The following is a 57,671-nucleotide window of genomic DNA, read 5'->3' as shown; positions in this document are numbered from 1 at the left end:
TTCGACTCATTTTTATGCAAGAAAAGAGTCTGAATATTATTGCTGGCGCGGTTGTGATCGCAACACTTGCAAGCTTGTTGCTCCATTACTGGTCAAATGCGTCTGAGTTCACTTATCCGGAAGCGGAGAGAATCAGAACGGCTGCGCTGCAGTTGGACCCGAACGATATGCGGATCAACGGCGATTTGTTGACAGGGGAAGCCTTGTTGCAATCGGAAGACAAGGAAGAGACCGTTTATTTCTATTACACGATCGAAACGCAAGAGGAGAAGTTCAATTGGGAACAACAGCGATTTCCCCAGCAGGTCGTTGCCACAGTCCGGCTGGAGGAGCCGGAAGCTGAACGGAATCTGCACCAATTTGATTTTGAGGATTATCTGAATGCGAAAAGCATCCATTGGGTCGTCACGGTCGAAGCGATGCAGTTCCGGAGCGAGGATCGTTCTTTCCGGGCCTGGCCAAGCAGCATCAGGAGATCCATCATCTTGATGTTGGAAAAGTTGCCTGCTGTCCAGACGACCGACTACATCCAAACCATGTTATTCAATCAGTCGCATGCTATTGCGGGGGACACTTTGGATGCCTATCGCGGGATCGGTTTATTGCATCTTTTTTCCATCTCCGGTATGCATATCCAGCTCTTGTTGACCCAGGCGCGCTTTATCCTGCTGCGGATGAAAGTCAGCCACGAGACCACAAATAAGCTGCTGGTTGTGTTTCTGATCGCTTATGGCATATTGACCGGATGGGGAATCGGTGTCTTCCGGGCTATCTGCACGCATTTTATTCTTTTGATGGGGAAAATCACTGGGCATCGGATTGAAGCGAAGGATGCCTTTGCGCTTACGGTGATGATTGTTGTTTTATACAATCCGCTGCTGATTTATTCGGCAAGTTTTCAATTGAGCTATCTTTTGGCCGGAGTATTGTATTTCGTGGCTCCGGTCAGCTCGGAATGGGAAATGAACGGGCTATTGAAGGACGTCTGTTTGACGGCACTGATGACATTGGCGTCCTTTCCGGTCGTCGCCTATCATTTTTTTGAGGTTTCGTGGCTCGGGATCTTTGTGAATGTGATCTTTTCGTTCTTTTTTTCTTGGTTGCTTTTTCCGCTGTTTTGGTTGTTGTTCTTTGTCGTGCTTTTTTTTCCGGGAACTCCGTTGCTGGGATTGCTTTGCACCGTGTCCGATAGCTTGCTCACCTTGCTGGAAAACTTCGCTGGAGCAGCCGCGGATTTGGATTTCGCGTCATTGGTTACTGGAAGACCACCCGCTGTTTATTTTGCGCTAGTCTGGATCGCTTTGATTCTGCTCTTGCTGAGCGTTGAAAAGAAACAAAGGGATATCCGGGTGCTCGGTTTCCTGATGGCGGCGGTCGGTTTGTTTTTTTTCGCCCATCAGCTTGATCCTTCCGGAAAAGTCGTCATGCTTGATGTGGGGCAGGGGGATGCCATTTTGATCATAACGCCTTTTCATCGTCGGGCTGTGCTTATAGATACGGGTGGCATGCTGACTTTTGAAAAAGAAACCTGGCAAGTCCGAGAAACAGCGACCACCGCCGGCGAAAAGCTTGTGTCGATCATAAAAGCGGAAGGCGTGAAAAAATTGGACAGGGTCTTTCTGACGCATGCCGATCAGGATCATGTCGGTTCGTTGCGGGAACTAGCCGAAGGGTTGCCGATCGATGCGGTTTATTTCCCTAAAGGAGCGGAGGGGAATGCGGCTTTCGCCGCAGTGCTCCTTGAACTGCAAAGCCAGCATCAAGTGGGTCTCTTCCCTTTATTGGGCAAGGTCGATCTAGAGATTGATGCCGATTTTGTTTTTCACATCCTGGCACCTTTAGCGCCGGGTGAAGGCGGAAATGAGGATTCATTGGTCATCCAAACCAGCATAGGCGGTTTGGATTGGTTGTTCACAGGCGATCTCGGAGAAGAAGGTGAAGAGGTGCTGATGCGGACTTATCCTAATCTGAAGACCGATGTCCTGAAAATAGGTCATCACGGTAGCGCAACATCCAGTTCGGAAGGTTTCTTGGATCATGTCCAACCTGAATTGGCCTTGATATCGGCTGGAAAACAGAACCGGTATGGACATCCGGATGCGCAAATACTGGAACGTCTGGAATTGCGGAATATCCCTATATTTCGTACGGATCGACAGGGCGCTATCCACTTTTTGTATGGGTCAGAAGAAACAGAATGGCGAACCATTTTGGAGAACAAAAAATAAAAATGATGAATGGTGGTCCAAACGTGAATTATACAACGGAGATGTCCAAAATAAAAAAAGGTCAGCTTCAGCCGGTCTATTTATTTTTGGGCAAAGAAGATTTTTTTATAGAAGAAGCGAAGCAGCTGTTGCTGCGTACGGTGGTTGACGAAGCCGACAAGGATTTGAATGTCGGCATATTCAATATGGATGGGACGTTGTTGGATCGGGCTCTTGAAGATGCGGAGTCGCTGCCTTTTTTTGGGGAAAGACGTTTGGTCATTATCGAGAATCCGCTCTTTTTGACGGCCGAAAAATCCAAAAATGGACTGGAACATGATCTTGGTTGGCTGGAGAGCTATCTGGAGAATCCGGCGCCTTCAACGGTTCTGGCTATTTTTGCGCCTTACGAAAAATTGGACAGCAGAAAAAAAATAGCAAAACTTTTGACGAAGAAGGCTGTCACTGTGGATGTTTCTCCATTAGCGGAGAAAGAAGCCCGTAAATTTTTAGGGGACATGATCAAAAATGAAGGTTACCAGATGAACCGCGACGCACTCGAATTGTTTTACGAGCGGATCGAAAATCAACTGTCGCGGGGAATGAGAGAGTTGCCCAAGCTATTTCTTTCTGGATCTGAAGACAAAAAAGTCACCAAACAAATGGTGATCGACTTGATTCCTCGAAATCTGGAACAGAATATATTTGAATTGGTGACACAGGTTCTGAACAAGAACACGTATCTGGCTATCCAGATCTATCGGGATCTATTGCTCCAAAAAGAAGAACCTATCAAAGTCAACGCTATCCTTTTAGGGCAATTCCGGTTGTTGCTGCAAGTGAAGCTGCTTTCAAAAAATGGGTACCAACAAACCGACATCACCAAAGTATTGAAGGTCCATCCTTATCGTGTGAAACTTGCTTTCCAACAAGTGAGGCACCTATCCGAAAAAGTCCTGGCGGATGCTTTTCAGGGATTGGTCGAGACGGAATACAACATGAAGACAGGGCAAGGGCTGAAGGAAATACAATTTGAGTTATTTCTGATCCGCTACGCAAACGCAATGCCCAAGCAGTGAAAAATCATACGAAAAAGGCCGAAGACGGACCAGCTAAGCGGGTCTGTCTTCGGCCTTACGTTTTGAAGTCTCTTAAATCAAAAAATTATTTTGCTAATTTTTTAGTTAAACGAGAAATGTCGCGAGACGCTTTGTTTTGATGAATTAAGTTTTTAGAAGCTGCTGAATCGATAGATTTAACTGCTGCCTTCAATAATTCTTCGCTATTTTCAGCGCCTTCTGCTACTGCAGCTTCAAATTTCTTGATAGCTGAACGCATAGCGCTCTTTTGAGCGTTGTTTTTTAGGTTAGCTTTTTCGCTAGTGCGAACACGTTTGATTGCTGAATCGATATTTGGCATTGGGTTCACCCCTCTTTCCTTATTTCTATAACTATTAGGCTGTTTTGCCAACATGCCATATTATACATAATTTTGAGGGGTTGTGCAATAAAAAATGAAAGAGATTCCCTTTTATTCCTTGCGACACGGAATTTCTGTGCACATATTTCGTAATTTTTGCGTCAGAATCAGCCAAGGCCATGGTAAAGACTCCAGAGTGTACGAAAGTATGTTTGGGTGGTAAAATAATTGTAACAGTGAGTGAAGAGGTGAATCAGCTATTATGAAAGATCATTTTGAATTAGTTTCCCCATACAAACCAAGCGGGGATCAGCCGGAAGCCATCAAAGAGCTTGTTGATGGGTTGAATCTGGGCAGACGGGCGCAAACGTTGCTGGGTGCTACGGGGACCGGCAAGACTTTTTCGGTAGCAAACGTCATCCAAGCAGTGAACAAGCCAACGCTCGTCATAGCGCATAATAAAACGCTGGCAGGTCAACTGTATGGCGAATTGAAGGAGTTTTTTCCGAATAACGCCGTCGAGTATTTTGTCAGCTACTATGACTATTATCAACCCGAAGCGTATGTTCCCTCGAGTGACACTTATATAGAGAAAGAATCCAGCGTAAACGATGAAATCGATAAACTTCGTCATTCTGCCACCAGTTCCTTGTTGGAAAGGCGCGACGTGATTGTGGTCGCTTCCGTTTCCTGCATCTATGGTCTGGTGAACCCGTTGGACTACAAAGAGCATACGCTATCGTTAAGGCAAGGAATGGAGATGGAACGGAATGAACTATTGCGCAGGCTGGTTGAAATGCAGTTTGAACGCAATGATATCGATTTTCGGCGTGGAACGTTCCGTGTGCGCGGGGACGTTGTTGAAATTTTTCTGGCATCCCGCGACAACGAGGCCATTCGAGTCGAATTTTTTGGTGATGAAATCGATCGGATCAGAGAAGTGGATGTGCTGACCGGAGAAATCAAGAACGATGTCGACCATTTTCCTGTTTTCCCAGCCACTCACTTTGTGGCGAATGAAGAAAAAACCTTGCATGCCGTCGATATGATTCGGGCAGAATTGAAAGATCGCCTGAAGGTGCTGCGCGCTGAAAATAAACTATTGGAAGCCCAACGGTTGGAGCAACGCACCAACTACGACATGGAAATGTTGATGGAAATGGGATATTGCAACGGAATCGAAAATTATTCCAGACATATGGACGGGCGTGCTCCCGGAGAACCTCCGTATACGTTGCTTGATTTTTTCCCGGATGATTATTTGACCGTCATCGACGAGTCGCACATCACGATGTCTCAAATTCGCGGCATGTACAACGGTGACCGTTCGCGAAAGGAACAGTTGGTGGCGTACGGCTTCCGTCTCCCGAGTACTTTGGACAATCGCCCATTGACGTTGAAGGAATTCGAGGAGCGGGTCAACCAGATCATTTATATTTCAGCGACCCCTGGCCCATACGAGTATGAACAAAGCCCATATGTTGCCCAACAGATCATCCGTCCCACCGGTTTATTGGATCCGATTGTGGAAGTGCGGCCAATCAAAGGTCAGATCGATGATCTGATCAGTGAAATCAATTTGCGCGTCGAACGGAATGAGCGGGTCTTCATCACAACTTTGACGAAGAAGATGTCCGAAGATTTGACTGATTATCTGAAGGAAGTCGGCATCAAGGTAAATTATCTGCACAGCGAAATCAAAACGATGGAGCGCGCGGAAATCATCCGTAATCTCCGTTTGGGAGAATTTGATGTGTTGATCGGTATCAATCTGTTAAGAGAAGGGCTGGATGTTCCCGAGGTTTCGCTCGTTGCCATCTTGGATGCCGATAAAGAGGGTTTTCTGCGCAGTGAACGTTCACTTGTTCAGACAATTGGTCGAGCAGCAAGAAACGAGAACGGAAAAGTAATCATGTACGCAGACCGCATAACAGATTCCATGGAGCGGGCGATTAACGAAACCAACAGGCGCCGTGCGACGCAGGAAGCCTACAATGTTAAGCATGGTATCACGCCAAAAACAATCATCAAAGAAGTGCGTGATCGCATCCGTATCTCTCACGCTCCTGAAGAAGGCGACGGTGACGTAAGCATTCTAAGCATCTATAAAGCAATGACGATGGAACAACGCCGCGAAGCACTCGATCAACTGGACCGGGATATGCGGGAAGCGGCAAAAGCCCTCAATTTTGAAAAAGCTGCCGAAATCCGTGATATGGTGTTGGAGCTGAAAGCCGAATACAAAGGATTATAAAAAAGTGATTTTCACTTGCAATCGGTAAGGAATTACGATAAAATAGTCCTTGTATTATATATACGACCTTCAACTTGGTTAAACGATTCACCAACGTTCTACTCAGTTAAAGGTAACTTTATGAAAGAGGTGAAAAAAATGGCAATTTCAAAAGAACTTAAAAATGAAATCATCAAAGAATACGCTATTCACGAAGGAGATACTGGATCCCCTGAAGTGCAAATTGCAGTTCTTACGTATGAAATCAACCACTTGAACGAGCATGCACGCGTTCATAAAAAAGACCACCATTCTTACCGTGGTTTGATGAAAAAAGTTGGACACCGTCGTAACTTGTTGGCTTACTTGCGCAACAAAGACGTTGCACGCTACCGTGAACTGATCCAAAGATTAGGTTTGCGTCGTTAATTTCGTGGCTAAGACATATTAAGCGAGATTCCACTGTGAATCTCGCTTATTTTTTGGGATTTTTCGGACAATGAGTGCAAAAATGCTGAGCAATCAGCTATAATGGAATGAGGCTCCCGCTCTACAGACCGCTACTATACAAATGTGAGCTTATAAGCGTCGGTAGGTTGACATTTGTTTAGTAGTTGGTAGATGGGAAGCATCGCAAAAGGAGAATGATAACATGTTAGAAAAAAAAGTGTTCCAAATGGACTGGGCAGGTCGTTTGCTGCAAGTCGAAATCGGCCAATTGGCTAAGCAAGCCAATGGTGCGGTATTGGTCAGATACGGGGATACTGTCGTATTGACGGCTGCTGTCGGTTCAAGAGAACCAAAAGATACCGATTTCTTCCCATTGACTGTGAACTATGAAGAAAAAATGTATGCAGTCGGTAAAATACCTGGAGGATTCATCAAGCGTGAAGGTCGTCCAAGTGAAAACGCAACATTGACTGCACGTTTGATTGACCGTCCGATTCGTCCGATGTTCCCTGAAGGGTTCCGCAACGAAGTGCAGATCACAAACGTTGTTATGTCCGTTGAACAGGATTGCGCACCGGAAATGGCTGCCATGTTCGGTTCTTCATTGGCATTGGCGATTTCCGACATTCCGTTCTACGGACCGATCGCTGGAGTGAATGTTGGCCGTGTAGACGGCGAATATGTTTTGAATCCAACCGCTCCACAAAATGAAGCATCCGATATCGAGTTGACCGTAGCCGGTTCGAGAATTGCCATCAACATGGTTGAGAGTAGCGCTGCGATGGTTAATGAAGAAGATATGCTTGGGGCATTGATGTTCGGCCACAAAGCAATCCAGGAATTGTGCGATTTCCAAGATAAAATCGTAGCCGAAGTCGGCAAGGAAAAAATGACCGTCAAGCTTTTGACTTTAAACCCTGAACTTGTGGCGGAAGTGACCACTGCTTACGGTGAAAAAATGACGACAGCCATCATGACAGAAGAAAAATTGGCTCGTGAAGCCGCTATTGAAGATGTGAAAGCTGAAGCAATCTTGTTCTTCAACGAAAAGTATCTGGATGACGCCAACTTTGCTCAAATCTCCAAAGAAGTACGCCAAATCGTGGAAGACATGGAAAAAGACGAAGTGCGCCGTTTGATCACAGTCGACAAAATCCGTCCAGATGGCCGAAAAATCGATGAAATCCGTTCATTGGCTTCCGAAGTCGGCTTATTACCGCGCGTACACGGTTCCGGCTTGTTCACGCGTGGACAGACGCAAGCGTTGTCTACTTGTACATTGGCTCCACTGGGCGAACATCAGATCATCGACGGCCTTGGCATGGTCGACAGCAAGCGATTCATCCACCATTACAATTTCCCGCAATTCTCGGTCGGCAGCACTGGTAGAGCAGGAAGTCCTGGACGCCGCGAAATCGGCCATGGTGCTTTGGGTGAACGTGCGTTGAAACAAGTTATCCCGACAGAAGCTGAGTTCCCTTACACAATCCGTTTGGTTTCGGAAGTATTGGAATCCAACGGGTCCTCTTCACAAGCAAGCATCTGTGCCAGCACGTTGGCAATGATGGATGCGGGTGTGCCGATCAAAGCACCGGTAGCGGGTATCGCGATGGGCTTAGTGATGGAAGGCGAAAACTATACAGTTTTGACGGATATCCAAGGACTTGAAGATCACTTGGGCGACATGGACTTCAAAGTTGCCGGAACAAGCGAAGGTATCACTGCGTTGCAGATGGACATCAAAATCCAGGGGATCACAGAACAAATCCTGACTGAAGCGTTGATGCAAGCGAAGAAAGCGCGGATGGAAATCCTTGCTGAGCTGACCAGCACGATTGCAGCCCCACGCGAAGAACTGTCCCAGTATGCTCCGAAGATCGAAATGATGCAAATCAAACCAGATAAGATCAAAGTCGTCATTGGTAAAGGCGGAGATACAATCAACAGCATCATCGAAGAAACCGGCGTGAAGATCGACATCGATCAAGAAGGTAACGTGAGCATCGCTTCAGCTGATACTGCGATGATCGCCCGCGCTAAACAAATCATCGAAGAGTTGACGCATGAAGTCAAGGTCGGTGAAATCTACGAGGGTACTGTAAAACGTATCGAAAAATTCGGTGCATTCGTTGGAATCACAAAAGGCAAAGATGGCATGGTCCATATATCTGAATTGGCTAACGAGCGTGTCAAAGAAGTTGAAGATGTCCTAGCCATCGGAGACAAAGTGAAAGTCAAGGTCATTGAAATCGACAGACAAGGCAGAATCAATCTTTCCCGTAAAGCACTATTGACTAAGGAAGAAAAGTAAACTGCTCATAACAGAATAATACTGCACGCAAAGAACAGGCATAACCTTCACAAAAAGGCGATGCCTGTTCTTTTTGTTGATGGTAGTTAAGGTCCTTTCCCGTGGGAAAGCTTGCCATAATTATTCTAATAATCCTGACTTATAGAGTAATGTTGATTAATTATAGATTTTAATATTAAATTAATGAATTTTTTTCATAAAAGCGTTATTATTAGGTAAAGAGAAACATATTTTTACGCCAACAGTAAACAGATATATTTTTTACTTATATCGTCCTCGTAAATGTAAGCGCTTTTAAATTTTTTATGTAGTTCGTGAAGCTTCTGTGTAAGTTTTTATAACAAAGAATGGTATCATCAATATTATCGAAAAACCCGTTGCTCAATCACAAATAAGCACAAAATCGATACTCGGACAGCGCGAAGAAGCAGAGAAATCAAACGCAGAAAGCAGCAAAGTGGCTGATCCGCTTCCGTTTGACAGAAGGGAACAACAACAAAACAGTAAAGGATGAGTGCAATGGTGCCAGAATCTATTTTCTCGCAAGGTCAAATGCCGACGCTTAAAGAAGTGTTGGCTTCAAGGGAACAACGTGCCTTTTTTGAAGAGGAAATCAGCAAGACGAACGCAAATCAGACATTGATTTCCCTTAAATGCAATATTCCTGGACCCGTCAAATATAATGCCATCGTAAGACAGATTTCTGAAATCGGTATCCAAGAAGTTAAAAATGCAATCCAAAAGAATAAATGGAAAGTTACTTATGAAAAATTGATGGATTTGGATACAGGACCAGAATACTTTGTTGTCGTTGATACCTATCCAACAGCCGTGAAGCAAGCCGCCATCATGATAGAAGACGGCAGTTTACTCGGGCAACTGTTCACGATCAATGTATTCTATCTCGAAGAAGGCAAGATGATCGAGGTGCAGCGAATGGAAATCGGCTATGAACCGAGAAAGTGCATGATTTGTGGGGATGAAGCCTTCGAATGTGAAAATAAGAATGTACACACCAGGGAAGAAATCCAGAAAAAAATCGAATCCATTCTGCAGGAGGATGGGAGAGTACGTTTGGATTAACACCCCTTATTTTCGAGTTGGATAATTAAAGGCAAAGCTTATGAGCGTCTAAACGGATAAAAATAAATCAGTAACCATTTCGCATTCCAATCAGAGACCTTCGATAGGGACTCTGATTGGAATGTTTTTTACGTAATTAAAAAATAGATTAAAAAATTCTAATAAAGTGTGGTAAAATGCTTAAGTGAAGGATCTTTAAATCCTAAAAAATAGTTAATACAGAAAATGAATGAGTGAGGGATCAATGATGAAAGAGTATAATGTTGCCATTGTAGGTGCTACGGGTGCCGTTGGAGAAAAAATGCTGGGCTTGTTGGAGAATGCTTCTTTTCCGATAAAAAGTCTGAAGTTGTTGGCTTCTAAACGTTCTGCTGGGAAAGTCAAGACATTCCGAGGACAAGAACTGCAGATTCAGGAAACGACTGATGACTCATTTGAAGGCATCGATATTGCCTTATTCAGCGCTGGAGGCGGCATCACGAAACAATTCTCCCCTGCAGCGATCAAAGCTGGCGCCATCGTCATCGACAATACGAGTGCTTTTCGTATGGACCCGGAAACGCCGTTGGTCGTTCCTGAAGTGAATCCGGAAGACTTGCGCAAACACAAAGGTCTGATCGCTAACCCGAACTGCTCCACTATTCAGATGGTGGTGGCATTACAACCGATCCGCGAAAAATTTGGTTTGGATCGCGTCATCGTTTCCACGTACCAAGCGGTAAGCGGAGCTGGCCTGCATGCTTTGGAAGAATTGAAAGCTCAAACCCAAGCTGTCCTGAACGGTGAAGAGCCGGTTGCGAATATTTTACCTTGTGGTGGCGATAAGAAGCATTTCCCGATCGCATTCAATGCTTTACCGCAAATCGATGTGTTCAGCGAAGGCGGCTACACATATGAAGAGTGGAAAATGATCAATGAAACCAAAAAAATCATGGGCGACCAGGACATCAAAGTCTCTGCAACATGCGTGCGCATCCCTGTAATGTCCGGACACTCGGAATCCGTCTATTTCGAAGTGGACGACAAAAACGTTTCTGTCGCAGATATCTGGAAAGTGTTGAAAGATGCTCCAGGAGTTGTGCTTCAGGATGACACAGCTAATCAAGTTTATCCCACAGCACGTGAATCAGTCGGAAAGAATGAAACATTTGTCGGACGTATCCGTAAAGATGTGGATGTCGACAATGGTTTCCATATGTGGGTTGTTTCCGATAATCTGTTGAAGGGCGCTGCTTGGAATTCTGTGCAGATTGCGGAAAAAATGATTGAAATGGGTCTACTGTAGAACCTTTGAATAACGGATGAGCAAAGCCTCGTCAACTGAAGAATCGGATATGACTGGGCCTGTCAAAGGATGGACTGGGAAGGGTGTTTGGTTAAACCTCGTTCCCGTTCCGTTCCTTTTGGCAGGTCTTTTTTCGTGCAGAAATTTATTTTACATTTTAACTTGTAGAGTGCTTCAATGTAAGTGTTCCACACACTTGCAAAATGTTTGATGCATCTAAGATATTGTCTAGCGGTCCAAGCCTGCCTCTCGGAAATTAGATAAATCTGACCCATTGCGCTCTGCGATGCTCATTCAGGGCCAGATTTCCTAAATTTCTTTCGAGGCAGACCGGGCTTGTCCCGCTTTTCTCACACTTTCAGAAAACCGGAACAGAAACTGAAGCAAATGCTACAATTTTGCCGATAATCATGTATAATATAACAGAGAGGATATCGGTCACGTTTAGCCGGATGCGAAGAAAACGCATTCGCTTGTAGACTCTGAAGACAATTCGGCAAAGTAGCTGCGCTGATTTTCAGGGACGAAAATACGGAGGAAGGCATTCAAACGATCAATATAGATAACAGCATAGAAAGCTGAAAAATAAGAGGTGGTACAATGAGTAAAGTAAGAATAATTTCTCTCGGAGGTGTGAGAGAAAGCGGTAAAAACATGTATTTAGTGGAAGTGGACGATTTAATTTTTGTATTGGATTGCGGTCTTCTTTATCCGGAAAATGAATTATTGGGAATTGACGTCGTCATCCCTGATTTTACTTACCTGGAGGAAAACAAAAATAAGATAGCGGGTATTTTCCTGACGCATGGTCATGCGGATGCCGTAGGAGCATTGCCTTATTTGTTGCAGAATATCGATGCACCCGTGTTCGGTACAGGATTGACGATTGCGTTGGCTAAATTGGCGGTCGATTCCACCGGATTGGCTACGGGATTTGAGGATTATCACGTTATCGATGAGAACACCGAAATTGAATTCGAAAACACCAGTGTCCGGTTCTTCAGAACCACGCATACCATCCCTGATTCTGTAGGGATCTGTGTGAAGACGGAAGAAGGCAGTGTCGTCTATACAGGTGATTTCAAGTTTGATCAAAGTGCATCCCCGATGTATCGGACCGATTACGGCAAAATTACGGATATCGGAGAAGGCAAAGTATTGGCGCTGTTGAGCGATTCCGGTGATGCCGAATCGACTACGGAAAACGTCAGTGACCGCAAGATTGAAGAAGAAATGCTGGATACTTTCATCAACGCTGAAGGCCGTATCATCGTCTCCTGTGTTGCAAGCAACATTTTGCGCATCCAGCAAGTTTTTGATGTCGCTCTCCAAGCGAATCGTAAAATCTTTTTGACAGGACCGACTTTGGTTGAAACAGTCGATGTCGCCATGAAATTGGGGAAACTGGTCTTGCCGACTCCAGATCTGCTTGTGAATGTGAAGAACATCAATGATTACCGTGATGGTCAAGTGTTGATTCTGGAAACCGGCAACAGTGGGGAACCCTTGGAAGCTTTGCAGCGGATGTCCAAAGGCAGACACAAGCAAGTGAACCTTAAAGAGGGTGATTTGGTTTATATCACGACTACACCTTCAACAGCTATGGAAACGACAGTCGCAAAAACCAAAAATTTGATTTATCGTGCCGGTGCGTCCGTGCGTGAAATATCCGGAACATACAAAGCATCCGGACATGCTTCGCCGAACGATCTGAAATTGATGATCAACCTACTGAGACCTGCTTATTTCGTGCCTGTCCAAGGTGAGTACCGAATGCAAGCTGCACATGCCCAATTGGCGAATGAAGTCGGCATTCCGTTCAAAAATATTTTCATCCCTGGTAAAGGTGACGTGATCGAATATGCCAAAGGCCGTATGCACATGACGGGACAGGTCCCAGCCGGGAATGTTCTGATCGATGGGATCGGGGTTGGCGATATCGGCAACATTGTCTTGCGCGACCGCAAACTATTATCGGAGGATGGCATCTTCGTTGTCGTTGTGACGATCTCCAGAAGACTGAACAAAATCTTGTCGGGTCCGGAAATCGTTTCGCGTGGCTTCGTCTATATGAAGGCGAGCGAAGAGCTTGTCAAAGAAAGTTCGAATATCGTCCGGGAAGTAGTGGAAGATAACCTGCACACGAAAGACTTTGATTGGGCCAAGTTAAAACAAGAGATACGTGATTCGTTGAGCCGTTATCTTTTTGAAAAGACGAAGCGCAAACCGGTCATTTTACCGATCATCATGGAAGCATCCAATTATCAGAAGAAGAGCTGATGCCCGTTTGCCGTAAAGGCAATGAAACGGATCGTTGTTGAAAAGGAGAGATTCATCTTTATGGGTTCTAATAGTACGAAGGCTTGGATCGAGGCAGCTCTGTTTGCTGTCCTCGCAATCGCCTTGGCATATGTGGCCATGCCATTTGGAGAATACACTATTGTTTTTGCTTTGTCACCGTTGCTTTTCATTTCTCTCCGCAGAGGAATATTGCTTGGACTGGTTTCTGGAATACTGACCGGCCTCGTTTTGTTTGCGCTCAAAGGAGAGGGAGCGGATGTTGCTGCAGATATCCTGAACCAAGCCGCACCGTTCGTTTTCGTGGGCATCGCCGGTTTTTTCGCGAAATTCACGCAACGCACATTGAACAATAAACGTTTCCCGAATGCAGCCTTGAATATAGTGACGGCATCCTTTTTCGGAACGCTTGTCTATTTTGTCTGGGCGCTGATCTCGGACATATTCCTCAGTGAGGAAGCAGTTCCAGCTGGTGTTTCTGTTTTTGCGCATTTTCTTCCGGGACAAGCGCTATCGTTTGCGGCAACTTTTGCCGTCAGCGCAGTCGTTCTGGTGTTGATTGCAAAATTCGCTCCTAAAGCGTACATTCCAAAAGGCAGCCGTTTCCTGAGCAGAAAAGAAAAATCGAAACTATTAAATGATTAAAAAATAGAAGGCGAAGGACGGATTTGAATTATCCGGTCTTCGCCTTTCTGTTTTTGTGGGCTCGTGTGCTATGATATGTAGGTAACATGTTTTGTCATTTTATTGATTTGGAGTGGTCTTATGGGTATTTGGTCAATGATATTTACGGCAATCATCGTTTTAAATACAATTGGTGCAATCATCACCGTCTTTAAAGAAAAAAGAGATGTCGCTGCCACCTGGGCCTGGCTGTTGACGTTAAACCTCTTGCCGGTGGCGGGTTTCATCATCTACCTCTTTATAGGGAAAAAGATGTCAAAAGACAACATCTATGATATGCGCACGCAAAAAAGCTTGGGCATGTCCCAGTTGGCGAAGGTCCAGATTGAAATGTTGGAGGATGAGGATCTGGCGCAAGGTTTGGTCGAAACCGACTATGCACAAAAAACAGCTATCCTGTTCCTGGAAAGTGATGAATCCATTTTGACGAAAGGGAATAAAGTTGAAATATTCAAAACTGGCGCAGATGTTTTCGATTCCCTTGTGCAGGACATCTATAAAGCAGAAGATCATGTGCATATGCTTTATTATACTTTTCGCTCGGACGACTTGGGGAAGCGGATTCTGGCGGCGTTGGAAGACAGGGCGGCAGCTGGCGTTGAGGTTCTGGTCGTTTACGATGCAATGGGCTGCAGAGGGAATGATCCGAGATTTTTCAATAATCTTGAAAAATTAGGCGGAAAGACGGAAGTATTTTTTGGTTCAAAAATACCTTTCGTTAATTTGCGGATGAACTATCGGAATCATCGCAAAATAATGGTAGTGGATGCAAAAGTTGCTTATCTCGGCGGGTTCAATATAGGCGATGAGTATCTAGGGAAAGGGGAACTCGGCGAATGGAGGGATACGCATATGAAAATAGAAGGCAATGCAGTCTTGACGCTTCAGAGCCGTTTCTTCATGGACTGGAATGCGGTTGCCAAAGAAAAGAACAGGAAAGATTATGCAGAAGCCTATTTCCCGATCGCCGATAAAAAAGGTAACACGGCCATGCAAATTGTGGCAAGTGGACCGGATGACGAAGATCAGACGATCAAGATGGGTTTCTTGAAGATGATCAGCCAAGCTAAAGAATCCATTTATATACAGACTCCTTATTTTATACCTGACGAGAGTCTGCATGAAATGCTCAAAATCGCAGTCCTATCCGGTGTAAAAGTCAAAATCATGATACCCTCGAAGCCGGATCATCCTTTCGTCTATCGGGCAACGGAGTATTTTGCCAAAGACATCGTCGAGTACGGTGCGGAAGTCTATATGTACCAGAATGGTTTCCTGCATTCAAAGGTGATGGTGGTCGATGATGAAATTGTATCGGTAGGCACGGCAAATATGGATGTGCGCAGTTTCAAATTGAATTTTGAGATCAACGCTTTTATTTACGATCGTGACGTAGCTGAAGAATTAATCGCAAATTTTGATGAAGATCAGAAGAATTGCATCCGTGCAACCCATGATTATTTCGCAAAACAGTCGAAGGGGCGGAAATTCAAGCAAGCTTTTTCCAGATTACTCTCACCGATACTGTAGACCGAAAGCGTATGGAAATTGATCGACAATCAGAATTCAGAAGAAAGGCTCAGCGCGTTGGACAAAAAAAGCGAGAATGCAATTGTGTGATATGCATTCTCGCTTGTTTCAGTTGTCACGGTTTTTTACGTTAATGACATTACCTTGTACTCCTGATTGCTATAGATGGGTATGCCACCAACTGATGAAATTTAACCAAGTTGGATAGCCAAGACTTGACTGATGTTCAGTAGGTAAGTCACTTTTTTATCGGCAGTTGTGAACATGATTTGTCTTTTTGGAGTTACGCGGGAATTGAAAGAACCCCAAACGAGTGATCTGGTATACGATTTCGGTCCATGCTTTTCTTCAATCACGACATACACAGGGTTGTTATTTTCAAAAGCCTGGTTAGCAAAACGGATAACTTGGTGAATCGGCATTACTTTGTCCAAGATGGCTTCATTGATGGAATGGACGGATGAGAGCGGGCGCAAGTATGATTTATTTGAAGGATTCTCATTATTAGTGGATACTGGGTAGATGTAGTTTTGCATGTATGTTCCTCCGAACGTGTGTTTGTCTTGTGTCTTTATTATAAGAACATCTGTTCTTGTTTGCAAGCTTTTTATTTTGCGATCGAACAAAAATTTGAGAGTGCAGATATGTAACTCCACCCACAATTATGTCATATCGGCCGAATATGCCCCTATTTCTTGCATTTTCGATTAAAGTAGTAGTATGGAAAAGAACGTGTCGGGAGCACATTAATTTTGCAGGCGAGGGGAAAATTACATCTATTATCCGGCGGAATTCTCGAAAAAAATAGGCTATATAAAAGACTCTCCAAGAAGGTTCTGGATCGGTGCAGCGTGCTTGGAGAGTGCTGTTCACAAAATGTTCATTTAATATTTTTGAAGAAATTTCAGAAAGTTTCTTCCTATTAATGAAACTGTAATGATTGTTGAAACCACTGGGAATTGCGTATAAATAGATTTGAACGGCCTTTACATTAACTGTATAATGAAAATACTGACCGGAAAGTTTTTTTCCTAAGGAGAATCAAATGAAGGACGGAGGTGGAATGAAAGATGCAAATATTTGATGAAGTAAAAAAGATTGAGCAGGAAGCAGCTGATCTGGAATTGGATTACCAGAATAAGCTGCGCAAACTGGAACAGAACACGCAAGATAAAATAGGCGAAATGAAAAGGAATATCGAAAAGGAATTAGCTACTTTTCAATCCGAAGAACTTGCGAAAAAATCAGAACAACTGGCAATTCTTAAGAACGCTTCCGCAGAAAGTGAAAAATCGGAAATCGAGAAGTTGCAAACTCGGTTTAAAGCGAAAGAAGAAGAACTTGTGAATGCCGTAATTGGGGAGGTGATGAGGAAATATGGCAATCGCTAAAATGAAAAAAGTTACTCTCATTTCTTTTCACGAAAAAAAAGAGCAGTTATTGACGGCTATCCAGACATTGCAAAGCTTAGAAGTCATCGATTTGCCTGCTGCAAAAGAAAATTTACAATCCTTATCGCCTAAAGAACGAGAGTCAATTGAGCAAAACATCAAGAAAACCGAAAGTTATCTGGAGAATGTCACGGAAGCCTTATCTTTCCTGAAGTCGTATCTGAAGAAAGAGTCTTTGATCAAACAGTATACAAACCCTCGACAATCCTTGTCTTTGGAAGAACTGGAAAAGGCTGTGGGCGAATTTTCTTCCGACAAACTTCTGGATAAAGTGTTGGGTCTGAAAGCCGAACAAAAGAAACTCGAAGATGCTAAAAAACATCTTTATGAACAAGAGGATTTCCTGCTTTTATGGAAAAAATTATCATTCAATCCGAGAGATACAGCAGTATTTGAACACATAGCAGTCAAAGTGGGCACGATTCCTCAGACGCTCTCCAACGATTACATCACAAACGTGACTTCCAATCCCTTGGTCTATACGGAAGAAATCTTCCAGAACAAAGAATCTTTTGGAGCGGTGATTTTCTATGATCCGTCACATGTTGTTGATGTAAACGCTTTGTTGGACAGCAATCATTTCCAAGCTTTAACGTATGAGTATGATTTGCCGCCTGCAGAGGCATTGGCCGATGTTCAAAGCCGCATACAGGATAACCGTGAAGCAAACAAACAGCTGTTGGCGGATCTTTCCGAAATGAAAGCAGAAGAGTGGCAGTTGATGCTACTGTCCGAATTTTATTATGCAAAACTGCAACGGATCAAGAGCCAACAATTATTGATCAATGAGAAACATCTCTTCGTAATCCAAGGATGGCTTGAGGAAGATAAAGTCAATGAAATCAAGCTGGCGTTGACTGATACTGTCGCAGAGAATGAATATGCATTGACGGTTGATGATGCTGACACTTCGGACATTTCGGTCATTCCAACCGTTTTGAAGAACAATAAGTTGATCACTCCTTTTGAGAATATCACGGCCATGTACAGTTTGCCGAAATATGACGAAATAGACCCCACACCACTATTGACACCTTTCTATCTTTTGTTCTTCGGAATGATGATTGCGGATGTCGGATACGGTCTGTTGCTCCTTATCGGAACATTGCTGGCATTGAAGTTCCTGAATTTCAATAAAGGTATGCGGAACAATCTGCTGTTCTTTCACATCCTTTCCTATCCAGCCATACTGTGGGGGCTAGTTTACGGCTCTTTCTTCGGAGTTCAATTGCCGTTTGTACTTTTATCTACGAGTAATGACGCCAATACGATCCTGTTGATATCGGTAGTATTCGGTATTGTTCAGATCATGTTCGGTTTGGGGATAAAAGCCTATCTGTCCTTGCGCGACAAAAATCCGCTGGGCGCGATTTCTGACAGCATCGGATGGTTGGGTATATTTGTGGGACTTATCTTCATCCTGTTCGGACAGATGCTTTTCCCTAGTCAGATTCTTGTGACCGTTGGTGCTGCAGTTGCCATCACAAGTGCGGTCGCGATCGTGCTTGCTACAGCCATGGCATCAGACAACAAGGCGTTGGGCGCAGGTGCCGGTTTGTACAATCTCTATGGCATTACCGGTTACATCGGCGACATGGTCAGTTACACACGTTTGATGGCGCTGGGTGTGGCTGGTGGCAGTATTGCGGTTGCCTTCAATATGATCATCGACTTCTTGCCAGTGGCGGCAAGATTCACCATTGGTGCGGTTTTGTTTGTGCTACTCCACAGCGTCAACTTCGGTTTGTCCATGCTTAGTGCTTATGTGCATGGTGCACGGCTTGTGTTCGTCGAATTTTTTGGGAAATTTTATGAGGGCGGCGGAAAAGCTTTGGAGCCGTTGAAGACAGAAGAAAAATACATTAACTTAAAAAATAAAAAAGAAGCTTAGTTACTGGAGGAATTATAAAATGGAAAATATGACATGGTTACAATATTTCATCGACAACAATGGTGGTATGATGTTCGCGGCTTTAGGCGTTGCTTTGGCGGTTGGCTTGGCTGGTACGGGTTCTGCTAAAGGGGTTGGTATGACCGGTGAAGCGGCTGCTGCATTGATCAAGGAACAACCTGAGAAATTCGGTAAATCATTGATTCTGCAACTGTTGCCAGGTACGCAAGGGTTGTACGGTTTCGTTATCGGATTCCTGATTTATCTGCAAATGTCACCTGAAATGACCGTCGCACAAGGTTTGTACTATCTGATGGCTGGTCTTCCTATCGCAATCACTGGTTTGACTTCAGGTATCGCGCAAGGCCGTGTATCTACTGCCGGTTTGCAAATCTTGGCTAAGAGAGAAGACCAAAATACAAAAGGGATCATCTATGCAGCCATGGTTGAAACGTATGCAATCCTAGGATTCGTTATCTCATTCTTGATGGTATTGAACGCTTAATTCTCAAAAGCTCCAGAAGAATGAAAGAAAAAGTAAGGAGATGAGAAAGCGTGAAAGATCTACAATCCTTGTCTGAACAGATTCTTAACAAGACAAAAGCAAAAGGACAAAGCAAGCTGGAGGCTGCTGAAAAAATTTCTATCGCAAAGATAGAAGAGAGCAGATTGACTCTGGTTGAACAACAAAAGGCGCGCAAAGCTGCCATTTTGAAAAAAGTTGGCAACGATTTTGATCGTGAGCAACAAACGTTGAAGAATAAAGAACGCAATGCTGTTTTGAAAGAGAAACAGGTCATCTTGAAATCGGTCTTCCAACAGGCTTTAGAAAAAATGAACACGTGGGATGAAACCCATTTTGCGCAATTCCTGAACGGTGTGCTTGCTCAGGCTGGCGATTCGAAAGCCTACAGCATTGTTCCGGGCGCAAAATCGATCGCCCAGTTTAAAGGGAATGCGTTGCAGCAGCTGTTGGTCAAATATCCAGCTGTCAAGATTTCTGAGGAGTCCATTCCGAATAAAGCCGGATTCATCCTGCAGGAAGGCGGAGTCGATTACAACTATTGCTTCGATGATCTGATCGAAGATGTAAAGAACGACTTTGCAGCAGAGCTGGCGACTTTAGCATTCCAAGACGAAAAGTAAAGGAGGGGCACTATGCAAGAGATTGATTACAAAGGCGTCAATACGATACTTCGCACCTATGAATTAAAAATATTGGCGGAAGCGGATTACGATCGGATGCTGAAAGCCTCTTCTTTAAAAGATGCCTTGGATGTTCTGAAAGGTACCGGTTATGAGTTTGATGAGAAAGAAACACTGATGAATAAAAATTTTGAAGGTTTTCTCATAAAACACCTGGCGGAAGTCTATCAGGACTTGTTCAGCATCACGCCGGTTGCTGAGATTGTGGAATTATTCGCGTTGCGCTATACCTATCACAACCTGAAAGTGTTGCTGAAACAACGTTTTTCGGGTGAAGATCTGGAGCAGCTGTTGATCCCTATCGGCAAATATTCCATAGCCAGTCTGAAGAAATTGGTCGAAACCGGCGACGGCAACGACGAACATCCGATTCTGATAGAAGGGGTTCAAGAAGCGCTCCGCGATTTCGATGAAGGGCATCGTATCGAAGCGGCTACTATCTTTATGGACACTTATTATTTCAGGCATCTGCGTTCCATCAGCGACAAACTTCAACATCCGAGCATCGCGAAAATGGTAGATGGCATGATCGATCTCTATAACCTTTCGACCATTATCCGAAGTCTGAAACAAAATAAGCCCCGCGGTTTTCTCTATACGGTTTTATCCAGTTCAGGTTCAATTTCGAAACGCGATTTGATTGAAGAATCGATCAACGGACCAAGCGCGGTCATGCGCAAGCATTATTTCAGCAAAGAATACGGCGCGCGCTTATCTGATATGATTTCCGATACAACAAATGAAGTAGACACACAGAAACTGGATAAACTCGTTGATGAACTGACCTATGAATTGATTGCGGAAGGCTTGTACCAACCGTTCGGTCCGATTCCTTTGTTGGGTTATCTGTTTGCCAAAGAGAAGGAAGTCACTAATATCCGCTTGATTTTGGTAGGCAAAGACAATCAGATAGATGAACAAATATTGAGAGAAAGGATGCGACCTATATATGGCTCATAATATTGCAGTTGTGGGAGACAAAGATTCCATCCTTCCTTTTAAGATTTTGGGTTTCGCTGTATTTGCATGCCATAATGCCCAGACTGCCCGTGAAACGGTAGATCGTCTGGCGATGGAGAATTATGGGATCATTTATCTGACGGAAGAAATGGCAAAAGAAATACCTGAGACAGTGAGCAGGTATGACAGCAGAGTCCAACCAGCCATCATTCTGATTCCGAACCATAAAGGTACGTTGAATATCGGAAAAACCCGCATTCAGGAGAATGTAGAAAAAGCAGTTGGACAGAATATCTTATAATTTGGAGGGGACTTTTTTGAAAAATGGAAATATAATAAAAGTTTCCGGACCTTTAGTTATGGCGGAAGGAATGGAAGAAGCGAATATCCAAGATATTTGCCGCGTCGGCGAATTAGGATTGATCGGTGAAATCATCGAGATGCGCAATGATGTTGCATCTATTCAAGTTTACGAGGAGACTTCCGGTATTGGTCCAGGAGAACCGGTAATCACGACAGGAGAGGCTTTATCTGTTGAATTGGGACCAGGTATCCTGTCGCAGATGTTTGACGGGATTCAGCGTCCTTTGGATACGTTCCGGGAAATCACCCAAAGTAATTATTTGGTGCGTGGAACGGATATTCCATCACTGAAAAGAGAGAACGTCTGGGAATTCAAAGCTACGAAGAAAGTCGGCGATTATGTCGTAGCAGGGGATATTGTCGGTACCGTGCAAGAAACGAAAGTGATCGAGCACCGAATCATGGTTCCGTATGGCGTCTCCGGTAAGCTGACTGCCATTCAGGACGGCAGTTACACGTTGGATGAAACGGCTTATGTCGTTGAAACCGAAAATGGCCCGAAAGAAATGACTATGCTGCAAAGATGGCCGGTACGACGCGGCCGTCCTTTCAAACAAAAAATGAATCCACACACACCAATGGTTACCGGACAACGGGTCATCGACACCTTTTTCCCGATCACTAAGGGTGGAGCAGCAGCTGTTCCAGGGCCTTTCGGAGCAGGAAAAACCGTTGTACAGCACCAAATCGCAAAATACAGTGATGTGGATATCGTCATTTACGTCGGCTGCGGTGAACGCGGTAATGAGATGACGGACGTATTGAATGAATTTCCGGAATTGATCGATCCGAACACAGGTGAGTCATTGATGGAACGAACAATCCTTATCGCCAACACCTCCAATATGCCAGTTGCGGCGCGTGAAGCATCGATTTATACAGGCATTACGATCGCGGAATATTTCCGTGATATGGGTTACAGTGTAGCGATCATGGCTGATTCGACATCCCGTTGGGCGGAGGCCTTGCGTGAAATGTCAGGCCGTCTGGAAGAGATGCCTGGTGACGAAGGGTATCCAGCCTACTTAGGAAGCCGAGTAGCTGAGTATTATGAACGGGCAGGGCGAGTATTGGCTTTAGGATCGGAAGATCGTGAAGGAAGCATTACGGCCATTGGAGCGGTATCGCCTCCTGGTGGTGACACCTCTGAGCCGGTAACGCAAAATACATTGCGCGTCGTCAAAGTATTCTGGGCGCTCGATGCCACTTTAGCACAAAAAAGACATTTCCCATCCATGAACTGGTTGACTTCCTATTCCCTTTACAATACCGAAGTCGGGGAATACCTGAATAATGCCTTACAGACAAAATGGTCTGAAATGGTTCAGCATGCGATGAACCTTCTGCAGGAAGAGTCGGAATTGGAAGAAATCGTCCGCCTGGTCGGTATCGAATCCTTGTCCGAGAAAGACCGTATGACGATGGCAATCGCGGAATCGTTGCGTGAGGATTACCTCCAGCAGAACGCTTTCGATGATGTGGATACGTATACTTCCCGCGAGAAACAATTGGCGATGCTGGATATGATTCTGAGCTTCGAAACAGAAGCACGTGAAGCAATGCGTTTAGGCGCGTACTTCAATGAAATCATTGAAGGTACAGTTGAATTGCGTGATCGGATTGCTAGAAGTAAATACATCAAGGAAGATAATCTTGCCGAAATGGAAAACATCAAGGCGGATATCAAAAAAAGATTGCATGAAATTGTTGCGGAAGGAGGGATGACGCGCCATGCTTAAGGAATATAAAACAGTAACCGAAGTTGTAGGCCCGTTGATGGTTGTTGAGCAGATCGAGGGAGTCAAATTCGACGAGTTGGTTGAAATACAAATGCAAGACGGCGAAATCCGTCATGGTCAAGTTTTGGAAGTCAGCAAAGATAAAGCGATGGTGCAAATCTTTGAAGGCCCAAGCGGTATCAACATTAAAGACACGAAAGTCCGTTTCCGTGGAAAACCTCTTTCCATAGCTGTTTCTGAGGATATGGTAGGTCGGGTCTTCGATGGAATGGGGAATCCGATTGATGGCGGTCCGGAAATCATTCCGGAAATGAGCCTGGACATCAATGGTCAGGCGATCAACCCCGTTGCGCGTGATTATCCGGATGAGTTCATCCAAACGGGAATTTCGGCCATCGACCATCTGAACACACTCGTAAGAGGTCAGAAACTTCCTGTGTTCTCCGGTTCAGGTTTGCCACATAAAGAATTGGCTGCTCAAATCGCTCGTCAAGCGACGGTGTTGAACAGCGATGAAAAATTTGCGGTTGTATTTGCAGCAATGGGGATCACTTTTGAAGAAAAAGAATATTTCATGGAAGATTTCCGCAAGACAGGAGCGATCGATCGTTCCGTCATGTTCATCAATTTGGCGAACGATCCAGCCATCGAACGGATTGCCACACCTAAAATGGCTCTGACAGTCGCGGAATATCTGGCCTACGAAAAAGACATGCACGTTTTGGTCATCATGACTGACATGACCAACTATTGTGAGGCTTTGCGTGAAATTTCGGCAGCACGTCGTGAAGTGCCGGGTCGCCGTGGTTATCCCGGATACCTGTATACGAACCTTTCCACCTTGTACGAGCGTGCGGGCCGTATCATCGGCAAAAAAGGTTCGGTGACTCAAATCCCGATTCTTTCCATGCCGGAGGATGACATTACGCATCCAATCCCGGATTTGACGGGTTACATTACGGAAGGCCAAATCATTCTTTCACGTGAATTGAACAACTCAGGCATCAAGCCGCCGATCAACGTGTTGCCTTCGCTTTCACGTCTGAAAGACAAAGGTACGGGTGAAGGCAAGACAAGAAAAGACCATGCTCCAACCATGAACCAGTTGTTTGCGGCTTACGCAAAAGGAAAACAAGCTAAAGAATTGGCTGTCATCCTTGGAGAGTCCGCCTTGTCCAAGACGGACAAACTGTATGTGCAGTTCACAAAGCGTTTCGAAGAAGAATACATCAGTCAAGGGTTCTATACGAACCGCACAATTGAAGAGACTTTGGCTTTGGGCTGGGAACTGTTGTCCATCCTGCCGGCAACGGAACTTAAGAGAATCAAGAGCGATATGATCGATGAGTTTATGCCGAAGGGAGAGTGATCGTCCATGGCAAGATTGAATGTAAAGCCCACCCGGATGGAACTGTCCAACTTGAAATCGCGTCTGGTGCTATCCACCCGCGGCCATAAACTGCTGAAGGATAAGCAAGATGAATTGATGCGTCAATTCATCAATCTGATTCGCGAAAACAACATTCTGAGGGATGAAGTCGAAAAAGAATTGACCGCCTCGATGCGTTCTTTCGTGGTAGCGAAGTCGCTTCTGAATGAGGCTTTCATTGAAGAACTGTTCGCTGTACCCGCTACGGCGGTTGAGTTGGACATTCAAGAAAACAACATCATGAGCGTCGTCGTTCCCCAAATGAATTTTTCAATGGTTGATCAAGACGATAAATCCACAGATTTACAGTACGGTTACGTCAACTCGAACGGTGAACTGGATGATGCGATCAAAAAGATTGAAGACATCCTTCCGAAATTACTTAAATTAACGGAAATCGAAAAAACATGCCAACTTCTTGCCGATGAGATCGAAAAAACAAGAAGGCGTGTAAATGCATTGGAATACAAAATGATTCCGCAATTGCAGGAGACGATCCGTTACATCCAAATGAAGCTCGAGGAGAACGAACGGTCGAGTATCGTCCGCATGATGAAAGTCAAAGACATGGGCGTTTCTTGATGCCTCCAGAACAAGACAGGGATACCCTTGTCTTGTTCTTTTTTGACATATAGGAATTTATAAAATTTTCCAGAGTGAAAAGTGCATCACTGTAGGTGTTTCACAATTTTGTAAAATGTTTCATGCATCTAAAATGATGTCCAGCTTCACGGGTTAGCCCTTCGGAAAAAAGAATAAGGAACCTCTTGTCTCTGCGAGCCAAGACATACTGTTCGACTTGTCATGGTTCTTGCCATCTTTGATGGCTTAGAAACATGATACAACTGACCGGTACGGTCACGTTGATTCCTTTGTTTCGGAAGTCTCTCAGCAATTGCGCTCTACGATGCTCATTCAGGGCCAGATTTCCTAAATTTCTTTCAGGGCTGAACGAACCCGTTCAGCTTTTCTTGTCTTTCCGGCGCTTGTGAGAGGCGAGCGCATTCCATCCAAGGGGTGCAGTTGTTGGAAACGGTAACTAATAAAATGTTGGCGGAAGACTCCGGTAAAGGTTTTAACCTTGATGAAATTGTGTTAAACTATGAAATAATAAACAGAACGCCGCATTAGGCTGTACGATGCTATAATAATATAATTGGATGGTGGGCATTAAATGACAGAAAAAGGATTGTTGATTGTCTTATCCGGACCTTCGGGAGTAGGCAAAGGGACTGTGAGACAAGCAATTTTTTCTCGTGGTGAACGGGAGTTCATCTATTCGATTTCCGCTACGACCCGCAAAGCGCGTGAAGGGGAAGTGGATGGCAAAGATTACTTCTTCAAGGAAAGAGAAGAATTCGAGAGAATGATCGCCGATAATGAACTGTTAGAATATACCGAGTATGTGGGGAATTACTATGGTACGCCAATCGACTATGTAAGAAGAACATTGGACACAGGAAAAGATATTTTTCTGGAGATCGAAGTTCAAGGCGCCATGCAAGTGAAGGAACGGATGCCGGAAGGGATATTCATCTTCTTGACGCCTCCTGATATGACGGAATTGGAGTCACGGATCGTAAATCGCGGTACGGATGAATCGCCGATCATCAAACAAAGAATGGAAAAGGCTATTGAAGAGCTCAGTTTGATGCGGTATTATGATTATGCGGTAGAAAACGACACAGTAGAGAACGCGGTCCAGAAAGTGCTTGGCATCATCCAAAGCGAACACTTGAAAGTCTCACGGATTCTGGATACCATCTGTGCGGATGAAAGGGAGTAAAATAATATGATGTTATATCCTTCGATCGATAAATTGTTGGAGCAAGTGGATTCAAAATATTCAATGGTCATTCTTTCCAGCAAAAGAGCGCATGAATTGCATGGTCGCTCAGAACCTTTATTGGATCATTACCAGTCATACAAGAATGTCGGACGTGCGCTGGAAGAAGTAGTTGCCGGCGAGTTGGAAATCGATCCGAATTCCATCATCCCTGAAAGATAACCGAATAGGAATGAAAAAAGACTACTGTTTTTGAACTTCAAAATCAGTAGTTTTATTTTTTTGATGCCGAAAAAAATCCGAGAAGACTTTATCGGTATAATTTAGTAAGATAGTGGTTAGAAAAAGGAATGGGAGGGTTTTACGTGCAAATTGCAAAAGTGATTGTGGATATACCTGCCATGCAGACCAATCGTCCCTTTGATTATGCGATCCCTCCTGCTATGGAACAAAAGTTGGGCAAAGGGATGCGCGTTGAAGTGCCTTTCAACACTCGCGTCATCCAAGGGTTCATAACGGAAATTTCTGATCACACCGATTTTGAAGGGGAACTGAAAGAAATCATCCAACCATTGGATATCGAGCCGGCATTGACCGAAGAGTTGCTGCTGTTGGGCGAGGAAATGGCGGAAACCGTTTATGCCTATCGGATCCATTGTTACCAGACGATGTTGCCGCCTTTGATGAAGGCAAAGTACGAAAAAGAAATTGAGGTTGTCGATGAATTGGACGAGGAGACTTTCTACGGACTTTTTCAAGGGAAAAGCAAAATGAGTTGGGAAGATGCCGTCGACCGCGGCATTTTGCCGCAACTGATCGAATTGAAGCGAGCCGGGAAGATTGAAGTCAATTACATCCTCAAAAACCAGGCGAAGGCAAAAACGGTGCAGGTTTATTATTCCGATCTGGAAATGGGCAGTCTGGAAGATGCATACCACAGCCTGAAAAAATCAGCCAAGCAACAGCAAGCCCTGTTGGCGGCAATCATGTCCATGAACGGAACTCCGCTGACATCGAAAGAATACAAGGAACAATTCGATATCGGGCCAAGCACGATCCGGACAGGAGTGGAAAAGGGGTGGCTTAAATCAGCGGACCGGGAAATTCTCCGGGATCCCTTTAAGGATAGACAGTTCAAGCAAACGGGAGCGTTGCCCCTATCCGATGAACAAACGGCAGCTTTCCGGATGATGGCTGCCAGCATCAGAGAAGAACGGCACGAAGTTTTTTTGTTGCAAGGCGTTACGGGAAGCGGTAAGACCGAAGTCTATCTTCAACTGATTGCTGAAGTGATCAACCAAGGCAAGACGGCCCTGATGCTTGTGCCCGAAATTGCTTTGACTCCGCAGATGGTCAACCATTTCAAGAGCCGCTTCGGAAACCGCGTGGCCGTGATGCACAGTGCGTTGTCATCGGGAGAGAAGTACGATGAGTGGCGCAAAATTCACCGCGGTGATGCCGATGTCGTTGTCGGCGCGCGTTCTTCCATTTTCGCCCCGGTTCAGAATCTTGGCATCATCATTATGGATGAGGAACACGAGAGCACCTACAAACAGGACGAAAACCCGAAGTACCATGCCCGGAATGTAGCGATTTGGCGTGGGCAGCATAACCGTTGTCCGGTTGTTCTGGGTAGTGCGACGCCTTCATTAGAGTCGCGGGCCAGGGCACAAAAAAAGGTATACACCTTGGTCGAATTGAGAGGGCGTTTCAACCAACGCGCATTGCCTCAAGTCGAAATTGTCGATATGCGTGATGAGTTCAAAGCGAACAACCGCAGCAGCTTTTCCATGCTGCTGCAGGAAAAGATTACGGATCGGCTACAGAAAAAACAGCAGATTGTGCTGATGCTGAACAAAAGAGGTTATTCCTCTTTCATCATGTGCCGGGATTGCGGCTTTGTCCTTGAGTGCCCGAATTGTGACATCAGTCTGACTTTGCATATGGACAGCAAAACGATGAAATGCCATTACTGCGGCCACGAAGAAGCAATCCCCAACACCTGTCCGAAATGCAAAGGCCACAATTTTCGTTATTACGGAACAGGAACCCAGAAAATCGAGGAAGAACTGCAGACGCTCTTTCCGGAGGCGCGCATTTTGCGCATGGATGTGGACACCACCCGCAAGAAAGGCGGCCATGAGGCTATCCTCTCGGCTTTCGGGAGAGGCGAGGCCGACATCCTGCTGGGTACGCAGATGATTGCGAAAGGATTGGACTTTCCGAACATCACGTTGGTTGGTGTCATCAACGCGGATACTTCATTAGGATTACCTGATTTCCGGTCTTCGGAAAGGACGTTCCAACTGTTGACTCAGGTCAGCGGTCGTGCGGGCCGCGCCGAATTGTCCGGGGAAGTAATCGTACAGTCGTTTAATCCGGATCATTACGCCATTCTGTTTGCCCAACAGCACAACTACGAAGGCTTTTACCGTACTGAGATGTCGCTTCGTCATAAAGCAGGGTATCCACCGTATTTTTATACGGCGCTCATAACTGTCAGCAACCCCGACGAAAAGAAAGCGCAGAAGAAAATTTATGAAATCCATGAGATCCTTCAAAAAAAACTTGAGCCTGACACGATCATGCTTGGGCCATCAAAGAGATCGATCGCGCGAGTGAACAATCGGTATTATTTTCAGATATTAGTGAAATATAAACAGGAAACTAAACTACATCCGGCATTGAAACAGATTTTGGATGAGTCACAAAAAGAAAATGCACGCGGTCTCTATATTTCGATCGATTCAGAGCCGGTCAATTTCTTCTAGGAGGTATACAAATGGAAAAAATCATTTTTATGGGCACCCCGGAATTTTCAGTGCCCATTTTAGAGGCCTTATTGCAGCATGAGTATGATGTGATCGCAGTTGTCACACAACCGGACCGCCCGGTAGGCAGAAAGAAAATATTGACACCGTCTCCGGTGAAGGAAGCCGCGCTGAAGCATGGCCTTCCGGTTTATCAGCCAGAAAAAATTTCTGGCTCGCCAGAAATGGAAGAGCTGATTGCCTTGAATCCTGACCTGATTGTGACGGCGGCTTATGGGCAGTTTCTCCCGGTCAAACTGCTGAACGCTCCGCGTTTCCGCTCCATCAATGTGCATGCTTCTTTATTGCCGAAATATCGCGGCGGCGCACCGGTCCATTACGCCATCATCAACGGGGAAATAGAGACCGGAGTCTCCATCATGTACATGGAGAAGAAAATGGATGCAGGGGCTGTGTTGGCGCAGAGAGCCATCCCCATCACCGAGCAGGATGATGTCGGGACGATGTTTTTGAAGTTGAGCGAACTCGGCAAGAATCTTTTGATCGAAACGTTACCTGATTTTTTCCAAGGCAATCTCGTGCCGCAAGAGCAGGATGAATCCGCAGCCACTTTTTCGCCGAACATCAAGCGCGAAGAGGAACGCATCGATTGGTCCAAAACGGCTGCACAAGTGGCCTTCCAAGTCCGTGGCATGCGTCCGTGGCCAGTGGCGCATACGCTTTTGGATGGGCAAAGGATCAAAGTATGGGCTGGACAAGCTGTCGAAAATAGTACGACCCATGACTCGGGAACAGTATTCGCAACAGACAAGGAAGCTCTCTATGTGGCATGTGGGGAAGGCACCGTCTTCAAAATGACGGAACTCCAACCTGCCGGGAAAAAACGCATGTCAGCGGCAGACTACCTGCGGGGCAGCGCCTGCGAAATTCATGAAGGCACAAGGTTTGAAACGGATGGACAATAAACTGAAAAATAAAATCAAACACACAGTCCGTTACCTGGCTGTCGATATATTGGAGAGCGTGGAGAATGAGGGTGCGTATTCCAATCTTCTGCTGAATAAAGTCATTCTATCCGAAAAGTTGTCGCCTAAGGATGCCGGCCTGTTGACCGAGATTGTCTACGGCGTCATCCAGCGGAAAATGACCTTGGATTATGGTCTTTCGTCATACATCAAAGATCCCAAAAAACAGCTTTCTTGGCTCAACAACTTACTGCGTGTCTCCGCCTATCAAATGGTCTATTTGACGAAGATTCCGGATCACGCTGTCCTTTTCGATGCCGTAGAAATAGCGAAAGTTAAGGGCCATGCCGGCATCGCCAGTTATGTGAACGGCGTGCTGCGGAATGTGCAACGCAATGGGCTTCGCGACTGGAAAACAATCAGCAACGCCAAGAAGCGCATCAGCGTAGGGGCCAGCATGCCGAAATGGCTCGTCGCTTATTTCATCGAAAGGATCGGTATCGAGGAAACCGAAAAGATGGCGTTCTCCTTATTGGAGGATCCGTTTGTCTCACTCAGGTTGCAGTCAAATGAAATCTCACGGGAAGAGGCTATAGGACTGCTCAAAGCGGAAGGTTATGATGTGGTCGCGAGTCCTGTTTCTCCTGTGGGCATCCGGATCCACGGTGGGAAAATCGTTGACTCCCCGCTATTCAAAGACGGCATGCTTACGATTCAGGATGAATCTAGCCAATTGGTCGCACCGGTCGGGGAACTGGAAAAGGATTTTCTGGTTTTGGACAGCTGTGCCGCACCGGGTGGAAAAACGACGCACATGGCCAGTTACCTCTCGGCTTCGGAAAACGGCAAAGTCATCGCTTTGGATATGTATGAGCATAAGATAAGCTTGATCAACCAAAATGCCGAGCGTCTGCATGTGTCCGATCGCATCGAAACCCATGTTCTGGATGCGAAGGAAGCAGTTCACGCATTCGCACCGGAATCCTTTGATGTCATTTATGTTGATGCACCTTGTTCGGGGCTGGGATTGATGCGCCGGAAGCCGGAAATCAAATATGTGAAAAATGCACAGGACTTTTTGGATTTGCATCAAGAACAAATTCTGATTCTGAACTCGGTCAGTTCGTTGTTGAAAAAAGGTGGACGTTTAGTATACAGTACATGTACACTGACTACAGAAGAAAATCAAATGTCTGTACGGACATTCCTTGAAAATCATGCTGAATTTGCAATTGTCCCGATACGCTCCGAATATTTGGATAAAAAATCTTTCACTGCTGAAGGATTCGTGCAAATTTATCCGCATGATTATGGAACTGATGGATTTTTCATCAGCTGTATGGTAAAAAGGTAAATGATAAGAAAGAATTGAGGGGAAAGAATGCAGATAGCCTTCAAAAGTGATAGAGGCCTAAATAGAGCAATCAATCAAGACTATGTTAGTTATTTCATGAATGAAGCCGGACAACCGCTCATGATCGTATGTGATGGTATGGGTGGCCATAAAGCTGGTGACGTCGCCAGTGAAATGGGGGTATCCCATCTGGGAGCAGCCTGGAAAGGGTCCCGTTTCACGAACAGCGAAGAATTGTCCCGTTGGTTGATCGCCAACATTCAGCGGGTAAATGATCTTGTTTTTCAAAAATCATTGGATTACAGCGATCTGGACGGGATGGGAACGACTTTGGTAGCCGCAGCCATCGTAGGCAAGGAAATCGTTTTTGCTAATATCGGGGATAGCCGGGCTTATGTCTACAGAAATTATAAACTCCGCCAAATTACAGAAGACCATTCTTTGGTGAATGAGTTCATCAAGTCAGGTGAAATAACCCCGGAAGAAGCGCAGCATCATCCAAGAAAGAACATTTTGACGCGATCGTTGGGTGTTTCCAGAAAACTGGATATCGATATCATCGCCATGCCGCTTGTGCAGGGGGACCTGTTATTGCTATGTTCCGATGGACTGACCAACATGATGGATGATGAAGAGATCGCCCAAATGCTGAAGGAATGGCTTCCTCTTGAAGAAAAAGTCCTTTCCTTGGTCGATAAAGCGAATGCTGCTGGCGGCCTGGACAACATCACAGTGCTTTTGGCTGATTTTACGGATAGAGAGGGGGAACCGTTGTGGAGGCAGGAAAGAAATTAGGCGGCCGCTACAAAATTGTCAGGCATATCGGAAGCGGTGGGATGGCGAACGTTTATCTGGGACACGATCTGATTCTGGATCGGCCAGTAGCCATCAAAGTGTTGCGATTTGACTTCCGTAACAACACGGACGCTCTACGTCGTTTCCAGCGTGAAGCTCTCTCGGCCACGCAATTGATTCATCCGAATATTGTAGGTGTATATGACGTAGATGAAGAAGATGAATTGCAGTACATCGTGATGGAATTTATCGATGGCACGGATCTGAAAAAATACATCGACATCCAAGGACGTGTTTTGCCGGAAAAAGCGATCCATATCATGCACCAAGTTTTGTCGGCTGTGGCGTTGGCACATAAAAATCGGATTATTCACAGGGACATCAAGCCACAAAATATTCTGATCGATAATCAGGATCGCATCAAAATTACTGATTTTGGTATTGCGGTCGCGTTGTCGGAAACATCAATCACTCAGACGAATACGCTGTTGGGATCCGTTCATTACTTGTCCCCGGAGCAGGCCAGAGGCAGTATGGCCACTTCCAAATCGGACATATACGCTTTGGGCGTGGTGTTGTATGAATTGCTCAGCGGATCAGTCCCTTTCGATGGAGAGTCGGCTGTCAGTGTCGCTCTGAAGCATTTTCAAGAACCGATGCCATCCATCAGGGAAAGTCATCCGGAAATACCGCAGAGCCTTGAAAATGTTATCCTGAAGGCCACAGCCAAAGAACCGCTCGATCGTTACGCAACTTGTGAAGAAATGATGGCGGACCTTGATACCTGTTTGAGCGAGGAGCGTAGAAATGAATCACCTTTTATGCCGGTATCGCTGTTGCAGGAAACCAAAGTGCTTACGCCTTTATCTGCTGAAGTAGTGGCTAAAGCGGATATCGGAAAAACGATCATTTCGCCACCACAGAGCGTTAAAACTGAAGCAATCCACGAATTCGAGCCAGGGCGAGAAGCAGCTGGAGGCAAGAAAAAACGAAAGAAGTGGCTATTTTTTCTTTTTACGGTGTTCCTCTTGAGCCTGATCGGCAGTTTTTTCCTTTTCTTTTACAATAACCAGGAAGCAGATGCCGTGACTGTGCCGGATGTGTCAAACATGGACCAAGCTAGTGCGCGCCTTGCTTTGGAAGATGTCGGGTTGGTATTAGGAAATATAACGGAAGAATACAATGAAGAAATAGAAGAAGATGCTGTCATTGAAACATCACCAAAAATCGGTTCATCCGTTGCAGCCGGTGATGAGATCGATCTTATCATCAGTCTGGGCGAGGAATTGTTCACTCTTCTCGATTATGAAGGCCAAGAATATGAACGTGTATTCGAAGACTTGCGTAAAGAAGGCTTCACGATCGAAAGGACTCATGAATTCAGCAGCGAAGTAGCAGAAGGCAATATCATCAGCCAAAACATTGAGCCTGGCACGGAGGTAAAACCCGGTGAAACTACGCTGTCATTTCTGGTGAGTGATGGAAATGAATCCTATACGATGCGCGATTTATCGGGATACACGAGAAAAAGCGTCGAGGATTATGCAGGGCAATACGGGCTTTCGTTGACGATCACGGAAGCTTATTCAGACACGATTGCAGCAGGTCTGGTTGTAAGTCAAAGTCTTGCCGGCGGATCTGCCTTTGTATCCGGTGATGCCTTGAGTGTGGTGATTTCAAGAGGCCCTGAAGAACCACAAGTGGTTTCCTTCAGCCGTACCATCACAATTCCCTACCTTCCGGCAACCGTATCGGAATCCGCTTCTGAGAGCAACAATGGTCAAGGTAGTGAAAATGCCAACAGCAATGCGAATGTCAGCAGTACTTCCAACGAGCCGAACCATATAGTCATTTATGTGCAGGACGAAGATCATACACTCAGTGATGTATTCCGTGAGTTCGATATTTCAGCAGATGAAGTTGTGACAATAAACTTCCGCATTCTGGAAGGCAGCTCTGCTTCCTACCGGATCGAAAGGGATGGCGAAGTCATCAGCGAAGCTTCTGAATTGGCGCAATAGAATTGTATAGGCTACAAAAAATGACAAACATCAAAATGGTTTGTCATTTTTTTGTAGAACAGTGTAGAATAGAGAGAAAGAATCAAACTAGGAGGCGTTGTCGATTTGCAAAAAGGACAAGTCAGGAAAGCAATAAGCGGATTTTATTATGTGTATGTGGATGGTCAAACGTATCAGACGAGAGGGAGAGGAAACTTCCGCGTAAAAAACATGGCTCCGCTTATTGGGGATTTTGTCGATTTCGAAAGTGACAACTTAACGGAGGGCGTTCTGTTGGATATCTACCCCAGGAAAAATGAATTGGTTCGTCCGACGGTGGCGAATGTCGATTGCGGTGTCATTGTGATGTCGGCGATCGAACCCGATTTTTCTTCCTATTTGGTGGATCGTTTCTTGGTTTACCTGGAAGCAAATAACATCAGTCCCATCATCTACGTTACAAAAATAGATCTGTTGGACGACAAGGCTAAAGCTGACATGCTTCAGTATAAAACCTATTATGAAGCAATCGGCTATACGATGATTCTATCGGATTATCCGGATACATCTTCTTTGGATGAACTGGTCCAGACCATGGGTAAAGGGATGGCTGTTTTTATGGGCCAATCAGGCGCCGGGAAATCAACTTTGTTGAACCAACTGATGCCCGAATTGGATTTGTTGACAGGTGAAATCTCGACCGCTTTGGGCAGGGGCCGCCATACGACGCGGCATGTCGAGTTGCATCCGGTTGGGGAAGCGCTGATTGCCGATACCCCTGGTTTCAGTACAATCGACTTGATCGACATTGAAGCGGTCGATCTGCCTTCTTTTTTCCCGGACTTTGAAGCGCTGCGCGATCAATGCCGATTCGCCGGCTGCATGCACATCAACGAGCCGAATTGCCGGGTGAAAGAGGCTGTTGCATCCGGAGAAGTGGCTCCGTACAGATACGAACACTATCTGCAGTTCCATGAGGAAATTGTAGGCCGCAAACCGATGTACATAAAAAAAAATAAGAGATAAGGTGCGTGTGAACATGAAAATTGCTCCATCCATATTAAGTGCTGATTTTGCGAATTTAGAAAGAGATGTCAAGTTAGTCGAACAAGCGGGTGCCGATTACATTCATATTGATGCAATGGACGGTCAATTTGTCGCCAACTTAACTTTGGGTCCAAATATTGTACAGGCAATCCGACCGCATACAAAATTACCGTTGGATTGTCATTTGATGGTGAGTACACCTGAAAAATTGATACCGGCTTTCGCCAGAGCCGGTGCCGATATCATAACGATCCACGTGGAAGCTACTGACCATATCCATGGCGCAATCCAGATGATCAAAAATGAAAATATAGCAGCTGGTGTCGTCATCAATCCGGGAACAAGCGTAGAAGTCATAAAACCCGTTTTGGGCGATGTTGATATGGTGCTCGTCATGACCGTCAACCCGGGCTTCGGTGGCCAAAGCTTCATCGAAAGCACCTTGGGTAAAATTGAAGAGTTAGCTACCTTGCGCGAAAAACATGGCTATCATTACGAAATCGAAGTCGACGGCGGGATTACCCACGAGACGATCGTCAAATGCATCAAAGCAGGGGCTGATGTATTCGTAGCGGGTTCTTACATCTATGACGATGAAAATCCATCCGCTGCCATCAGTAGACTGAAGGATGCCTGCCACAATGCAGTCTGAGAAAGTTGTGATCGTGGTCGGTGGTGACCTGACGGATGTCGCAGCTTTGGTCCGCCGTTATGCGACAAGTCATCGGATGGTGGGCGCAGACCGCGGAGCTTTGAAGCTTGCCGAACTGCTCCCGCATTTTGATGCGGCAATCGGTGATTTTGATTCTGTCACCCCTTCAGAAATGGAAGACATCAAAAAGAAAAGTCTTGTCTGCCGTGAACTCCCGGCACAAAAAGATGAGACGGATACTGAGGCGGCTATTGCTTATGCGATTGAAATGTTCAATCCGGAGGAAATCATTCTTTTGGGAGCTTTCGGAGGGCGTCTGGACCACCTGATGAGTAATTTGTGGTTGGCATTCCATCCACTTGTGAAACAGATGACGGGTAAGGTCAGTTTAATGGACCGCCATAATACGCTGCGATTTTATCTGCCGGGTAATTATGTGCTAAAGAAAGAAGAGGGGAAAAAATACTTGTCGTTCATCGGCATGACTCCGATCAAAGAACTGAAGCTGACTGGAGTTGCCTATCCGTTGAACGGAAAAGATTACGAGTACCCGATAGCTTTGGTCAGTAATGAATTCAAGGACACAGAGATGACGTTTTCTTTTGGATCTGGCCTATTGGCGGTCATCCAAAGCTCTGATAAGCGCGAATAAGGAAAGTGGCCACAACAATTGCGGCCACTTTCCTTAATTTTAGGATGGGAAATAAAAAAAGATGAGCTGGAATCATGACATGGTCCCGGGCTCATCTATATTTTTATACTCTTTCAACTTTACCAGATTTCAAAGCTCGAGCAGAAACCCAAACTTTTTTAGGTTTTCCATCGACTAAGATACGAACTTTTTGTAAGTTTGGTTTGAAAGTACGTTTTGTGTAGTTCATAGCGTGGGAACGGTTATTACCTGAACGGCTTTTACGTCCTGTTACGAAACATTCTTTTGACATTTTCTTTCCTCCTTTGCTGTTACAGAAGCAAAGCTTCTTTCCAATTCATACACTTGATTAATTTATCATAATTTAAAAGTGAATGCAACTGTTTTAAAGGAAAAATACTTGACAGCTGTTTTTTTAATGATGTCATCACCAAATGTCTGTACTATGTTGTCATTGAAAAGGCACTAGTGCTGGATAAGAAAACTGGAAAACAGTGGGAAATCAATAAGAATTGCCGCAAATCGACCGTAAATGAGAAATTTAATCGCAAAAAGTTATTTCTTTTGTATAAAATATGCTATCATAATTTATAATTACGATTGTGTGCATACATTAAGGAGGCTATTATAAATGGCAGTTAAAATCCAAACACAATATGGAATGGTTGACTTATCGAACGACGTGATCGCTACGGTAGTGGGCGGAGCCGCGACAGATAATTATGGAGTTGTCGGCATGGCGAGTAAAAATCAAATCAGAGATAATATCAGTGAAATATTGAAAAAAGAGAACTACTCACGCGGTGTCGTTATTCGTCAAGAAGATAATGGAGTTGCTGTTGATGTTTATATCATTGTACTCTACGGCACTAAAATTTCAGAAATTTGCCGGAATGTGCAAACGCAGGTCAAGTACAACCTTGAAATGATGTTGGGATTTTCCGCAAATACAGTGAATGTGTTCGTCCAAGGCGTAAGAGTTTTAAAGGACTAAAGATTACAGATCACCATTTGTTATATGGTGAAGGAGGATTATAAGGTGAAGAGAACTGAATTAACAGCGGAAGACTTTAAGGCGATGGTCGCAATCGGCGCCGAACGCCTTAGCGAGAATGCAGAATATGTGAATTCTTTGAATGTGTTCCCTGTTCCGGACGGAGACACAGGCACAAACATGAATCTATCATTCACATCTGGAGCTGAACGCGTAAGGCTGTCGAATGCTGCGACAATTGATCAATTAGGAGCGGACTTGGCTAAAGGTTTATTGATGGGGGCGAGGGGGAACTCAGGCGTCATTTTATCTCAGCTATTCCGAGGATTTTCAAAAGCGATCGAAGGCAAAAAAACTTTGAGTACAATTGATTTTGCGGAGGCCTTTTCCCACGGCGTCGAGACAGCTTATAAAGCGGTCATGAAACCTGTGGAAGGCACCATTTTGACGGTTGCGCGCGAATCCGCAAAAGCCGGTATGAAAAAAGCAGAACATACGGATGACATCATCGAATTGATGGGTACAGTCCTCAAGGTGGCGCAGATTGCGTTGGATAAGACACCCGATCTGTTGCCTATACTGAAAGAAGTAGGCGTGGTCGACAGTGGCGGACAAGGGCTGGTGTACATTTACGAAGGATTTATGGAATCGTTGACCGGAGAAAAAGTGAAGTCAGCTGAAAAGGTTGTCTCACAAGCGGATGTCACCGAAATCGCTCACCAAGAAAATTATCATAACGTTTCGCACGCAATTGCGTCAGAAGATATTCAATTCGGTTATTGTACAGAAATCATGGTCAAATTAGGCGAAGGTGAAACCGTTACGGACACTTTTGATTATGACACATTCCGTAATCATCTGAACGAACTTGGAGATTCCTTATTGGTCGTAGCAGACGAAGAAATCGTGAAGGTCCATGTACATACCGAATACCCTGGGGAAGTCATGAACTACGGCCAAAAATTCGGCTCACTGATGAAAATAAAAGTGGACAATATGCGCATGCAACATGATGCAGTCCTTGAAAAAGCCGATACGCCTGCCAAAAAACTTGAAAAAATTCCTTATGGCGTGATAGCTGTTGCTGCCGGCGAAGGTGTGCATGCCCTGTTCAAGAGCATGGGTGTCACCACAATCATCAATGGCGGACAAACGATGAACCCAAGCACGGAAGATATCCTCAAGGCGATCGAAAGTACAAATGCCGAAAAAACAATCATTTTGCCGAACAATAAAAATATTTTCATGGCTGCAGATCAGGCTGCCGAAGTTTCTGATGCGGATGTTGTAGTAGTGGCTTCAAAAACGATCTCGCAAGGTCTGTCAGCTATGCTTGCCTTCAATGAATCAGAAGGCTTGGAAACCAATAAAGCCAACATGACTGCCGAACTGGAAAATGTTGTCAGCGGGCAGATCACGAATGCCGTGCGCGACACAGTCATAGATGGATTGGCCATCACCAAGGACGACTTCATGGGAATCGTCGACGGGAAAATCCTGACGGCCGACAAGGACAGAAAAGCCGCAACGATAGCAACCCTGAAAAAAATGATCACGGATGACAGCGAAATCGTGACCATCATTTTCGGGGCAGACAGCGATGAGAACGAAAGCAAAGAGATTGCAGCGGTCATCGAAGCGGAATATGACTTCTTGGAAGTCGAAGTGCAAGAAGGAAATCAACCGGTATACAGTTATCTTCTTTCTGTAGAATAATCTGAAAAAGCTGAACGAGTTTCTCTGTTCGGCTTTTCTTTTTCAAAAAACGGTTGATCTGAGAAATGTCCTGCTCCCAGAAGAAAGGAGGCGAACGGATGGAAGCGGAAGACAACAAGCAATTGGATATTTATGATCCAGTCGGGGAGTTGCCCCATGTAGGACCGAAGAGGGTTGAGGCGCTGCATTCGTTGGGCATTGATACGATCTATGATCTGATCACACACTTTCCTTTCCGTTATGAGGACATAAAAGTCAAAACATTGGACGAAATCGAAGATTCGGACAAAGTGACGCTGAAAGGACAAGTCGTGACGGCTCCGGTCGTCCACCATTACGGTTTTAAAAAAAGCAGGCTATCATTCAAATTAGCCATCGAAGATGCCATCATATCGGTTACCTTCTTTAATCAGCCTTACCTGAAACAAAAAATCATGCTTGAGGATGAGGTTGCGATTTTCGGTAAATGGGAACGCGCACGCCAAACTTTGGCAGGGATGAAGATCCTCGGCAGTTCGAACGGACAGGATGATTATGCCGCCATTTATCATGTCAACAAGACGATCAAACAGCAGACCATCCTGAATCTGATCAAACAGGCGATCGAACTTTATTCCTCGGTCATTCCCGAGATACTTCCGCAGCATTTGCAGCAGACTTATCACCTGATGACCCACAGGGAAGCCATCCGGGCGATGCACTTTCCCAAAAATGATGAAGAATCCGAGCAAGCGAGACGGCAAATCATCTATCAAGAGTTTTTCCTTTACCAAGTGCGCCTGCAGATGCTGCAGCGGAGCCGCAAAACGAATAACCGAGGCATTCCGATCCTTTATGACGTGGACAAACTCAAGGGATTCATAGCGACTTTGCCGTTCGAACTTACGGATGGGCAAAAGAAGGTCGTCAACGAAATATGCCGGGATCTGCGCAAACCTTATGAAATGAACCGTCTGTTGCAAGGGGATGTCGGCAGCGGCAAGACGATCGTAGCGGTAATCGCCCTGATGGCTACCGTCCTGGGCGGATACCAAGGGGCTTTCATGGTTCCCACTGAGATTTTGGCGGAACAGCATTATCGCACCTTGCAGAGTCTGTTCGAATATACTGATGTCTCCGTTGCCCTGCTTACCGGCAGCACGAAGGCAAAGGACCGAAAAGAATTGTTGAACCGGCTTGCATCAGGGGACTTGCATATCCTCATCGGGACGCACGCACTGATCCAAGAAGATGTCGTTTTTGCCGACCTGGGCCTGGTCATCACCGATGAGCAGCACCGTTTCGGTGTCCAGCAAAGGCACAAGCTGAATGAAAAAGGGAACAACCCGAATGTTTTGTATATGACTGCTACGCCGATCCCGAGGACGTTGGCGATAACCACGATGGGCGAAATGGATGTTTCAGTGCTTGACCAGATGCCTGACGGCAGAAAACCGATCAAAACGATCTGGAACAAATCGGACAAGATCGAAAATGTACTTGAGTTCATTCGAAAACAGATGGATAATGGACAACAGGCGTACATCATCACGCCTCTGATCGAGAAATCCGAATCGCTGGATGTCAAGAATGCGGAAGATGTGCATCAAGCCGTGACGGCCTATTACAAAGGAACGTACCAAATCGGTCTGTTGCACGGCCGTCTCAAGTCCGAAGAAAAGGATCAGATCATGCGCAGTTTCCAAAACAACGAGCTGCAGATCCTGGTATCGACAACAGTCATCGAGGTCGGCCTGAACGTGCCGAATGCGACAGTGATGGTCATCCAAGATGCCGACCGATTCGGATTATCGCAACTCCACCAATTGCGTGGTCGAGTGGGCCGGGGAGACAAAGAATCCTATTGCGTGTTGGTTGCCGATCCGAAAACCGATAACGGCAAGGAGCGCATGCGCATCATGGTGGAGTCGACTGACGGTTTCTACCTGAGCCAACGGGATTTGGAACTGCGCGGACCGGGTGATCTTTTCGGAAACAAACAATCAGGCTTGCCCGATTTCAAATCCGGAGATATTGTACGTGATGCCGTCATCCTGGATATTGCGCATAATGACGCTATCCAAATCACACGCGAACCAGACTTTGAAAGCAATCCAAACTACTTAAGTTTGCGGGAAGCAGTCGAACGCGAAAAAGAGAAGTTGAAGAGACTACAGTGAAACTAACAAAAGTGAGGTATACGATTTATGAAAATCGCTGTCGATGCGATGGGCGGGGATTTTGCGCCCCAAGCAATAGTAGAGGGCATTTTAATGGCCAGCAAAGAATTTAATGATCTGGAGTTTTTGCTTTTTGGTGACGAAGCCAAAATACGTAAGGCTTTAGGGGATCAATATGCCGAAGGTGGAAAAATCACAATCGTGCATACGACCGAAAAGATCGAGAGCGATGACGAACCCGTCAAAGCAATCCGTAGAAAAAAACAAGCTTCGATGGTGCTTGCTGCTCAAGCAGTCAAGAACAAGGAGGCCGACGCTTTATTTTCGGCAGGGAATACCGGTGCGCTTTTGGCAGCTGGATTATTGATCATCGGCCGCATCAAAGGGATCGACAGACCTGGCTTGATGCCGATTCTGCCAGTCATCGGGAAAGAAAATGGACAATTCCTGTTGATGGATGCTGGCGCAAACGCTGACTGCAAACCGGAGAATATCTACCAGTTCGGCCTTTTGGGCTCGTATTATGCCAAGTTTGTGCAAGGCATCGAAAATCCAAGAATCGCTTTGTTGAACAATGGTGCCGAAGCAACGAAGGGCAGCGAACTATCCAAAAAAGCCTATGTATTGTTGGAAGAGGACTCTGAACTCAATTTCACAGGTAATATCGAGGCACGGGAAATTTTGCTTGGCGCTGCGGATGTTGTCGTGACGGACGGATTTACAGGGAATGCAGTTCTAAAAACAATGGAAGGTACGGCAATGTCCTTGCTGAAGTTGATCAAAACCCAATTGCTTTCAGGCGGTCTGAAGACTAAAATCGGCGGTATGCTGATCAAGGATTCCTTTTCGGAGATCAAAGATACGATGGATTATTCGAAGCACGGAGGAGCTGTGCTGTTCGGATTGCGGGCGCCTGTCGTCAAGACACATGGATCTGCGGACAAAGTCGCTGTCTACCACACAGTGAAACAGATCCGCAAAATCATCAGTTCCCACGTCATTGATGATGTCGTGAAGCACTTTGATGAAATGAATGACAAGTCCGTAAAAGAAATCCAGCCAAAATAAAAAAATATAGACAAAAGATTAGCATATGGGTAGAATAGATGTGAGCCTTTACAAAATATTTCCAGTAAATATGATGTAATTGGTTATGGAACGATAATGGAGGTGTAACGCTTGGCAGATACAACTACTTTTGAGCGAGTAGCCAAGATGGTTATTGAACGATTCGGTGTCGATGAAGCAAAGGTTACGAGAGAGTTGACTTTCCAAAACGACCTTGGAGCAGACTCATTGGATATTGTTGAACTAGTTATGGAGCTGGAAGATGTCTTTGCTGTGCAGATTTCCGATGAAGATGCTGAGAAGATAATCACAGTAGGGGATGCAGTTGACTACATCGATTCTCAAAAATAAGGATCGCAATAATTTAACGACAAAAGCAACATTGACGGTTCTCCAATGCCAATGTTGCTTTTTTTTCAGGCCAAGATGGGTGATTATGGCAGAAGTATGAAATGAATTAAAAATGGATGAAATGGCGGTTGTTTTTGGATGTGCTTAAACGTATAATGTTAGAAGATATTTCCTCAAGTTTGTTATATAGGTATGAGAGGGGGCGCACGATGGGAAATGGAAGACCTTTGTTGGAGATAAATGCTTTGCATACTGCATTCCATATGCAGGATAACTATTATGATGCAGTCGACGATGTTTCCTTCAGTCTGGAAAAAAATGAAATTTTAGCGATTGTAGGAGAGTCCGGCTGCGGGAAAAGTACCCTCGCAACAACGATTGTAGGACTCCATAATAAGGTGAATACGCGGATTTCGGGAGAGATCATCTATCAGAACCTGAATCTCATCGATCTGAATGAGACGCTCTATAACCGCATAAGAGGAAACGACATCGGGATGATTTTTCAAGATCCTCTATCGGCCCTCAATCCTTTGATGACGGTGAGCGAACAGATAGAAGAAGTGCTGCTTTATCATTCCAAGATGACAAAAGAGGAGCGTGAGCTGCGTGTGTGCGAACTATTGACCCAAGTTAAGGTGGATGATCCGAACGCAACGGCCGCTCGCTACCCGCATGAGCTGTCTTGGGAAGCGCGCCAGCGGGTTGGAATCGCCATCGCAATTGCTTGTGAGCCTCCAATCATCATCGCAGATGAACCGACGACTTCTTTGGATGTAACTGTGCAAGCTCGAATATTGGATTTATTGAGCGAGGTGGGGGACGAAACGGGTGCCGGAATCATCTTGATTACCCATGATTTGGGTGTCGTAGCCGAGATTGCGGATAGGGTCGCTGTCATGTACGCAGGGCAAATTGTTGAATCGGCCGGTGTTGTCGATCTTTTTACGGATCCAAAGCATCCTTATACCCGATCTTTGTTGCGCTCGATGCCGCAAATGAACGAGACGTGCGATCCGGATGCTGGAGAACTCTATGTGATCCAAGGGGATGTTCCATCTTTGCAACAGTTGCCAAAAAAGGGCTGCCGTTTTGCCGAGCGAATTCCTTGGGTCCCGTTTTCTGCACATGAGGAGTCACCAAAAATGCATGAGGTTTCCAAAGGTCATTTTGTCAGATGCACGTGCCATGAGTCCTTCCAGTTTGAAGGGGAGAGTGATTAAGATGGGACACTTGGAAATCAAAAATTTGAAGGTTCATTACCCGATCAAGAGCGACTTCTTATTCAAGAAAAAGAGCCTTGCAGCAGTTGACGGCATTAGTCTGTTGATGGAAGAAGGGAAAAATTACGGTTTAGTGGGGGAATCAGGGTCCGGCAAGTCCACAGTCGGAAGAGCGATTGTCGGGTTGGAGCGAATCACTGCCGGTCAAATCATTTATGAAGGCATTGACGTGACCGCTGCAATAAGAAAAAGAAAATCGCCCCACAAACGAAATATCCAGATGATTTTTCAGGATTCGAGTGCGAGCTTGAACCCCAAAAAATCAATCGGACAAATCATTTCCGAACCTTTGCATAATTTTGAGCAGTTTTCCCTGCAGGAGGAGAAGAAACGGGTCCTGGAACTACTGGAAATGGTAGGGTTGCCGGAAGATGCACTGCAAAGGTATCCTCACGAATTCACCGGGGGTCAAAGACAACGCATTGCGTTGGCGCGAGCGGTTGCGCTGCGGCCAAAATTTGTCATAGCTGATGAACCCATTTCAGTATTGGACCTGTCCGTTCAGGCGCAAGTGCTGAATTACATGAAACGCATCCAGGAAGAGTACAAACTCAGTTATCTTTTCATTTCCCATGACCTTGGCGTCGTGAAACAGATGTGTGATGAGTTGGCAATCATGTACCGAGGAAGGTTCGTGGAATACGGAGACAAGCAAGACATCTATCGAAATCCTCAACATATCTATACGAAAAGACTCCTTTCCGCAATTCCGAATTTGGATCCAGGCAATCGGGAGTTACATAAGCGTCTACGGCGGGAAATAGAATCAGAATACGAACAAAGTATGGCGAGCTATCTGGCAAAGGACGGTCGTATCAGCGACTTGGTCCCATTTTCGGAAACGCATCGGGTTGCCGTTAAACCATCGAAGGGGGAGTGGTAGCCATGTGGAACAAAATTCTGAGACGCTCCTTGCTTATCATTCCGCAATTGCTGGCGTTCAGCTTGTTGGTGTTTGCGTTGGCACAATGGATGCCAGGAGATCCGTTGACTGGGCGCATCATTCAGGGGATGGATCAGGGCAGCATGACCGCAACTCTGGGTAACTCTTGGTATGTTCGTTATCTGCAGTGGATCGGGAATATGCTCAACGGGGATTTTGGCCTCAGTTATACCTACTTGATGCCTGTGGAAGTTCTGATAGGCGCGCGGCTGAGTAACACACTTTTTTTAGCAACGGTCTCTCTTTTGTTGTCTTACTTGATCGCAGTTCCGCTTGGCATTTATGCAGGACGTTTTAATGACTCCATGGGTGATAAAGTCATTCGGTTATTGAACAGCATCAGTTTTGCCTTGCCCATTTTTATTGTAGCCTTGGTGTTGGTTTGGCTTTTTGGATTCAAGTTGGAATTATTTCCGACGCGGGGGATGCCGTTGTTGCCGGAATCTCAGAGTGCGATTGTCTCTATTTGGAACAGGCTCCATCACGTAGTCTTGCCGGCATTGACTTTTGCTCTCTCGGCATCCGCAGGCAACATCCAACGGTTAAGATCAGGCATAATCGAAGCCAAACAAGAAGATTATGTACTGACAGCCCGCTCGAAAGGCGTTCCGGAGAGCATGGTTTATCGGAGGCACATTTTTAGGAAAGCAAGTATGCCGGTAACGTCTTTGTTCGGCTATGACATTACCGGTTTCATTGGAAGCAGTATTTTTATCGAATACATCTTCTCCTACCCGGGGATTGGCCGATTGTTCATCAGTTCTTTAGAAGCACGCGATTTCAGCGTCATCGTCGTCCTGTTGCTGATTTATGGGCTGGCGGCTTTGATTGGCACCTTAGTATCTGACATCATTTTGACAATTGCGGATCCGCGCGTCAGGATGAGGCAGTAAAAGTATAAAGGGGGGATATATTGAATACAGAAGAAGAAAAGAAAGCAGGTAGAATGGAAGAGTTGAAGACGGAGATAGCCTCCTTTGCGGCAGGAGAGAACCGTTCGAGCCACGAAATGAATGACGAAACAAGGACGGTTGCCGACTTCCGCAGTATGCTGAAAGAATTCCGAAAAGACAAGTTGGCGGTCACTGCTTTGGGTGCGCTCGTTTTGCTCTTGCTACTGGTGTTTGTGGGATCCCTCTTTTTTGATGCGAGCCAAGTTATGCGGGTGGATCTATTGAACAGGTACGCTTCGCCGGGAAAAGGACATCTGTTGGGTACGGATGAAGCGGGACGGGATGTGCTGGGGCAGCTGTTGCTGGGAGCCCGCACCTCACTGATGGCGGGCACCGCTGTGACAGCCCTGAATGGATTCATCGGAATCGGATTGGGTCTGCTGTCCGGCTATTACGGCGGTTTATTGGATAGACTGCTCATGCGCTTTATAGATTTCATCATGGTACTCCCGGCAAGTGTGCTGGTTCTGGTGCTGATGACCACCTTATCGGAGTACAATCTCTTTACGTTCATTTTGCTAATGAGCGCATTCAGTTGGTCTGGGAAATCAAAGGTGTTTCGAAATCGAACGCGTTCTGAGACCAAACGTGACTATGTGCGGGCATCCAAAACAGCAGGAACAAACGACTTGCTGATCATGTTCCGTGAAATCTTGCCTAATTTTAGTTCACTTGTCATCATCAACACGACTATGTCATTGGCAAGGAATATCGGGATGGAAACAGGTTTGAGCTTTCTGGGATTTGGGTTACCATCAACGGTGCCAAGCCTTGGTAATTTATTGCGTTATGCAATCTCTCCGATCGTCTTTGAGAACTATTTATGGGTATGGTTACCAGCATCCACATTCATCTTTGCAATGTTGTTGTGCATCATTTATGTCGGACAGGCATTGCGGCGTGCGGCCGATGCTAAACAAATGCAAGCATAATAAGGAGGATGAGAATGCTTAATAAAATGATTGTATCGTTCTTCTTGGCTGCGTTGCTGGGCGGTTGCGGAAATGAGAACATTCTATCGGAAACGGATGGGAACGTGTCCGATTCATCCGTTGTCATACAGGAATTCGATACTGTCATGAACAACGACGATCCTGCCATCACCGGAGGAATGTTGAAATACGCGCTGGTTGCTGAATCTTCCTTCCAGGGTATATTCAACCCGGTTTTTTCTGAAGATTCTTATGACGAGGAACTAATGGGCTTTTCACATGAATCCATCTTTTCTTATGATGAGGATTTCCAGCTTACCCAGGCCGGCATGGCCACTTTTGTTGTAAATGAAAATTTAAAAACAGTGTCGATCACTTTGCAGGATAATCTGAAGTGGTCTGACGGGGCGGCACTCACGGTAGATGATATTCTTTATGCCTATGAAGTAATCGGGCATCCGGAATATCCCGGTTCTCTTTATGGAGAGGCCTTTGCGAATGTTCTGGGCATGACCGAGTATCATGAAGGTACGGCTGATGCGATCAGCGGAATCGAAGTTTTGGATGATACGCACCTCACCATTGCTTTTAAAGAATTGAATCCATCCATTTTTCAGGCCGGAGGAGCCTTATGGAGTCAACCGCTGCCGAGGCACCAAATTGAAAGTATCCCTGTTTCGAAAATGGCTGGCTCCGCTCAACTGCGTGAACAACCTGTTGGGACAGGTCCATTTCGGGTCAAAGAAATCGTTCCGGGAGAGTCGGTCCTTTTTGAAGCCAATGAATATTATTGGAAAGGGAAACCGAAGTTGGATCATATCCTCGTGGAAGTTGTGGGTTCGGCGACGATTGTATCCGAAATGGAAGCGGGGAATTATGACGTCGCAATCATGCCGACGAGTTCTTACGAAACCTATAAAGATTTTGATAATATAACCTTGCTGGGCAGAGAAGAATTGGCCACAACCTATATCGGGTTCAAATTAGGATCCCGAGATGTTGAAGCCGGCGACAACAGCCTGAATCTGAGTTCCAAAATGGCGGATGGGGCATTGCGGCAAGCGATGGCATATGCGCTGGATAACGAATTTGTCGCTGCGGTCCTTTTCGATGGGCTGCGGCAACCGGCAAACGGTATGATTCCATCCGTATTCGAAGGCGTCAGTGCTGATGAGGCGGTTGGCTTCAGTTATGATCCGGAGAAGGCTGCAAGTCTGTTGGATGAGGCTGGCTATCTGGACAATGACGGCGATGGTTTCCGGGAAACGCCGGAGGGAGAGCAACTCGAAATCAACTTTGCGGCAGTTTTAGAGGGAGATGCGGCTGAGACCGTTGTTGCTTACTATATCCAACAATGGCAAGAAATCGGTTTGAATGTCTCGCTCGCCACGGGTAGATTGATTGAATACCAGAAGTTTCATGATATGCTTGCCTCCGATGATTCGTCTATTGATGCCTATCAGGCAACTTGGGACATAGGCATGGATCCTAATCCGACCGAAATGTTCAGCGGCACAAGTGCTCTCAACTACACCCGCTGGTCCAGCGAAAAGAATGATTCTTTGGTGGATCAGCTCAACGTTGCGGGTGCTTTGGACGAAAATGCGCGGACGGGGATCTATCAAGAATGGCAAGCGTTGCTGTTCAAGGAAGCGCCTGTCATCCCGACTTTCTGGCGTACGCAGATTTTTGCCGTCAACAACCGCGTAAAGAACTTCAATATCCGTTATGGTGCAACCAGAGGATGGGAAACCATCGAACTGACATCAGAAGAACCAGTCCGGTGATGCGCGTTCCGTTTATTTACCAGAAATGAGGAAGAGGCCCGGACTTTTGTCCAGGCCTCTTTCTTCTGAAAACGGACAGACAGTTCCAGAACGAAATTTGCGTGCTTATGGCACGCATTTGTCGTATAATGAAAAAGGACTCTATTTTCAAAAGTACCTTGACAGCAAGGAGTCCAATCAAGGAAAGGAGGGAATGAATTGGAAAAAATAGTCAAACAAATAGCAACTGATTTCTCCATTGTTTTCAGGAACGAGAAACTTTTGCATGAAGCATTTACCCATTCATCTTATGTGAATGAGCATCGTCATCTGGCATTGCAGGACAATGAGCGATTGGAATTTCTGGGAGACGCGGTCCTGGAAGTCATCATCTCCGATTATTTGTTTCATACTTATGACACGTGGCATGAAGGCAAAATGACCCGTCTGCGGGCGCAAATCGTCTGCGAACCTAGTTTATCTGCTTTCGCGAAGGATTGTCACTTCGACTCTTATATCCGTTTGGGTAAAGGGGAAGAGAATATGGGCGGAAGGCAACGACCAGCGTTGCTGTGCGATGTATTCGAAGCGTTCATTGGGGCCGTTTACCTTGATCAAGGAATCGAAGCCGCCAGAAAGTTCATTAGCCAAGTCATGATCACCAAGTTAAACGAGGATGCTTTTTCACATGTGATGGATTATAAGACCGGCCTCCAAGAAGAACTACAAAAAAACGGGGATGTGGATATCCAATATATTCTTCTGAGTGAAGACGGGCCCGCACATGCAAAACAGTTCGATGTGGAAGTGCGGGCATTCGGAAAAGTGATGGGTCAAGGTCAAGGCCCTAGCAAAAAAGCAGCTGAACAAAAAGCGGCACAAAACGCTTTGGAATCTCTAAAAAAATGAAAAGCAAGTTTCACCGGAAAGGATGTTTTCTTTGCATCTTGAAAGAATAGAAATGTCGGGTTTCAAATCATTCGCCGACAAAACCGTAATCGAATTTGATGAAGGTGTGACAGCGGTAGTAGGACCGAACGGAAGCGGCAAAAGCAACCTTTCTGAAGCTGTCCGTTGGGTATTGGGGGAACAATCCGCAAAAAATCTGCGCGGCAAAAAAATGGATGATATCGTGTTTGCCGGGTCGCAGACACGCAAGCCTGTCAACATTGCCGAAGTTACCCTCATCCTGAACAACGAGGACGGATTTCTGCCGCTGGAATTCAGCGAAGTAAGCATCACCAGAAGATACAACCGCAATGGCGACAGTGACTGTTTCATCAATAAAAAGCCATGCCGATTGAAAGACATAACGGAATTATTGATGGATTCAGGCATCGGAAAAGATTCTTTTTCCATGATTTCGCAAGGGAAAGTGGAACAGATTTTTCAGAACAAACCTGAGGATAGAAGAGTCATATTCGAAGAGGCTGCCGGAGTAGCCAGATACAAGAATCGTAAAACGAGTGCTGAACGAAAGCTGTCCCAAACGGAAGAACATCTGAATCGGGTTGAGGACATCCTGCATGAAATCAACAGCCAACTCGCTCCTTTGGAAATCCAAAGAAAAACAGCTTTGGATTTCCAGGAGAAAAAAACGTTATTAAGCGAGATCGAAATTGCTTTGACCGCTTCTGAAATTGAGAGGCTGAATGCGCAGTGGCAAATGAGCAAACGCGAGCTGGCTGATTATGACCGAAAAATCAGCATGGAAGAACAATCGCTTGCGGTCACGCAGGCTGCCTTGAAGAAACTCAAGCAAAAGCTGGATGCTTGCGACGAACAGTTGGAAACACTGCAGACCGGCTACGTAACAGTCATCCAGAAATTGGAACAGCTGGAAGGTCAAAAGCAGATTTTCCAGCAACGGGCAATGTACTCATCTAAAAATCAAGAAGAGCAAGCCCAAATCATCGCTGAAAAAGAGGCACTGATCAAGACCGAAAAAGCCAATCTGGCAGCTTTACGGACTGAACTTGCGGCGAAAGTGGAAGTAAGGAAAAATCTCTCTGAAAAAAGAGCGAGCCTTTCCGAAAAGGAAGCACAGCTGACGCAAAATAAGGCGGAGCTTGTCCAACAACTCCGGAATGATTACATCAACAAGCTGCAGGAACAATCCAGCAACCGCAACACAACCGTCCATCTTGAAAAAGAAATGACGCTCGCAACCGAACAAGAGCACCGTTTCCTTTCGAAAGGCGACGAACTCAGGAAGCATCTGCGCCAACTAAAAGCGAAACAGCAAGCGTTGAATGAGGAATACGTCACGTTTGTTGAAGAGAACGCCAATCTGGAATCGGAACTGCAGGACTGCAAACAGAATAGCTTCCAGCTCGTATCCAAACTCCAACAACTGAATGCGGAGTTGGATACCGTAACCCGGAATCTGCAGCAGGCGGAAGCAAGGCGTGAGAGCCAGCAGGAGTTGGACGACAGCTATGCCAGTTATTATCAAGGCGTAAAGGAAATGCTGCGGAGAAGGGAAAGTGTTCCGGGTATCCGTGGTCCCGTCGCCGAATTGATCCAAGTTCCAGAAAAATACACCTTGGCCATAGAAATTGCACTGGGAGCCACTATGCAGCACATCGTAGTAGCCGATGAACGCACTGCATCACAGTGTATCGGCATTCTGAAAGCCCAACACTTAGGGCGCGCCACTTTTCTGCCGATGACAGTCATCCAGGGCAAGTCCTTGCCCGCGTCTGTGCGGGCAACATTAGAAGCCAGCCCCGGATATATCGGCATCGCGAATGAGCTGATCTGTCATGAGGAAATGTACAAAGCGATCGTCAGCAGTCTGTTGGGGACAACGATCGTAGCGTCAAATATCCAGGACGGCCTTCAGATTTCCAAAAAATTGCAGAGCCGTTATCGGATCGTAACCCTGGAAGGGGATGTCATCCATGCCGGTGGATCGATGACGGGTGGCGCGACGAGGCGTCAACAAGAAGCGTCCTTATTGGCCCGCAAAAATAATCTGAATAAGCTGACCGAATACGTGCAACAGCTGTCCGTACAATACAATCAGCTGAAACGGGAGCAAGAAAAATGGTCGCTGCAGCAACAAAGCTTGCGGGAACAATTAGATGACAAACGCCAAAAAGCGACAATCAAACAGTTTGAACTGCAGCAAAGGGAATCTTCCCTGCAGCAAGTGACAGCCGAAATTGCGACGAAAGAAAAAGAATCGGCTGCGCATGAATATGAAAAGCGCATGTTTTATGAAGAGCAAGAAGATAGACAAACGCGATTGGCTCAAGCCCAAAAAAATTTGCTTATCCTTAACAAAGAAATCGATCAGCTTCAAAAGGATATAGCGGAATCCAGCTTGAATGAAGAGGAACGCTTGAAACTGCTGCAGGACGTTCAGGTGAACCGCCAGCAAGCAGATCAGGAGCTTGCTGTCCTGCAAGAGCAGGAAAAGCAATTGCGGCGTGATGTGAAACAGTCGACCGAACGCATCCAAACGGAACAGGAAGCCATCAGCTCATTGAAGGGCAAACAAGATCAAGTCGCTAAGCTGGCCGATACGGAGACGCTCACCATCCAAGAGATCACAACGCAGCTGAAGTCCGCCAGTGCAAAAAAAGAGCGATTCGATGCAGAATTAAGACAATTACGGGAGCAAAAAAAACAAACCGAACAAAATCGTGCTCTTCAGGAAACCGAACAGAACGAAAAAAATAAAAACCTCCAAAAACTATGGAGTGAGCACGCCAAACTGGAGACAAACGCTGGACGCTACGAAATCGCCATCGACCACCACCTTGCGCACTTGAGCGAGGAGTACGGTCTCAGCTTCGAAGCTGCGAAACAAGACCATCACTTGACCCAAGAGCCCGAAGAGGCAGCCCGACAAGTTAAAAAGCTGAAAAAAGACATCGAGGAGTTGGGTCCGATCAATATGGGGGCGATTGAGGAATATGATCGCATTTCCGAAAGATTCATTTTCCTTTCGGAACAGCAAACGGATCTGCTTTCTGCCCGAGGGAATCTCCTGAATACGATGAACGAAATGGACGATGAAGTCCGGTTGCGTTTCAAGGAGACTTTCATCCAGATCAAAAAGCAATTCGAAAAAACCTTCCCGAAATTATTCGGCGGCGGCAAAGCGACGTTGGAGTTGACTGATCCGAACGACCTGTTGGAAACTGGAATTGAAATTGTAGCGCAACCGCCAGGCAAAAAACTTCAGCAACTCAGTCTGCTCTCAGGAGGGGAAAAAGCCTTTACCGCGATCGCACTCTTGTTCGCCATCATCGAGGTCAAACCGGTACCATTCTGTATTTTGGATGAAGTGGAGGCTGCCTTGGATGAAGCGAATGTGTCCCGTTTCGGGAAATACTTGGCGGCATCCACCGAATTGACCCAGTTCATCGTGATCACCCACCGCAAAGGCACGATGGAAGAAGCGGATGCATTGTACGGTGTGACCATGCAGGACTCCGGCGTATCCCGCTTGGCATCGGTAAAATTTGAAGATTACGAAGACATAGGTTAAGGGGATGAAGATAAATGATTAAATTGATAGCACTTGACTTGGATGGCACATTGCTGAATCCTGACAAAAAAATCAGTGAAGCGAACAAACTAGCAATCCATCGTGCCAGGGAAGCAGGCGTGAAAATCGTCCTTTGTACCGGACGCCCACTCATGGGCATCAAAGCTTACGTGGACGAACTGGACTTGCTTCAAGCAGAAGATTACTCGATCACTTATAACGGCGGCTTGGTTCAAAAAAATAAAACATCGGAAATCATTTCCCAAAAAGTGCTGAACTACGGTCAAATCGTGGAACTCTATGATCTAAGCAAGGAACTGAACATCCCGATGAACATGCTGGATCTGGAATTCGTATACGAACCGGAATACCCGCAAGGCAGGGAGTCCTTGTACAAGAGCCTGCAGAGTTCAAGCTTGCCGTTCGTTGAGAAGAAAATCGAAGACTTTCAGGAACAGGATGCGTTCAATAAAGTAGTTTTTTGCATCGCACCTGCTGTACTGGATGAAGCAATCGCGAAGATACCGGCGTACTTCTACAGCAAGTATTCGATGATGAAATCGCGCCCGCTTCTGTTTGAAGTCATGCATCCTGAAGTTGATAAAGGCAACGGTATCGCAGCTTTATGCGATCATCTTGGAATCACTGCCGATGAGGTCATGGCTTGCGGAGATGAAGAGAACGATTTGGCGATGCTGGATTTTGCGGGTGTAAGCGTCGCGATGGGCAACGCACCAGATAAAATCAAGGAACGGGCTAGTTTTATCACGAAAACAAACGGGGAAGATGGCGTTGCACACGCCATCGAAACGTTCGTCTTTGCGTAATTTCAGACTGGCATAAGAGAGGAAGTGTTCAAATGGGATTATTCGATCGAATAAAGCGCGCATTTACAGGTGAAGATGTTGTTCAGACACCGGTAACTGAAGAAAATAAGATTGTCATCGATAAATTCGATAAAGGCATGGAAAAGACACGCAAAAGCTTTTCAGAGAAGATGAATGAACTATTCGCCGGTTTCCGGGAAGTAGATGAAGAGTTTTTTGACGATTTGGAGGAAACGCTGATTTCCGCAGACGTCGGGTTTGATATGACGTTGGCACTATCGGATGTACTGCGTGATGAAGTCAAGATGAAGAACGTGCGCACGGGAGAACAAGTGAAGAATGTCATCATCGAAAAAATGGTCGAAATCTATGAAAAAGGCCAGACGGAATTGCCTACCATCAAAATAAATGAAAATGGGCCCACCGTCATTCTTTTTGTGGGCGTAAACGGAGTGGGGAAAACGACTACCATCGGAAAATATGCTTACCAGTTGAAGAACCAAGGGAACAGCGTCTTGTTGGCGGCCGGGGATACTTTCCGAGCCGGAGCTATCGAACAGCTGGAGGTTTGGGGGCAACGTGTAGGCGTGCCGGTTGTGACAAGCGATGCAAAAAGCGATCCGGCTTCCGTCGTATATGATGCCCTGAAGCAAGCCAAAGAAGAAAATTATGACTACCTGTTGATCGATACGGCAGGAAGACTCCAGAACAAAGTGAACCTGATGAAGGAATTGGAGAAAATCAATCGGATCATCGCAAGAGAAATACCCGGCGGCGCAACCGAAACATTGTTAGTGTTGGATGCCACGACCGGTCAGAACGCTTTGATACAAGCGAAGCAATTCAAGGAGACGACCGATGTCACCGGTCTGATTCTGACGAAATTGGACGGAACGGCGAAAGGCGGGGTCATCCTGGCGATTCGTCAAGAAATGGATATCCCCGTCAAATTCGTCGGGTTGGGTGAAGGCCTGGATGATCTGCAGCCCTTTGATCCGGAGCAGTATATTTACGGATTGGTAAAGGATCTGCTTGAGAAAAAATAAGGAAATAGATCGTCCTGCCTCGTAAGGCACGTTTCATAGTAAGTGCCGACAGAAGCATGGTCAGGCCGGCAATCGCATCGGGATTGCCGGCCTGATTTTGCTTTTTGTTGTGGTGACACTGCTTCAGTGCAATTTATGGTTGACTAAGCTTGGCAAAATCGGTAATGTAATGAAGTGTAAAGATTTTTTCTTGACAATCCGTACGAGAAGGAAGGTATTCTGATGGAACTGGAAAAAACCAATAATATGAATACTCTTTATGAATTCTATAATGTCCTGTTGACAAACAAACAGAAAGGCTATCTTTCTTTGTATTATGGTGATGACTATTCGTTGGGCGAAATCGCTGAAGAGTTCGAGGTCAGCCGGCAGGCAGTGTACGACAACATCAAGCGCACCGAAAAGATTCTGATGGATTATGAACAGAAGTTGAAGCTGGCGCAAAACTATAGACTCCGGAATAAAAAGTTGGATGAATTGGCGAATTACGCCGAAGAAAAATATCCCGACGACAGATCCTTGCAAAGGCTGATCGCAAATCTGGAAGAACTGGATGACAAAGATGAATAAACAGTAAGGAAGTGGAAAATATGGCATTTGAAGGATTGTCCGAGCGTCTCCAAGGCGCGATGACCAAAATCGGCAAAAAAGGCAAGATTACGGAAGCCGATCTTAAGGAAATGATGCGTGAAGTACGTCTGGCTTTACTGGAAGCCGACGTGAATTTTAAAGTAGTAAAAGATTTCGTCAAAAAAGTGAATGAGCGAGCGTTGGGCTCTGATGTGCTCGAGTCACTTTCACCGACACAACAAGTCATCAAAATCGTCAACGAAGAGTTGACGGAATTGATGGGTGGGCAGCAGGAACCGTTCCAATTTTCTGCTAAACCTCCAACCGTCGTGATGATGGTCGGCTTGCAGGGTGCAGGTAAAACCACAACTGCCGGAAAGCTTGCCAACTACATGAAGAAAAAAGAAAATAAGCGCCCGATGCTGGTAGCAGCCGACGTTTATCGCCCGGCAGCGATCAATCAATTGCAGACTTTAGGCAAACAATTGGATTTCCCGGTTTATGCGTTGGGAGCGGAAGCGAATCCGGTCGATATTGCGAAGCAGGCCGTTGAACAAGCCAAACTCGATGGCCGCGATCTGGTAATCATCGATACGGCGGGACGTTTGCACGTGGATGAAGTATTGATGACAGAGTTGAAGAACATCAAAGCTGCCGTCAATCCTACCGAGATCCTATTTACCGTGGATGCGATGACGGGGCAAGATGCCGTCAACGTAGCGAAATCTTTCAATGAACAGCTCGGCATAACCGGTGTCATTTTGACTAAATTGGATGGAGATACACGCGGGGGGGCTGCGCTGTCAATCCGATCGGTAACCGGAAAGCCAATCAAATTTACGGGTCAAGGTGAAAAGCTGGAAGATTTTGAACCATTCTACCCTGAACGCATGTCTTCCAGAATTTTGGGTATGGGCGATCTGATGACATTGATCGAACGCGCGCAACAAGATTTTGATGAGACGAAAGCAGCAGAAATGGCTGCAAAAATCCGCGAGAACACTTTCAATTTCAATGACTTCATCGAGCAGATGGATCAGGTCACCAACATGGGGCCGCTTGAGGACCTTCTGAAGATGATTCCGGGCATGAGCAATGTTCCCGGATTGGATCAAATGAAGATAGATCCGAAAGATGTAGCCCATATGAAGGCAATTGTACTTTCGATGACGCCCGCTGAACGCGAAAACCCTGAAATTCTTTCACAGAGCAGACGCAGACGGATCGCGAAAGGTTCTGCAAGATCATTGGCGGAAGTAAACCGTCTGATCAAGCAATTCAACGAATCCAGAGACATGATGAACAAGATGTCCAAAGGTAATTTTGCAGGTATGGAAGGCCTCCTAGGACAAGGCCCTAAAGGCAAAATGGGCAAGCTGGCCATGCAGCAAATGGCCAGACGGATGAACAAAAAGAAGAAAAAGAAAAAATAATGGAAAATTGTAAAATGAAATGCATAAGGAAATAAACAAAAAAATCATGTAGATACGATATACTTGTTAGCAACCAAACCAAAAGTATAAGGGGTATCTACATGACCAAAAATAATTGTATCACAGAAAAGCGCACCTTCAAACAACTTACTGACATCCAACGCGGAATGCTGGAACAGATGGCGAAAAGCGGCACCTATAAACAAGCTGAAATGGCGCGAGAATTAGGGGTCAGCCAACCCACTGTTTCTCGTGAGTTGAAACGCGGTAGAACGCGCCAGCTTGACTATAAGCGCAATTATTACGAGCAGTATATTGCCGCCTCAGGCGCACGGGTTTATAAAGAAAATCGTGAGAACTCGCATGCGCGGGATCATAATAAATATTCTGCGGCTTTCCTTGCTGCCTTACCTGAAAATCTAGCACCCAAGAAGGGGTTGCGGATTCATAGTGTGGATACTTTTGTACACTCTTATAGAAAGTTGCACCCTGACGAACGCGTACCATGCACGAAGACCGTTTACGCTTTGATAAATGCTGCCGTACTTCCAATCCGTAATATCGATTT

General features: G+C 45.6%; 49 protein-coding genes. 46 read left to right on the top strand and 3 right to left on the bottom strand.

Annotation, left to right across the window (positions count from 1 at the left end; translation table 11 throughout):
• Window positions 1-14: 14 nt before the first annotated feature.
• Both TES5_RS11730 and holA read left to right on the top strand, forming a co-directional pair.
• Window positions 15-2,228 carry a DNA internalization-related competence protein ComEC/Rec2 gene (locus TES5_RS11730; protein WP_178137842.1) on the top strand — a complete coding sequence of 738 codons (2,214 nt, stop codon included), beginning with the start codon at window positions 15-17 and terminating at the stop codon, window positions 2,226-2,228.
• A 23-nt stretch (window positions 2,229-2,251) separates the two neighbouring features.
• On the top strand, window positions 2,252-3,286 hold the full coding sequence (gene holA, locus TES5_RS11725) for a DNA polymerase III subunit delta (protein ID WP_083546522.1): 1,035 nt from the start codon (window positions 2,252-2,254) through the stop codon (window positions 3,284-3,286).
• An 85-nt stretch (window positions 3,287-3,371) separates the two neighbouring features.
• Here the strand turns inward: holA and rpsT are convergent, their stop codons facing one another.
• A complete protein-coding gene (gene rpsT, locus TES5_RS11720) occupies window positions 3,372-3,626 on the bottom strand; it encodes a 30S ribosomal protein S20 (RefSeq protein ID WP_068562182.1) in 255 nt (84 codons plus the stop codon).
• A 262-nt stretch (window positions 3,627-3,888) separates the two neighbouring features.
• Between rpsT and uvrB the strand changes: the two genes are divergently transcribed.
• The 8 genes from uvrB to cls all read left to right on the top strand — a co-directional run bounded on the left by uvrB (window position 3,889) and on the right by cls (window position 15,500).
• Window positions 3,889-5,880, top strand: a complete 1,992-nt coding sequence (gene uvrB, locus TES5_RS11715) for an excinuclease ABC subunit UvrB (RefSeq protein WP_068562181.1) — start codon at window positions 3,889-3,891, stop codon at window positions 5,878-5,880.
• A gap of 138 nt (window positions 5,881-6,018) precedes the next feature.
• A complete protein-coding gene (gene rpsO / locus TES5_RS11710; protein ID WP_068562194.1) occupies window positions 6,019-6,288 on the top strand; it encodes a 30S ribosomal protein S15 in 270 nt (89 codons plus the stop codon).
• A gap of 223 nt (window positions 6,289-6,511) precedes the next feature.
• On the top strand, window positions 6,512-8,620 hold the full coding sequence (gene pnp / locus TES5_RS11705; RefSeq protein ID WP_068562180.1) for a polyribonucleotide nucleotidyltransferase: 2,109 nt from the start codon (window positions 6,512-6,514) through the stop codon (window positions 8,618-8,620).
• A 519-nt stretch (window positions 8,621-9,139) separates the two neighbouring features.
• Entirely contained in the window at window positions 9,140-9,703 is a 564-nt protein-coding gene (gene citX, locus TES5_RS11700) for a citrate lyase holo-[acyl-carrier protein] synthase (RefSeq protein ID WP_068562179.1), read from the top strand.
• Between the two features lie 244 nt (window positions 9,704-9,947).
• The gene (locus tag TES5_RS11695) at window positions 9,948-10,988 is read left to right on the top strand and encodes an aspartate-semialdehyde dehydrogenase (RefSeq protein ID WP_068562178.1); all 1,041 of its coding nucleotides are present in this window, start codon (window positions 9,948-9,950) and stop codon (window positions 10,986-10,988) included.
• A gap of 600 nt (window positions 10,989-11,588) precedes the next feature.
• Window positions 11,589-13,268, top strand: coding sequence for a ribonuclease J (locus TES5_RS11690; RefSeq protein WP_068562177.1), 1,680 nt, complete (start codon window positions 11,589-11,591; stop codon window positions 13,266-13,268).
• Between the two features lie 60 nt (window positions 13,269-13,328).
• Window positions 13,329-13,931, top strand: a complete 603-nt coding sequence (locus TES5_RS11685; RefSeq protein WP_068562176.1) for an energy-coupled thiamine transporter ThiT — start codon at window positions 13,329-13,331, stop codon at window positions 13,929-13,931.
• Window positions 13,932-14,051: 120 nt separating this feature from the next.
• On the top strand, window positions 14,052-15,500 hold the full coding sequence (gene cls / locus TES5_RS11680; protein ID WP_068562175.1) for a cardiolipin synthase: 1,449 nt from the start codon (window positions 14,052-14,054) through the stop codon (window positions 15,498-15,500).
• Between the two features lie 191 nt (window positions 15,501-15,691).
• On the opposite strand, the gene TES5_RS11675 is transcribed toward cls, so the two are convergent.
• Window positions 15,692-16,036 carry a hypothetical protein gene (locus tag TES5_RS11675; RefSeq protein ID WP_068562174.1) on the bottom strand — a complete coding sequence of 115 codons (345 nt, stop codon included), beginning with the start codon at window positions 16,034-16,036 and terminating at the stop codon, window positions 15,692-15,694.
• A 534-nt stretch (window positions 16,037-16,570) separates the two neighbouring features.
• Between TES5_RS11675 and TES5_RS11670 the strand changes: the two genes are divergently transcribed.
• From TES5_RS11670 to TES5_RS11580, 19 genes are all read left to right on the top strand, one after another.
• Entirely contained in the window at window positions 16,571-16,891 is a 321-nt protein-coding gene (locus TES5_RS11670) for a hypothetical protein (protein WP_068562173.1), read from the top strand.
• Window positions 16,878-18,842, top strand: coding sequence for a V-type ATP synthase subunit I (locus tag TES5_RS11665; RefSeq protein WP_068562172.1), 1,965 nt, complete (start codon window positions 16,878-16,880; stop codon window positions 18,840-18,842). The genes TES5_RS11670 and TES5_RS11665 overlap by 14 nt, the downstream gene beginning before the upstream one ends.
• Before the next feature lie 28 nt (window positions 18,843-18,870).
• The gene (locus TES5_RS11660) at window positions 18,871-19,347 is read left to right on the top strand and encodes a V-type ATP synthase subunit K (RefSeq protein ID WP_369813496.1); all 477 of its coding nucleotides are present in this window, start codon (window positions 18,871-18,873) and stop codon (window positions 19,345-19,347) included.
• A 50-nt stretch (window positions 19,348-19,397) separates the two neighbouring features.
• Window positions 19,398-19,988: a V-type ATP synthase subunit E gene (locus TES5_RS11655; protein WP_068562170.1), complete on the top strand. Its 591-nt coding sequence runs from the start codon at window positions 19,398-19,400 to the stop codon at window positions 19,986-19,988.
• A 12-nt stretch (window positions 19,989-20,000) separates the two neighbouring features.
• The gene (locus TES5_RS11650) at window positions 20,001-21,008 is read left to right on the top strand and encodes a V-type ATPase subunit (RefSeq protein WP_068562169.1); all 1,008 of its coding nucleotides are present in this window, start codon (window positions 20,001-20,003) and stop codon (window positions 21,006-21,008) included.
• Window positions 20,998-21,309, top strand: a complete 312-nt coding sequence (locus tag TES5_RS11645; protein WP_068562168.1) for a V-type ATP synthase subunit F — start codon at window positions 20,998-21,000, stop codon at window positions 21,307-21,309. Before TES5_RS11650 ends, TES5_RS11645 begins: the two co-directional genes overlap by 11 nt.
• A gap of 16 nt (window positions 21,310-21,325) precedes the next feature.
• On the top strand, window positions 21,326-23,110 hold the full coding sequence (locus tag TES5_RS11640; protein WP_068562167.1) for a V-type ATP synthase subunit A: 1,785 nt from the start codon (window positions 21,326-21,328) through the stop codon (window positions 23,108-23,110).
• Entirely contained in the window at window positions 23,103-24,479 is a 1,377-nt protein-coding gene (locus TES5_RS11635) for a V-type ATP synthase subunit B (RefSeq protein WP_068562166.1), read from the top strand. The genes TES5_RS11640 and TES5_RS11635 overlap by 8 nt, the downstream gene beginning before the upstream one ends.
• Before the next feature lie 6 nt (window positions 24,480-24,485).
• Window positions 24,486-25,121: a V-type ATP synthase subunit D gene (locus TES5_RS11630; RefSeq protein WP_068562165.1), complete on the top strand. Its 636-nt coding sequence runs from the start codon at window positions 24,486-24,488 to the stop codon at window positions 25,119-25,121.
• A 592-nt stretch (window positions 25,122-25,713) separates the two neighbouring features.
• Window positions 25,714-26,325: a guanylate kinase gene (gene gmk / locus TES5_RS11625; RefSeq protein ID WP_068562164.1), complete on the top strand. Its 612-nt coding sequence runs from the start codon at window positions 25,714-25,716 to the stop codon at window positions 26,323-26,325.
• 6 nt (window positions 26,326-26,331) lie between these two features.
• Window positions 26,332-26,547 carry a DNA-directed RNA polymerase subunit omega gene (gene rpoZ / locus TES5_RS11620; RefSeq protein ID WP_068562163.1) on the top strand — a complete coding sequence of 72 codons (216 nt, stop codon included), beginning with the start codon at window positions 26,332-26,334 and terminating at the stop codon, window positions 26,545-26,547.
• Between the two features lie 143 nt (window positions 26,548-26,690).
• Window positions 26,691-29,096, top strand: a complete 2,406-nt coding sequence (priA, locus tag TES5_RS11615) for a primosomal protein N' (RefSeq protein ID WP_255356061.1) — start codon at window positions 26,691-26,693, stop codon at window positions 29,094-29,096.
• A gap of 11 nt (window positions 29,097-29,107) precedes the next feature.
• Window positions 29,108-30,061 carry a methionyl-tRNA formyltransferase gene (gene fmt / locus TES5_RS11610; RefSeq protein ID WP_068562161.1) on the top strand — a complete coding sequence of 318 codons (954 nt, stop codon included), beginning with the start codon at window positions 29,108-29,110 and terminating at the stop codon, window positions 30,059-30,061.
• The gene (gene rsmB, locus TES5_RS11605; RefSeq protein ID WP_068562193.1) at window positions 30,051-31,415 is read left to right on the top strand and encodes a 16S rRNA (cytosine(967)-C(5))-methyltransferase RsmB; all 1,365 of its coding nucleotides are present in this window, start codon (window positions 30,051-30,053) and stop codon (window positions 31,413-31,415) included. Before fmt ends, rsmB begins: the two co-directional genes overlap by 11 nt.
• Window positions 31,416-31,442: 27 nt before the next feature.
• Window positions 31,443-32,210 (top strand): Stp1/IreP family PP2C-type Ser/Thr phosphatase, encoded by a 768-nt coding sequence (locus TES5_RS11600; protein ID WP_068562160.1) that lies wholly within the window; start codon window positions 31,443-31,445, stop codon window positions 32,208-32,210.
• Window positions 32,189-34,231, top strand: a complete 2,043-nt coding sequence (gene pknB, locus TES5_RS11595; RefSeq protein WP_068562159.1) for a Stk1 family PASTA domain-containing Ser/Thr kinase — start codon at window positions 32,189-32,191, stop codon at window positions 34,229-34,231. The genes TES5_RS11600 and pknB overlap by 22 nt, the downstream gene beginning before the upstream one ends.
• Before the next feature lie 105 nt (window positions 34,232-34,336).
• A complete protein-coding gene (gene rsgA / locus TES5_RS11590; protein ID WP_068562158.1) occupies window positions 34,337-35,236 on the top strand; it encodes a ribosome small subunit-dependent GTPase A in 900 nt (299 codons plus the stop codon).
• Window positions 35,237-35,249: 13 nt separating this feature from the next.
• The gene (rpe, locus tag TES5_RS11585) at window positions 35,250-35,909 is read left to right on the top strand and encodes a ribulose-phosphate 3-epimerase (RefSeq protein ID WP_068562157.1); all 660 of its coding nucleotides are present in this window, start codon (window positions 35,250-35,252) and stop codon (window positions 35,907-35,909) included.
• Window positions 35,899-36,561 (top strand): thiamine diphosphokinase, encoded by a 663-nt coding sequence (locus TES5_RS11580; RefSeq protein ID WP_068562156.1) that lies wholly within the window; start codon window positions 35,899-35,901, stop codon window positions 36,559-36,561. Before rpe ends, TES5_RS11580 begins: the two co-directional genes overlap by 11 nt.
• Window positions 36,562-36,664: 103 nt before the next feature.
• On the opposite strand, the gene rpmB is transcribed toward TES5_RS11580, so the two are convergent.
• Window positions 36,665-36,853: a 50S ribosomal protein L28 gene (gene rpmB, locus TES5_RS11575; protein ID WP_068562155.1), complete on the bottom strand. Its 189-nt coding sequence runs from the start codon at window positions 36,851-36,853 to the stop codon at window positions 36,665-36,667.
• A gap of 339 nt (window positions 36,854-37,192) precedes the next feature.
• Between rpmB and TES5_RS11570 the strand changes: the two genes are divergently transcribed.
• The 17 genes from TES5_RS11570 to TES5_RS11490 all read left to right on the top strand — a co-directional run.
• A complete protein-coding gene (locus tag TES5_RS11570) occupies window positions 37,193-37,555 on the top strand; it encodes an Asp23/Gls24 family envelope stress response protein (RefSeq protein WP_068562154.1) in 363 nt (120 codons plus the stop codon).
• 45 nt (window positions 37,556-37,600) lie between these two features.
• The gene (locus tag TES5_RS11565) at window positions 37,601-39,271 is read left to right on the top strand and encodes a DAK2 domain-containing protein (RefSeq protein WP_068562153.1); all 1,671 of its coding nucleotides are present in this window, start codon (window positions 37,601-37,603) and stop codon (window positions 39,269-39,271) included.
• Between the two features lie 98 nt (window positions 39,272-39,369).
• Entirely contained in the window at window positions 39,370-41,430 is a 2,061-nt protein-coding gene (gene recG / locus TES5_RS11560) for an ATP-dependent DNA helicase RecG (protein ID WP_068562152.1), read from the top strand.
• Window positions 41,431-41,457: 27 nt separating this feature from the next.
• Entirely contained in the window at window positions 41,458-42,498 is a 1,041-nt protein-coding gene (gene plsX / locus TES5_RS11555; protein ID WP_068562151.1) for a phosphate acyltransferase PlsX, read from the top strand.
• A 111-nt stretch (window positions 42,499-42,609) separates the two neighbouring features.
• Entirely contained in the window at window positions 42,610-42,849 is a 240-nt protein-coding gene (gene acpP / locus TES5_RS11550; protein WP_068562150.1) for an acyl carrier protein, read from the top strand.
• A gap of 209 nt (window positions 42,850-43,058) precedes the next feature.
• Complete coding sequence (locus TES5_RS11545; protein ID WP_068562149.1) at window positions 43,059-44,072, top strand: ABC transporter ATP-binding protein; 1,014 nt, start codon at window positions 43,059-43,061, stop codon at window positions 44,070-44,072.
• A gap of 1 nt (window position 44,073) precedes the next feature.
• On the top strand, window positions 44,074-45,015 hold the full coding sequence (locus TES5_RS11540) for an ATP-binding cassette domain-containing protein (protein WP_068562148.1): 942 nt from the start codon (window positions 44,074-44,076) through the stop codon (window positions 45,013-45,015).
• A gap of 2 nt (window positions 45,016-45,017) precedes the next feature.
• Complete coding sequence (locus tag TES5_RS11535; protein WP_068562147.1) at window positions 45,018-45,968, top strand: ABC transporter permease; 951 nt, start codon at window positions 45,018-45,020, stop codon at window positions 45,966-45,968.
• 116 nt (window positions 45,969-46,084) lie between these two features.
• Window positions 46,085-46,960, top strand: coding sequence for an ABC transporter permease (locus tag TES5_RS11530; RefSeq protein ID WP_068562192.1), 876 nt, complete (start codon window positions 46,085-46,087; stop codon window positions 46,958-46,960).
• Window positions 46,961-46,974: 14 nt separating this feature from the next.
• On the top strand, window positions 46,975-48,747 hold the full coding sequence (locus tag TES5_RS11525; protein ID WP_178137843.1) for an oligopeptide ABC transporter substrate-binding protein: 1,773 nt from the start codon (window positions 46,975-46,977) through the stop codon (window positions 48,745-48,747).
• 198 nt (window positions 48,748-48,945) lie between these two features.
• Entirely contained in the window at window positions 48,946-49,635 is a 690-nt protein-coding gene (rnc, locus tag TES5_RS11520; protein WP_068562145.1) for a ribonuclease III, read from the top strand.
• Window positions 49,636-49,666: 31 nt separating this feature from the next.
• Window positions 49,667-53,227 carry a chromosome segregation protein SMC gene (smc, locus tag TES5_RS11515; protein ID WP_068562144.1) on the top strand — a complete coding sequence of 1,187 codons (3,561 nt, stop codon included), beginning with the start codon at window positions 49,667-49,669 and terminating at the stop codon, window positions 53,225-53,227.
• Between the two features lie 14 nt (window positions 53,228-53,241).
• Entirely contained in the window at window positions 53,242-54,054 is an 813-nt protein-coding gene (gene yidA, locus TES5_RS11510; RefSeq protein ID WP_068562143.1) for a sugar-phosphatase, read from the top strand.
• A 32-nt stretch (window positions 54,055-54,086) separates the two neighbouring features.
• Window positions 54,087-55,100 carry a signal recognition particle-docking protein FtsY gene (ftsY, locus tag TES5_RS11505; protein ID WP_068562142.1) on the top strand — a complete coding sequence of 338 codons (1,014 nt, stop codon included), beginning with the start codon at window positions 54,087-54,089 and terminating at the stop codon, window positions 55,098-55,100.
• A 222-nt stretch (window positions 55,101-55,322) separates the two neighbouring features.
• Window positions 55,323-55,670 (top strand): putative DNA-binding protein, encoded by a 348-nt coding sequence (locus TES5_RS11500; protein ID WP_068562141.1) that lies wholly within the window; start codon window positions 55,323-55,325, stop codon window positions 55,668-55,670.
• Window positions 55,671-55,690: 20 nt separating this feature from the next.
• Window positions 55,691-57,103 carry a signal recognition particle protein gene (ffh, locus tag TES5_RS11495; protein ID WP_068562140.1) on the top strand — a complete coding sequence of 471 codons (1,413 nt, stop codon included), beginning with the start codon at window positions 55,691-55,693 and terminating at the stop codon, window positions 57,101-57,103.
• A 101-nt stretch (window positions 57,104-57,204) separates the two neighbouring features.
• Window positions 57,205-57,671, top strand: a 467-nt coding sequence (locus TES5_RS11490; RefSeq protein ID WP_232309369.1) for a helix-turn-helix domain-containing protein, incomplete at its 3' end; no start/stop codon positions are given.

The sequence above is a fragment of the Trichococcus sp. ES5 genome, assembly GCF_900067165.1.
GTDB lineage: Bacteria > Bacillota > Bacilli > Lactobacillales > Aerococcaceae > Trichococcus > Trichococcus flocculiformis.
The sequence above is the reverse complement of the archived record's forward strand: the minus strand, read 5'-3'. Positions and strand labels throughout refer to the sequence as shown.

What these genes read in the sequence shown, in the direction of transcription:
- TES5_RS11730 (WP_178137842.1), top strand. Translation starts at nt 15, where the DNA reads ATGCAAGAAAAGAGTCTGAATATTATTGCTGGCGCGGTTGTGATCGCA.
- rpsT (WP_068562182.1), bottom strand. Translation starts at nt 3,626, where the DNA reads ATGCCAAATATCGATTCAGCAATCAAACGTGTTCGCACTAGCGAAAAA.
- uvrB (WP_068562181.1), top strand. Translation starts at nt 3,889, where the DNA reads ATGAAAGATCATTTTGAATTAGTTTCCCCATACAAACCAAGCGGGGAT.
- rpsO (WP_068562194.1), top strand. Translation starts at nt 6,019, where the DNA reads ATGGCAATTTCAAAAGAACTTAAAAATGAAATCATCAAAGAATACGCT.
- pnp (WP_068562180.1), top strand. Translation starts at nt 6,512, where the DNA reads ATGTTAGAAAAAAAAGTGTTCCAAATGGACTGGGCAGGTCGTTTGCTG.
- citX (WP_068562179.1), top strand. Translation starts at nt 9,140, where the DNA reads ATGGTGCCAGAATCTATTTTCTCGCAAGGTCAAATGCCGACGCTTAAA.
- TES5_RS11695 (WP_068562178.1), top strand. Translation starts at nt 9,948, where the DNA reads ATGATGAAAGAGTATAATGTTGCCATTGTAGGTGCTACGGGTGCCGTT.
- TES5_RS11690 (WP_068562177.1), top strand. Translation starts at nt 11,589, where the DNA reads ATGAGTAAAGTAAGAATAATTTCTCTCGGAGGTGTGAGAGAAAGCGGT.
- TES5_RS11685 (WP_068562176.1), top strand. Translation starts at nt 13,329, where the DNA reads ATGGGTTCTAATAGTACGAAGGCTTGGATCGAGGCAGCTCTGTTTGCT.
- cls (WP_068562175.1), top strand. Translation starts at nt 14,052, where the DNA reads ATGGGTATTTGGTCAATGATATTTACGGCAATCATCGTTTTAAATACA.
- TES5_RS11675 (WP_068562174.1), bottom strand. Translation starts at nt 16,036, where the DNA reads ATGCAAAACTACATCTACCCAGTATCCACTAATAATGAGAATCCTTCA.
- TES5_RS11670 (WP_068562173.1), top strand. Translation starts at nt 16,571, where the DNA reads ATGCAAATATTTGATGAAGTAAAAAAGATTGAGCAGGAAGCAGCTGAT.
- TES5_RS11665 (WP_068562172.1), top strand. Translation starts at nt 16,878, where the DNA reads ATGGCAATCGCTAAAATGAAAAAAGTTACTCTCATTTCTTTTCACGAA.
- TES5_RS11660 (WP_369813496.1), top strand. Translation starts at nt 18,871, where the DNA reads ATGACATGGTTACAATATTTCATCGACAACAATGGTGGTATGATGTTC.
- TES5_RS11650 (WP_068562169.1), top strand. Translation starts at nt 20,001, where the DNA reads ATGCAAGAGATTGATTACAAAGGCGTCAATACGATACTTCGCACCTAT.
- TES5_RS11645 (WP_068562168.1), top strand. Translation starts at nt 20,998, where the DNA reads ATGGCTCATAATATTGCAGTTGTGGGAGACAAAGATTCCATCCTTCCT.
- TES5_RS11635 (WP_068562166.1), top strand. Translation starts at nt 23,103, where the DNA reads ATGCTTAAGGAATATAAAACAGTAACCGAAGTTGTAGGCCCGTTGATG.
- TES5_RS11630 (WP_068562165.1), top strand. Translation starts at nt 24,486, where the DNA reads ATGGCAAGATTGAATGTAAAGCCCACCCGGATGGAACTGTCCAACTTG.
- gmk (WP_068562164.1), top strand. Translation starts at nt 25,714, where the DNA reads ATGACAGAAAAAGGATTGTTGATTGTCTTATCCGGACCTTCGGGAGTA.
- rpoZ (WP_068562163.1), top strand. Translation starts at nt 26,332, where the DNA reads ATGATGTTATATCCTTCGATCGATAAATTGTTGGAGCAAGTGGATTCA.
- fmt (WP_068562161.1), top strand. Translation starts at nt 29,108, where the DNA reads ATGGAAAAAATCATTTTTATGGGCACCCCGGAATTTTCAGTGCCCATT.
- rsmB (WP_068562193.1), top strand. Translation starts at nt 30,051, where the DNA reads ATGGACAATAAACTGAAAAATAAAATCAAACACACAGTCCGTTACCTG.
- TES5_RS11600 (WP_068562160.1), top strand. Translation starts at nt 31,443, where the DNA reads ATGCAGATAGCCTTCAAAAGTGATAGAGGCCTAAATAGAGCAATCAAT.
- rpe (WP_068562157.1), top strand. Translation starts at nt 35,250, where the DNA reads ATGAAAATTGCTCCATCCATATTAAGTGCTGATTTTGCGAATTTAGAA.
- TES5_RS11580 (WP_068562156.1), top strand. Translation starts at nt 35,899, where the DNA reads ATGCAGTCTGAGAAAGTTGTGATCGTGGTCGGTGGTGACCTGACGGAT.
- rpmB (WP_068562155.1), bottom strand. Translation starts at nt 36,853, where the DNA reads ATGTCAAAAGAATGTTTCGTAACAGGACGTAAAAGCCGTTCAGGTAAT.
- TES5_RS11570 (WP_068562154.1), top strand. Translation starts at nt 37,193, where the DNA reads ATGGCAGTTAAAATCCAAACACAATATGGAATGGTTGACTTATCGAAC.
- recG (WP_068562152.1), top strand. Translation starts at nt 39,370, where the DNA reads ATGGAAGCGGAAGACAACAAGCAATTGGATATTTATGATCCAGTCGGG.
- plsX (WP_068562151.1), top strand. Translation starts at nt 41,458, where the DNA reads ATGAAAATCGCTGTCGATGCGATGGGCGGGGATTTTGCGCCCCAAGCA.
- TES5_RS11545 (WP_068562149.1), top strand. Translation starts at nt 43,059, where the DNA reads ATGGGAAATGGAAGACCTTTGTTGGAGATAAATGCTTTGCATACTGCA.
- TES5_RS11540 (WP_068562148.1), top strand. Translation starts at nt 44,074, where the DNA reads ATGGGACACTTGGAAATCAAAAATTTGAAGGTTCATTACCCGATCAAG.
- TES5_RS11535 (WP_068562147.1), top strand. Translation starts at nt 45,018, where the DNA reads ATGTGGAACAAAATTCTGAGACGCTCCTTGCTTATCATTCCGCAATTG.
- TES5_RS11530 (WP_068562192.1), top strand. Translation starts at nt 46,085, where the DNA reads ATGAATGACGAAACAAGGACGGTTGCCGACTTCCGCAGTATGCTGAAA.
- TES5_RS11525 (WP_178137843.1), top strand. Translation starts at nt 46,975, where the DNA reads ATGCTTAATAAAATGATTGTATCGTTCTTCTTGGCTGCGTTGCTGGGC.
- yidA (WP_068562143.1), top strand. Translation starts at nt 53,242, where the DNA reads ATGATTAAATTGATAGCACTTGACTTGGATGGCACATTGCTGAATCCT.
- ftsY (WP_068562142.1), top strand. Translation starts at nt 54,087, where the DNA reads ATGGGATTATTCGATCGAATAAAGCGCGCATTTACAGGTGAAGATGTT.
- TES5_RS11500 (WP_068562141.1), top strand. Translation starts at nt 55,323, where the DNA reads ATGGAACTGGAAAAAACCAATAATATGAATACTCTTTATGAATTCTAT.
- ffh (WP_068562140.1), top strand. Translation starts at nt 55,691, where the DNA reads ATGGCATTTGAAGGATTGTCCGAGCGTCTCCAAGGCGCGATGACCAAA.